General features: G+C 60.4%; 41 protein-coding genes and 2 pseudogenes (2 of these 43 only partly in view). 30 read left to right on the plus strand and 13 right to left on the minus strand.

Annotated elements, in window-relative coordinates; genetic code table 11:
* A protein-coding gene (locus tag VUN82_11130; GenBank protein XAS74334.1) for a glycosyltransferase family 4 protein crosses the window boundary here: on the minus strand, positions 1-605 show its start. Its footprint begins 1192 nt before the window's first position; the window shows 605 of its 1797 coding nt (coding positions 1-605); its start codon is at positions 603-605; its stop codon lies beyond the left edge, outside the window.
* Between the two features lie 312 nt (positions 606-917).
* On the opposite strand from VUN82_11130, the gene VUN82_11135 reads away from it, so the two are divergent.
* The 3 genes from VUN82_11135 to VUN82_11145 all read left to right on the plus strand — a co-directional run bounded on the left by VUN82_11135 (position 918) and on the right by VUN82_11145 (position 7473).
* Positions 918-2867, plus strand: a complete 1950-nt coding sequence (locus VUN82_11135; GenBank protein ID XAS74335.1) for an AAA family ATPase — start codon at positions 918-920, stop codon at positions 2865-2867.
* Positions 2868-3732: 865 nt separating this feature from the next.
* Positions 3733-4812: a hypothetical protein gene (locus VUN82_11140; protein ID XAS74336.1), complete on the plus strand. Its 1080-nt coding sequence runs from the start codon at positions 3733-3735 to the stop codon at positions 4810-4812.
* A gap of 1896 nt (positions 4813-6708) precedes the next feature.
* Positions 6709-7473, plus strand: a complete 765-nt coding sequence (locus VUN82_11145) for an SDR family NAD(P)-dependent oxidoreductase (protein ID XAS74337.1) — start codon at positions 6709-6711, stop codon at positions 7471-7473.
* 361 nt (positions 7474-7834) lie between these two features.
* Here the strand turns inward: VUN82_11145 and VUN82_11150 are convergent, their stop codons facing one another.
* Entirely contained in the window at positions 7835-8209 is a 375-nt protein-coding gene (locus tag VUN82_11150) for a flavin reductase (GenBank protein ID XAS74338.1), read from the minus strand.
* Between the two features lie 95 nt (positions 8210-8304).
* Entirely contained in the window at positions 8305-9627 is a 1323-nt protein-coding gene (locus VUN82_11155; GenBank protein ID XAS74339.1) for an NtaA/DmoA family FMN-dependent monooxygenase, read from the minus strand.
* A gap of 190 nt (positions 9628-9817) precedes the next feature.
* Here VUN82_11155 and VUN82_11160 point away from each other — a divergent pair, with 190 nt between their 5' ends.
* Complete coding sequence (locus tag VUN82_11160; protein XAS74340.1) at positions 9818-10468, plus strand: TetR family transcriptional regulator; 651 nt, start codon at positions 9818-9820, stop codon at positions 10466-10468.
* 319 nt (positions 10469-10787) lie between these two features.
* On the opposite strand, the gene VUN82_11165 is transcribed toward VUN82_11160, so the two are convergent.
* Complete coding sequence (locus VUN82_11165) at positions 10788-12518, minus strand: CocE/NonD family hydrolase (protein XAS74341.1); 1731 nt, start codon at positions 12516-12518, stop codon at positions 10788-10790.
* Positions 12519-13100: 582 nt separating this feature from the next.
* Between VUN82_11165 and VUN82_11170 the strand changes: the two genes are divergently transcribed.
* The 9 genes from VUN82_11170 to VUN82_11210 all read left to right on the plus strand — a co-directional run bounded on the left by VUN82_11170 (position 13101) and on the right by VUN82_11210 (position 24962).
* Complete coding sequence (locus VUN82_11170) at positions 13101-14024, plus strand: LLM class F420-dependent oxidoreductase (protein ID XAS74342.1); 924 nt, start codon at positions 13101-13103, stop codon at positions 14022-14024.
* Between the two features lie 212 nt (positions 14025-14236).
* Positions 14237-15289 (plus strand): glucose-6-phosphate dehydrogenase (coenzyme-F420), encoded by a 1053-nt coding sequence (gene fgd / locus VUN82_11175; GenBank protein XAS74343.1) that lies wholly within the window; start codon positions 14237-14239, stop codon positions 15287-15289.
* Positions 15290-15383: 94 nt separating this feature from the next.
* Positions 15384-17798, plus strand: a complete 2415-nt coding sequence (gene cofG / locus VUN82_11180; GenBank protein ID XAS74344.1) for a 7,8-didemethyl-8-hydroxy-5-deazariboflavin synthase CofG — start codon at positions 15384-15386, stop codon at positions 17796-17798.
* Complete coding sequence (locus VUN82_11185; protein XAS74345.1) at positions 17795-18286, plus strand: hypothetical protein; 492 nt, start codon at positions 17795-17797, stop codon at positions 18284-18286. The genes cofG and VUN82_11185 overlap by 4 nt, the downstream gene beginning before the upstream one ends.
* Positions 18283-19830 (plus strand): NAD(P)/FAD-dependent oxidoreductase, encoded by a 1548-nt coding sequence (locus tag VUN82_11190; GenBank protein XAS74346.1) that lies wholly within the window; start codon positions 18283-18285, stop codon positions 19828-19830. The genes VUN82_11185 and VUN82_11190 overlap by 4 nt, the downstream gene beginning before the upstream one ends.
* Positions 19823-20419 (plus strand): 2-phospho-L-lactate guanylyltransferase, encoded by a 597-nt coding sequence (cofC, locus tag VUN82_11195; protein ID XAS74347.1) that lies wholly within the window; start codon positions 19823-19825, stop codon positions 20417-20419. The genes VUN82_11190 and cofC overlap by 8 nt, the downstream gene beginning before the upstream one ends.
* A gap of 180 nt (positions 20420-20599) precedes the next feature.
* Entirely contained in the window at positions 20600-21460 is an 861-nt protein-coding gene (gene cofE, locus VUN82_11200; protein XAS74348.1) for a coenzyme F420-0:L-glutamate ligase, read from the plus strand.
* Positions 21457-22470 (plus strand): 2-phospho-L-lactate transferase, encoded by a 1014-nt coding sequence (gene cofD / locus VUN82_11205; protein XAS74349.1) that lies wholly within the window; start codon positions 21457-21459, stop codon positions 22468-22470. Before cofE ends, cofD begins: the two co-directional genes overlap by 4 nt.
* A gap of 341 nt (positions 22471-22811) precedes the next feature.
* Positions 22812-24962 carry a glycogen debranching N-terminal domain-containing protein gene (locus tag VUN82_11210; GenBank protein ID XAS74350.1) on the plus strand — a complete coding sequence of 717 codons (2151 nt, stop codon included), beginning with the start codon at positions 22812-22814 and terminating at the stop codon, positions 24960-24962.
* Positions 24963-25369: 407 nt separating this feature from the next.
* On the opposite strand, the gene VUN82_11215 is transcribed toward VUN82_11210, so the two are convergent.
* From VUN82_11215 to VUN82_11225, 3 genes are all read right to left on the minus strand, one after another.
* The gene (locus VUN82_11215; GenBank protein XAS74351.1) at positions 25370-26503 is read right to left on the minus strand and encodes a bifunctional 2-methylcitrate synthase/citrate synthase; all 1134 of its coding nucleotides are present in this window, start codon (positions 26501-26503) and stop codon (positions 25370-25372) included.
* 507 nt (positions 26504-27010) lie between these two features.
* Entirely contained in the window at positions 27011-28480 is a 1470-nt protein-coding gene (gene pntB, locus VUN82_11220; GenBank protein ID XAS74352.1) for a Re/Si-specific NAD(P)(+) transhydrogenase subunit beta, read from the minus strand.
* On the minus strand, positions 28477-30033 hold the full coding sequence (locus VUN82_11225) for a Re/Si-specific NAD(P)(+) transhydrogenase subunit alpha (GenBank protein XAS74353.1): 1557 nt from the start codon (positions 30031-30033) through the stop codon (positions 28477-28479). The genes pntB and VUN82_11225 overlap by 4 nt, the downstream gene beginning before the upstream one ends.
* Positions 30034-30314: 281 nt before the next feature.
* Here VUN82_11225 and VUN82_11230 point away from each other — a divergent pair, with 281 nt between their 5' ends.
* The 5 genes from VUN82_11230 (at position 30315) to VUN82_11250 (ending at position 36179) form a co-directional block, all read left to right on the plus strand.
* A complete protein-coding gene (locus VUN82_11230; protein ID XAS74354.1) occupies positions 30315-31463 on the plus strand; it encodes an LLM class flavin-dependent oxidoreductase in 1149 nt (382 codons plus the stop codon).
* Between the two features lie 108 nt (positions 31464-31571).
* The gene (locus VUN82_11235) at positions 31572-32381 is read left to right on the plus strand and encodes an enoyl-CoA hydratase-related protein (protein ID XAS74355.1); all 810 of its coding nucleotides are present in this window, start codon (positions 31572-31574) and stop codon (positions 32379-32381) included.
* A 16-nt stretch (positions 32382-32397) separates the two neighbouring features.
* Positions 32398-33618 (plus strand): CoA transferase, encoded by a 1221-nt coding sequence (locus VUN82_11240; GenBank protein XAS74356.1) that lies wholly within the window; start codon positions 32398-32400, stop codon positions 33616-33618.
* Entirely contained in the window at positions 33615-35030 is a 1416-nt protein-coding gene (locus tag VUN82_11245) for an alpha/beta hydrolase fold domain-containing protein (GenBank protein ID XAS74357.1), read from the plus strand. Before VUN82_11240 ends, VUN82_11245 begins: the two co-directional genes overlap by 4 nt.
* 45 nt (positions 35031-35075) lie before the next feature.
* A complete protein-coding gene (locus tag VUN82_11250) occupies positions 35076-36179 on the plus strand; it encodes a flavin reductase (protein XAS74358.1) in 1104 nt (367 codons plus the stop codon).
* Positions 36180-37686: 1507 nt separating this feature from the next.
* Here VUN82_11250 and VUN82_11255 read toward each other — a convergent pair.
* On the minus strand, positions 37687-38718 hold the full coding sequence (locus VUN82_11255) for a LacI family DNA-binding transcriptional regulator (GenBank protein ID XAS74359.1): 1032 nt from the start codon (positions 38716-38718) through the stop codon (positions 37687-37689).
* 266 nt (positions 38719-38984) lie between these two features.
* Entirely contained in the window at positions 38985-39317 is a 333-nt protein-coding gene (locus VUN82_11260; protein ID XAS74360.1) for a hypothetical protein, read from the minus strand.
* Positions 39318-39761: 444 nt separating this feature from the next.
* On the opposite strand from VUN82_11260, the gene VUN82_11265 reads away from it, so the two are divergent.
* The 5 genes from VUN82_11265 to VUN82_11285 all read left to right on the plus strand — a co-directional run bounded on the left by VUN82_11265 (position 39762) and on the right by VUN82_11285 (position 45105).
* Positions 39762-40616 carry an ABC transporter ATP-binding protein gene (locus VUN82_11265; GenBank protein ID XAS74361.1) on the plus strand — a complete coding sequence of 285 codons (855 nt, stop codon included), beginning with the start codon at positions 39762-39764 and terminating at the stop codon, positions 40614-40616.
* The gene (locus VUN82_11270; protein ID XAS74362.1) at positions 40613-41491 is read left to right on the plus strand and encodes an ABC transporter permease; all 879 of its coding nucleotides are present in this window, start codon (positions 40613-40615) and stop codon (positions 41489-41491) included. Before VUN82_11265 ends, VUN82_11270 begins: the two co-directional genes overlap by 4 nt.
* 416 nt (positions 41492-41907) lie before the next feature.
* On the plus strand, positions 41908-43005 hold the full coding sequence (locus VUN82_11275; GenBank protein XAS74363.1) for an ABC transporter substrate-binding protein: 1098 nt from the start codon (positions 41908-41910) through the stop codon (positions 43003-43005).
* An 89-nt stretch (positions 43006-43094) separates the two neighbouring features.
* A complete protein-coding gene (locus VUN82_11280; protein ID XAS74364.1) occupies positions 43095-44285 on the plus strand; it encodes an NAD-dependent epimerase/dehydratase family protein in 1191 nt (396 codons plus the stop codon).
* Positions 44286-44352: 67 nt separating this feature from the next.
* Entirely contained in the window at positions 44353-45105 is a 753-nt protein-coding gene (locus VUN82_11285; GenBank protein ID XAS74365.1) for an SDR family NAD(P)-dependent oxidoreductase, read from the plus strand.
* Between the two features lie 702 nt (positions 45106-45807).
* Here the strand turns inward: VUN82_11285 and VUN82_11290 are convergent.
* On the minus strand, positions 45808-47049 hold the full coding sequence (locus VUN82_11290; GenBank protein XAS74366.1) for an IS110 family transposase: 1242 nt from the start codon (positions 47047-47049) through the stop codon (positions 45808-45810).
* A 966-nt stretch (positions 47050-48015) separates the two neighbouring features.
* On the opposite strand from VUN82_11290, the pseudogene VUN82_11295 reads away from it, so the two are divergent.
* A pseudogene (locus VUN82_11295) lies at positions 48016-48328 on the plus strand (transposase).
* Positions 48329-48427: 99 nt separating this feature from the next.
* Here VUN82_11295 and VUN82_11300 read toward each other — a convergent pair.
* Both VUN82_11300 and VUN82_11305 read right to left on the minus strand, forming a co-directional pair.
* Positions 48428-49573, minus strand: a complete 1146-nt coding sequence (locus tag VUN82_11300) for an acyl-CoA dehydrogenase family protein (GenBank protein XAS74367.1) — start codon at positions 49571-49573, stop codon at positions 48428-48430.
* A gap of 92 nt (positions 49574-49665) precedes the next feature.
* Entirely contained in the window at positions 49666-50196 is a 531-nt protein-coding gene (locus VUN82_11305) for a nuclear transport factor 2 family protein (protein ID XAS74368.1), read from the minus strand.
* A 506-nt stretch (positions 50197-50702) separates the two neighbouring features.
* On the opposite strand from VUN82_11305, the gene VUN82_11310 reads away from it, so the two are divergent.
* Complete coding sequence (locus VUN82_11310; protein XAS74369.1) at positions 50703-51455, plus strand: NAD(P)-binding domain-containing protein; 753 nt, start codon at positions 50703-50705, stop codon at positions 51453-51455.
* A gap of 39 nt (positions 51456-51494) precedes the next feature.
* Here VUN82_11310 and VUN82_11315 read toward each other — a convergent pair.
* Positions 51495-51634: pseudogene (locus VUN82_11315) on the minus strand (IS481 family transposase).
* 785 nt (positions 51635-52419) lie between these two features.
* On the opposite strand from VUN82_11315, the gene VUN82_11320 reads away from it, so the two are divergent.
* From VUN82_11320 to VUN82_11340, 5 genes are all read left to right on the plus strand, one after another.
* Positions 52420-53568, plus strand: a complete 1149-nt coding sequence (locus tag VUN82_11320; protein XAS74370.1) for an LLM class flavin-dependent oxidoreductase — start codon at positions 52420-52422, stop codon at positions 53566-53568.
* A gap of 111 nt (positions 53569-53679) precedes the next feature.
* The gene (locus VUN82_11325) at positions 53680-54612 is read left to right on the plus strand and encodes an isocitrate lyase/PEP mutase family protein (protein XAS74371.1); all 933 of its coding nucleotides are present in this window, start codon (positions 53680-53682) and stop codon (positions 54610-54612) included.
* Between the two features lie 172 nt (positions 54613-54784).
* Positions 54785-56026, plus strand: a complete 1242-nt coding sequence (locus VUN82_11330) for an acyl-CoA dehydrogenase family protein (GenBank protein ID XAS74372.1) — start codon at positions 54785-54787, stop codon at positions 56024-56026.
* Positions 56027-56260: 234 nt separating this feature from the next.
* Positions 56261-57013 carry an SDR family NAD(P)-dependent oxidoreductase gene (locus tag VUN82_11335; GenBank protein ID XAS74373.1) on the plus strand — a complete coding sequence of 251 codons (753 nt, stop codon included), beginning with the start codon at positions 56261-56263 and terminating at the stop codon, positions 57011-57013.
* Between the two features lie 208 nt (positions 57014-57221).
* Positions 57222-57671: the 5' portion of an acyl-CoA dehydrogenase family protein gene (locus tag VUN82_11340; GenBank protein XAS74374.1), read on the plus strand. 717 nt of this gene lie beyond the right edge of the window; only the first 450 of its 1167 coding nucleotides appear in the window; the start codon lies at positions 57222-57224; the stop codon falls past the right edge of the window.

Here is a 57671-nt window from a genome sequence, read left to right on the forward strand (position 1 = left end):
CGTAGCCCCCGAGAGCCAGGCGGCGAGGAACGGGGCGGGTGCTCCGCCGATCGCTGCGTGCGAAGTCGCCGAAACGCATCCATCGTCGAGTGCAATATGTCCGGCGCTTCTTCGCTGACACCCGAGGCGTCGGCTGCGGCGACGTATCGCCAGTGGAGTTGGCGCCCCGCCCAACCAAGGAGAACCGAGTCATATCCGACACCATCTTCCGAACGAAGCAGTCGGCCCACTATCGGTGGTATGGAATCAAGATGTCCTGACTGATCCCGCGCTGAGTCCGTAATCAGAAGGACTGCACTGAGCGTGACTTCGCCGCGGAACGAGCGCCGTGTTTCCACAGCGGCAGCCAGTAGCTCCGCCACGCGATTATTGAAGTTTCTTGCCCAGGACCGATCGCGAAACACCTTGAGTTCGACAGCAATCGGCTTGTCGTCCGGCCGGGGGATAAGAATGTCTGGGCCCCGCACTTCACCTCGGAGGTCGTGCTGTTGACCGCCGAGGAGCCCGGAAACTAGCCGCTCAATAGCTAGGTACTGCGCCCTTGCGCCGGACCCCGTGTCTTGGGTCAACGCCTCTAACAGTTGTTGCTCAGCCGAGTTCTCCATGTCCTCAAGCGTACGGGTCACGCAGATGGTGAGCTGGCCTCAATCGGCGCTGTATCAGCAGTGCGAGTTTGGGCGGAGAAATGTTGCCTGGGGTAGGAACCAGGAGACACCCTTTTGATGCAGACACTTCCAGGCTCCGACGCACTCGCCCTAGGTTATTGTTGCTTTGTGCTTTGTGCTTTGTGCTTTGTGCTTTGTGCTTTGTGCTTTGTGCTTTGGCTTCGCTGCGGCAAGGCTCCGCCAAAAAGGTCTCCACTGATCAGTGTGACAAACATGTGCTTACAAATAAATTACTAAAAGGGGGACCCTCACTTGCGTCTTGCTAAAGCATCCATCACGGGTTTCGGACGAATCACGACAGGTACTATCGACTTAACTCCACGGGTCATCGCCGTGGTAGGTCCTAACGAAGCTGGCAAATCGACCCTACTCGATGCGCTAGTCTATCTGACCGATACCAACACGACACTTGCGCCCTCGCGTCGGTCCCGTACATCTAGGCCCGGCGACGCATCCACGGTGGTCCGAGGCACATACGTTCTTGAAGAGGCTGAAGTGCAGTCGTTTTCCGACTTAGATTTAGAGGAGCTTCCAAGAACTTTAGTCCTCTCAAGGAGGGCCGGAACAACAACCCGCTACATGAAGGTGGAGCCTACGCCCGAGAAATCCAGGCGCAACCTGGCAGATTTGGTTGGTAAATTCCGGCAGACCTGTGGCCAAGACAGCTTGATCGCTTTCGATGAACGTGACAGTTCCGATTCAGACGATGACCAGCGAGAGCTTCAGGCACAGGTTTCAAGGAACCTTGATGCATTCCATACTCGAATCGACGAGGCGGACGAAGAAGACCAGTTGCGGGAAGTGCTCCCCGAACTTCGTGACGATGTCGTCTATCTGCTGGAATTCGCAGAATGGTTCAGGGCTCCCGTAGAGGCTGCTCAAGCGATTTCCTCCCTCTTGGAGTGGGTGGATGCCCCGGATCCCGCAGACGAAGTTCGTCGCCGGATGGGGGAGATGCTTCCAGTGGCTCTAATCTTTTCCGACGGCGACCGCAATCTCCCTTCAGCGTTCTCGCTAAGCGAGGACACGCTGCAAGACGTCCCCGATGCGGTTCAAAATTTGGCCGATATGGCTGATCTTTCGTTGGCGGAATTGTACGAAGAACTCACGGAGGGTAACCGCGCAGCACATGGAACCCGTATCCGGCGAGCCAACATAACCCTGAAACGAAAGTTTCAAGATTCTTGGCGTCAATCAAACTTGTCCGTCTCGTTCAACCTGGAAAACACGACACTCTTCATTGAAATCATCCAAGATGAAGATGTGGTGACGCCTATAGACGAGCGAAGTGCTGGACTGCGTATGTATGTGGCACTGGTCGCGTTCCTTGAACGCCGTTCACACGAAGTAAAACCGATTCTGCTCATAGACGAGGCAGAAACGCATCTCCATCTCGACGCTCAATCCGATCTCGTCGCATCTTTTTCTCGCCAGCAGGAGGTTGCGAAGGTCATATACACGACTCACTCGCCTGCTTGTTTGCCCGCTGACTTGGGTACCAACATTCGTGCAGTGCTTCCAAGCTCTACGAATTCACAGGAAAGTACCATCGAAAATAGCTTCTGGCGCAATGCGAGCGGTTTCACGCCGTTGATGATTGCGATGGGGGCTGGGGCTTCGGCATTCGCCACTGCTAGGTTTGTTGTACTTGCCGAAGGTGCAACCGAGATGCTGGTTCTGCCGTCCCTGATCCGAGCCTCAACGGATTTGGCTGAACTGCCGTATCAGATCGCACCTGGTCTTTCTGAATCGTCGCGGGAAGACTACAAAGACCTAAATCTTGAGGGCGCGCGAGTTGCCTTCCTTGTCGACAGCGACACCGGAGGCTTGCGGCTGAAGAAAAATCTGATCGCTGCGGGAGTCTCTTCAAAGAAGGTCGTGGAACTTGGGGAGGTCATGCTTGAACATCTGCTTGATGTTGACACATATAGAGAGACTTTCGTTCAGTTGCTGCGTGAGTGGAATCCCACCATCAACATTGAGGGTATGCCTACTTTCGACGAGCAAAGTAAAGTATCTCGCCCGAAGCAGTTGGAAGGCTGGGCAACGCGAGTTGCCGGAGTGCGTGTACCCGGAAAGCGAGACGTTGCGAGTTACCTTGCCGAGCACGGAAAAGCCATTCCTAGCGATGGCGGGCGGGCCATCCTTCAAAGCTTGCACAGCCAGTTGGTATATGCGCTCGATATCGGTACGAATGGCTAGCGCTGTTCTTCGGGCGGGCGATTGGCCCTGCGGCGACGACAGCCAATCACTCCTGTGCTTTGCGGCCAGCACGACTAGCCCCTGCTCACCACATAGCGAGTAATATCAGGCATAGTTCTGGCCCGAGCGGAAGGAAGCTTGGGGCATTGAGCGGAGAGTTCCGCCATGTCTTGTCGTTCCCATCCTCCCCACCTGTGAAGTCGTGAGCCCAATCAGCCCATTCCAACAGAAGATGATGGAGCCCCAGATGGTACTGGCAGCGGTGGATCCCGGGATCACCAAACGCGAATATTCCTTTTGTTGAGTCCCTCAAGCAGATCGGAGGCGGCATTCTGGTCGGCTCCTTCATCGTGATTGCGATCGTGGGAGCTGCGATTTTGTTGGCCAGCAAACTAAGCCAATCCTCGATACCGGCCTCAGGCGGCGGAGCGATCCTGCTGTGGACCGGCCCGGTGGCAGCATTCATTGGAGGCATCAACGGTTACATGCTGCTGCCCCGGACGGCGGGATTCCATCGGACATTCAGGGTCGCAGAATGGCCGGGGCAAAACGTGTATCCGGATTTTCTGCACCCACTGGTTTACTTGGGCGACTCAATCCCGCCGTCGGCTTCAGCCCAAAGCTAAGGTGAGCGACCGAATCGCCGGCGGGACCAGGCAGTCGCGGAATCCTGCGTCCCCGAGAGCCCGAGCTGCGCGAAGGGGAAGGCCGACTGGAAGCCGTTACCTACGACCTGGGTTTCCGCCACTCCCGGACCCGCATGCCAGAATAAGGCTGAGGGCGCGGTGCTGGATTGCTTTTTGCTGACTGTGGCCTAGTGAGTGTCATCCTGTGATTTTTGACAGGACACCATAAAGTGGCTGGCATGAAGAGCCTGTTCACTATGAAAGTCGCCGAAGACAAAGCTGATAAGAGATTTGTGCTCATTCGAGACACTAAGGCCGGCGCTCCTGCCCGCCAACTCATGGACCTGATATTCAGCACGTACACTGACGAGGATAAGAGCTTCGTCCAGGAGTTTCAGTCCAAGGGATTCGATGCTCGTACGTGGGAGCTATCCCTGCATGCTTTTCTCAGTGAAGCTGACCTCGAACAGATGCCCACGAAGGGTCTGGTTGACTTTCTGGTCTGCGATGGGAGTGAAACAGTAGCCATCGAGGCCGTGACGTCCCAGCCAACGGGTGGGGTGTCCTTGGGGGAGGCTACGTCATCCATCGCGGGTCTTGCCCCCGAAAACATCAACGAAGGTATCGCCGAATTTGTGCATCAGTTTGGTAAGGCCCTGTGGGCGAAAGTGCAAAAGCGGAACGCGAAGGGCCAAGCATATTGGGAGCTCGATGCCATAGTTGGCCGGCCTTTTGTGGTGGCGGTGGAAGCGTTTCACGGTACAAGTTCCCTCTTCCACTCCTTTGGTTACGCCGGAGAATACCTTTTTGGCCGATCGGCTGCGGTGGCAATGACAAATGGAAAACTTGAGATTACTCCGATGATTCTCGACGTCCATGAGTGGAACAACAAGACCATACCCAGCGGAGTCTTCGACATGGATACCTATGCCCACGTAAGTGCGGTGATCTTCTCGAACAGCTCCTCAACAGCGCAGTTTGGTCGCATCGGCCTTCAGGAGAATCTAGGCACGGGTGGCGTCATGATCTTCAGGACAGGAACGTGCCTGCGGCACGATGAGAATGCGGACAAACCCAACCTGTTCGGATACGAAGTTGGCTCTGCGAAGGCGCCCACGGAGTACTTTTCCCAAGCAATTCACGTGTTCCACAACCCGAACGCCGCCATACCGCTTCCAGAAGGATTCTTTGGCAACGCTACCGAGCATTTCCGGTTAGATAGCGGACATATTTTGACAACCGTTCGGCAGGATTTTGTGCCCGTGAGCAGCGTAACGTCCATTATTCAAATAGCTGATATCCCCAAGACCAACGAATAGAGACGGCTCTGTGGGCGTCATACAGGTCGCAGAGGCCTCGTCTGTGCCGGCGCGGCCACACATGCACTGCGGTGTCGGAAGCCAGCTGGCCCTTTGTTCCCTTTCTGTGGATGTGGGGCCTTGTCGGATGGCAAAAGAGGGCCTGGAAATACTCCACGCTGTGCCCTTTGGACCGAGACGTACTTCACCGGACTGGTTCGGGTTCTGTACGTTGTGGGGAATTTCCCTGTGAGTAAGCAAGCACGCGCGTTGAGTCCACCTCATTCGGTGTTCGATCGAGCAAAAGAAGGAGTGTGGACAATGTCCACACCTCTCGGCCCGGACTGGCCAATAGAGTCGCCGGACTGCCCCCGATTCCGCATGTTTCCGCCACTTCCCAGTGTTTTCAAGGGTCGGAATCCCGTTCGAGTCCCACCTCGGGCACGGCATACCCCCTCGTCAGAGGGGGTTTTTGCTTTAACGTGTTGACAATTGTTGACACGAGTCTCTGATGTGTGGTGCCGGCTTGTTGCCTGGCCGCAGGTTGGCCTGTTCAGTTGTGGGGGAGCGGGTTCAGGGTCGTGGCGTGTGGGCCCTCCGCTGGCTCTCTACTGGGGCCATGGATTCCTCTCGCGGTGCGGCCGGGTAGGTCGTGGTTGGCCTACTCCCTCTTCATGGATGGGAGGTCTTGGCGCGACATGACTTCGGGGCATGGCGCCGAAACCACCGGACGTCGGCGCGTTCTTGACGTGAGGAAGCCGGGTTAGGCGCTGCTTTGTCAGGCCAAAAGGGGTGTGTACAGTGTGCACACTTAAGTCTGCTTTATTGCGACTATTGCCAATCATTGGCTTGTCCCTCCTTAGCCTGCATCTGCCCCTTCATTGCTTGGGAGTGGCCATTGCGACATGACAGCGACGCGCAAGCTCGCCATGGCCAGGGCTATTTCGGGGCGATAGTTATTTAGCTAGGGCCGACCGAGTGCTTCGGTTGGTTTCGTGCGTGCCGTCGAGTCGACGATACGAATGACAAGGCGAGTGGTCTCCCCACAGATTTATAGGCCGTAGCTCGGCCTCCGGAACACTACTGCCGACGCGATTGTCTGCTGAGCATGCGGAAGTCGAACAGTTTGCCGATATGGGCCCATATGTCGTAGCCTTCAGGAACGGGTCAGGGTGTCAGGTTGGGTTGTAAGAATTCCTTGAGCAACTGTCAGTGAATGAGAATCCGGACCCTATTCTGACAGCCCTTGGTCACCTGCCTGACGTCAGGTTGGGGTGTGCCCTATTCTCATGGGGGATCAGCTCACCGGTCTAAAGGGTAGTACCGCAGGGCTAATCCTTGGCTTCTGCTTATTCGGGTCACGGGCCGTCTCGTCCTGATCGAATTGGCATCCGCTACTAATCTGCTCATCCGAGCCTGTTCGTCGATGGCCACTTTCGCTTCGGTAAACCGCGAACAGCAATGAGCATGCTGACAATAGCTATGGCCCTGGGAGCCGTCGTCAGGAAAGGTGAGTCTCGACTTCGATTTCGATGAGCACGCCTTCGATCGCCAGACCGGTGATTCCCGCGATGGTTTGGGACGGATGGACGTTGGCTGCCTTGGACCTCTTCGATCGCCGCTTTGATAGTTTTTGTAGCCCTGGGTGTCAGGTGTAGATGGTCCGGTGAGCAACGTCCTGTCATGACGCGCCCATCGAAGCCAGTGGGTGTCTCGGTGGAACGCGGCGTCTGTAGCTTCGGATGTGGCACGGTTCTGCGCGTTCACACGTCCAGAAAATTACGATTCACCCACCTCACGGACAAGACTACTTTTGACTGTGCCTCAAGTCATAGCCTCAGTGCGGCACGCTCAGATTGCCTTGATAGACTTCGGATGAATACGACTCCAAGCGCGGTCCGGACATAAGGATCGATCGTGGCGTATGAGCTTGAAGGAACGGTTGCACTCATCACGGGCGCCAGTAGCGGGATCGGGGCGGCAACGGCAAGACGCCTTGCGAGGGAGGGCGCGCAGGTTGCGCTGGTGGCCAGGCCGGGTGAACGTCTTAAGCAGGTGGCGCAAATAATCACGAGTGAGGATGGCGCGCCCCAGGCAATTACTGCTGACATAACATCCCGCGCCGGCGCAGAATCTGCTGTCGAGCAGGCCGTTGACACGTACGGCCGACTGGATATCGTCGTCAACAACGCAGGGGCAATGCTTATCGGCCCGTTCGCAGAAGCACCGGAGGGTGAATGGGAACGAATGATCGATGTGAATGTGCTTGGTCTCCTGTATGTCTCGAAGGCCGCTTTGCCGCATTTGATTAAGGCGGCGGGCGAGGAACCGCGACGTACCTCGGATTTAGTCAACATCAGCTCCTCGGCAGGCCGGGTCGCCCTTGCAGGCGCCGCTGTGTACAACTTGACCAAGTTTGGCGTTAATGGTTTCAGCGAGGCACTGCGCCAGGAAATGCAGCCCCAGCGGGTACGGGTCAGTGTGATCGAACCGGGAAATGTTGACACAGAGCTTGCCTCGCATACCCGGGAGGAGTTGCAACCAGAAGTGCAGTCCCAAATATCTGCCATCGAAAGGCTCCAACCCGAGGACATTGCCGATGCCATCGCTTACGTGGTCACCCGCAAACGTCGAGTCGCTGTCAATGAAGTATTCGTGCGTGCTGCCGCCCACAGCTGGTAGGCAGATCCAGACCTGAACAAGGAAAATTAATGCGGCTCAAGCCCCGCACGTTTCACCAAGGTGCTTCGACTACGGCAAGCGGTTTGAGAATGGAAAGTTTGCGGCCACGAACATCAATGAAGGGGACCTGCTTGTGGTGTTCCGCGTGGTGCTCGCTGGCAGCGAGGGGCTATTTGGCACCGGCTGAAGATCGAAAGTCCCTGGCCCCGAATCCGGTACACCAGGTCCTGCGGGCACCGGCCAAACTGGCTTCCCCGCTCCCGAACGAACCACAGTAGCCGCATTCCTCGTGTCGGATCTGGCAGTAGAGGCAGTCGACGCGAGGACTGCGGCTTTCGCCTGTGAGATCCACCCAGAGGCTTCAGGACCGCAGGCGATGAGTTCGGCTGCTGAAAAACACCAGGGGTCGCTGATCTTCGTCTCGGTGCACGCTGAGCACCTCAAGCAGCATGAGCGTGCGTTCGGCGGCTTCCACAGCGGTGTGCGGCTCCACCACTAACCTCGCCAGGGCCCCGCGCACGAATGCCGACCCGTCGTCGACGTCTATCTCGATGCCGACGAAACGGGACCCGCCAGGGTCACGCAGCTCGTTGAGCACCCGTTCACTCTGCTCACCGAGGACACTGATTCGCAGCGCGGCGAGGTGCGCAGAACCGGCCAGGTGGTTGATGTGCGCGAAGGGGATCGAGTGCAGTGCCGGATCCAACGACACCGACACGAGCGAGTTCGCGGGCATTCCGAGGATCTGTCCGCGGACTTCCGCGGCCACGACCGACAGTCCGGTCGGGAAGCCCGCGAGCGCGCGTTGGCATGGCTCTGGTGTGGGCTGTGTTACGAGATCCGGGGGTCCAGTCCGTACTGGCGCTCAATGCCAAGGTGGTCACGAAGGGTTGTGCCCTCGTAGTCCTGGTGGAAGAGTCCGCGCTCCTGGAGGATCGGTACGACCTCGTCGACGAAGGTGTCGATGCCGTCCTTGTAGATATCGATCGATACCCAGAACCCGTCGACGGCGCCCGATTCGAACCACTCCTGCATGTGGTCTGCCGTGACGGATGCCGGCCCGATGGGCGTCGGGTGGTAGTCGATGACGCCGTGGGCGAGGATCTCGCGAATCGTCCAGCCCTGCTTCGCGACCTCGAGCGCGCGCGGCGCGCGCGGATCGAATGGGGTCGGATGTGCGACCGCGAGCTGCTCGGGCGCGATCGGGCGATCGATCTGGGCAGGCAGCAGCTCGATGCCGAGCATCTGGCCGAGGTAGGGGAGGCGGCTCGGAAATGTGTCGGAAGCGAGCTGCATCCGCCGATCGACGGCCTCGCGCACGGTGGGTGCAATTGCGGGCATGAGGCCGGCGAAGAACTTGATCTCGTCAGGGTTCCGCCCCATCCGCTCGGCGGCATCGCGGGCCGCCTGCCGCTGCGCGCGAGCGTCGTCCATCGAGAATGTGGAACCGATAACCCCGTTCGCGTAACGACCCGCGATGCCGAGCCCATTGGCACCTCCGCCGGCCTGGAAGATGACGGGCTGGCCCTGCTTCGACGGCGGGATCGGCAGCGGCCCACGTGAGGCAACATACTCGCCGCTGAGGTTGACCGGACCGATCTTCGACGGGTCTGCGAAGCGTCCCGTGCTCTTGTCGCCGATCCAGGCATCTTCTTGCCAGCTGCCCCATAGGGCCTGGACGATCTGAATCGTCTCGTGCGCCCGCTGGTATCGCTCGGGACGGCCGGCCACCTGTGCGCCGTAGTTCGCGGCGGCGGTCGGGTCGCTCGTCGTGGCGGGGTTCCACCCCACTCTGCCATGGCTGAGCACGTCCAGCGCCTTGAATTGGCGGGCGAGGTTGTACGGCTCCATGAATGTGGTGGATCCGGTGGACACCATCCCGATGCGTGAGGTGCCGTGCGCGACTGCCGCGAGGGTGATCATCGGGTCCAGCGTCATCTGCGGCGCCTCATGCGTCAAGTCAGTTGAGAGGGCCGGGGTGTCGGGGACGAAGAGGAACTGTAACTTGCCGCGCTCCGCGGCCTGGGCGAAGCGAACCATGGCGTCGAAGTTTGTGTAGTCGAAGGGGTCGACGTTGGGGGCGCGCCACGCTGAGACCTGCGCTCCGTACCCGTTACCGAACTGCATGCCGAGCAGCATCTTTCGCGTAGTCATAGGGACTTCTTTCTTTCTCTCAATCGGTGTCGGGCGTGGAGTCCGCGGCGACGAGGGCCGCGAGTGTGTGGTCCGTGAAGCCTGCTGGTGACGTTGCCGATGTTGGACTTAGGGTGATGGCGGATTGCTGAGCCGAGACACCAGTATATGACAGTCACTGCCACTTAGGCAGCGATGTACACTTTTAGACATGAATGAGCCTTCTCCAGTCGCCGCGGCGCCGCTGGGTCTTCGCGAGAGGCGCCGCCGGGAGACGCTACGTGAAGTGTCGGATGCCGCGCTGCAGTTGTTTGAACGCAACGGTTTTACGGAGACCACGGTCGATGACATCGCGGATGCGGCCGGAATCTCCCAGCGCACCTTCTTTCGGTACTACGCCACGAAGGAACAGGCCGTCTGCGTCAACGACGTAGGCTTGGGCGCCGTGATGGATGAGACGGTCGCGGTGATCCGCAGCGGCGCACCGGTCGTCGCGGCCCTCGAAGACGCGTGGATGCGACTGTTCGGTGAGTTCGACGCACGGCCCGAGGAGCACCGCCGGACGCTACGTGTACGACGTCTGGTGCAGAGCGAGCCCGCACTTCTGGCGCGAACGCTGGCCAATGAAGCCGAGCGCATCGACGAGTTGACAGATGCCGCCGTCGACGCCGCTGGCGCAAGCGCCGACGTGCTCACCGCCCGCGCGCTGGTGGCATTGGTCTCGACGACAACTCGCCTCGCGTTCGACGAATGGGCTCGCAGGGCCGAGATGGGGGCCGATGCCAGCGTGCGCGACATCTATCTGGAGTTGCGGCGCGGGCTCGGAACTTACGCCCGACACCTGACCGGCGAACTACTCTGAGCCTGTTCTGCCGTGAGGGCATAGGAGACTGCTGAACAACGTGGTTGTGGGCCGGCGGGACTTCATGCTCTCCCTCTGGCGGTGATCATAACGGAGCAATTCCGTACCCCTATGCGGGCAATGGGAGTCGGCGCGCCATACACCGTTCCACTGCCATTTTCGCCGCGACAGCACCGTTCCTCCTGTCGCCAGCTACCCCAACCCTGCATCCCACTAATTTGGACGGCCTTGTCCTTGGCGGGTGCGTGGGATTGTCCGCCCACGGATTCGTCCGCAGCGTTACCGAGCGGACCAGGAGCGGCCTGTGCTCCGGATGTTGTTAACGGGTGATGATGGGCAAGACGAGCCGGCTGGGGTGTTCGGGTCCGTGCATGATCCGGTTGGTCGCTACTATCGCCTGATCCACAGACTCCTGGGCGATAAAGCCTCCGGTGTTCGTATTCCGGTCGAAGCGGGGGAAGTTGCTGCTGGAAATATCGAGCCGGATGCGGTGACCGGGCAGGAAGACGTTGGAGGTCACCGCCATCGGTACGGTCACCTCGTACACCTCACCGGGGGTCAGGGGCGCGGGGTTCGACAGGTCGTTCCGGTAGCGCAGACGCAGGATGCCGTCGCAGAGGTTGATTGCGCGTCCGTCGGGAAAGACGTCAACGAGTTTGGCGGTGATATCCGTGTCCACGGCGCTTGAAGAGACGAACACCTTGAGCTCCACGTGCCCGGTCACTTCAATGGGCTCCTCGAGGACGGGTCCGGTGTAGCAAAGGACGTCGGATCGGCCATCCACAACCTTCTGGTCAACTGGTCCTACCAATCCCGGCACACTCGGAAGAAGGGCGCCACCGGCGGTGGGCAGTGGATCACGTGGATCGTACTGGAATTCGTCGTGGCCCGCCATCGAGGATGCGGCGGACTGGAGGGTGCCATCGCCGTGGCGGGTGTTGGCCGACCCGCCACTATGCAGGTGGTAATCCGTGTAGGACGTGTCGGGGAGCGGCCAATCCTGCTCATCACGCCATTGATCAATGCCCATGACGAAGATCCGCACCCTGGGCGCGGGGGACTCGGGTACGAGACCACGGAGTGTCTGGTTGAAGAAGGCGATGTGTGCCTCGGTGGCGTCTCCGACGCCAAGTGGGCCGAAGTGCCGATCTGCATACTGCCCGGTGAGCGGCCCGTGTTCCCATGGGCCGATAATCAGGCGGGAGTCCTCACGTGCCGTCTCCGACGCGCCCTGGGTGCGGACACGGACGAAGTCGGAGACCGTTCCGTTGATCTTGAGGTCGTACCAGCCGCCGGTGGCCAATATTGGGACGGTCGTCGAACTGACCAGGGGGGACCAGTCCTGGGCGGCCCAGTAGCCGTCGAAGTCGGGATGGGCCAGCCAATCGTCGAACCATCGCCCCTTCCCAATCACGGGCAAATCTGCAACCGGAGTGTCATCGTTGAGTGACAGCGGGTTCAGGAGTGAGCCGCCGAGCCGCATCAGTGTGGCGGGGTCGCTCGCCCTGCCGCTTGCCAGGTCCCGTTGTTCTTCGCCGGCATACATCAAGGCGTTCCACATGGTGTCAAGGCTCAAAGACAGGGCACCACCTTTTGAATACCAAAGTTCTGAGTACCAGTCGGTCGCTGCCATGGTGGGGGCGATGGCTTTCAGGCCGGGCGTTTCCTTGATCGCCAGGGCCCACTGGGTCATCCCCATGTACGAAGCCCCATACATGCCGATCGTGCCGTCTGACCATGCCTGCCGGGTGATCCAACCCACGGTGTCCTGACCATCAGCGATCTCGTTGATCTTGGGCTCGAACTCACCTTCCGAGCCAAAGGTGCCTCGCGCGTCCTGAAGGACGACTGCGTACCCCGCGTTCACCAGTCCGATCAGGCTGGGGTGTGGAGTTCCTGGCCCACCATACATCGTCGGCGTCTGCCTGTTGTACGGAGTTCGTACCAGAAGGGTCGGTGCGGTTCCCTCAAGCGGGCGCCAAATGTCAGCTGCCAGTGTGACTCCGTCCCGCATCGTCATCGTAACGTCGGGCTCATATATGTGCTTCATGAGTCTCTCCTTTGTGAACTCGAAGGGCCAGCTGTCCACGGATGCCAGCGCCGGGTCTTTTCAGGGGCGAACAAAGTGCTGCAGTACGCCTTCACTGCAGCGTTCAGGGTGAGATTGAGACACCCGAAGCTCGACTTTTGGGTACGATTCCATAGTACCTCTTAGCCAATAACCGTCGCCTCCGCGGGCATGCTCATGTCCTCTATTCTCGTGATCATCTGGCACTTGATACTCCCCACATAAAGGAGCCAGTTGGAGCAGGTGGCATTGCCCCTTGGCACTAGGGTCACGGAACGCTTGCCTCATAGACACTCACTCCGGCCCAAGCCGACGATTAAAGCCGCGAGACAATTTCACCGTTTTTGGATACGATACTGTAAATTTATGAATGCGATTCCAAAGTGTGTCGTACGGTCGATGGGGGCGCCAATATCGCTAGGCCCTTAGGACGCCCTGGACTCGGACTCCAATGAGCACGTGGACTCGGAACCCAGGTCATGCCTTACCCGCAAGCCGCGATAGCTCGAAGCAAGAATCCGCGGTTCCCTCATCGGAGCCGGTACCCCACAGGGAGAAGGTCGCATGAAGACTGGCATTAAGTTCTATAACACCGATGAGACGTTTCCGCCTCTGGACTTCGCTCGTATGGTCGAGGACAGTGGTTTGGAGTCGATCTGGCTTCCGGACCATTCTCACGTTCCAGTTAGTTCGCGGGTGCCCGATGAGGAAAAAGGCGCTTACGGCCTCGCTGACGACCAGGAGCGGCGTTTCGCCGGGTCGCATTCGCCCGGAGGCATGCCGCGTGAGTACTACCGCAACTACGATCAGCTGATGTCGCTCGCGATGATGGGTGCGGTGACCTCGACCCTGCTGTTGGGCACCGGCATCTGTTTGGTCGTGCAACGCGACCCAATCACGCTTGCCAAGGAGATCGCCACGATCGACCGTTTGACGGGCGGACGCTTCCTCTTCGGCGTCGGTGCAGGAGCGGCGTGGAACGCTGCTGAGCTTGAGAATCACGGCGTAAACCTCAAGACCCGCAACGGGCTCATGCTGGAACGCATCGAAGCCATGAAACAGATCTGGGGGCACGAAGAAGCGGAGTATCACGGGAAGCAAGTCGACTTCGATCCCATTTTCCAGTGGCCGAAACCCATCCAACAGCCGCATCCGCCCATTCTGATGGGCGGTATGGGTCCGATGGTGCTGGACCGAACACTGACTCACGCCGACGGCTGGATGCCTGGTCACAGTGAGGATACCTTCGACAGTCTCGGGGACCGGGTCACAGAGTTGCGCGAGCGGGCGGCGGCCCTGGGGAAGCCGGTGGAAGTCACTCTCAATATGGGGCGGCTCGACTTCGTAGAGCGATACCTTGAGCTCGGTCTGGATCGAGTCGTTTATTCGATTCCTGCGTCCTTGAATGAGAGTGAGACGCGAAAATTCGTGAGCGAGCTGGGAAAGATCGCTCAGGAGATCGACCACCGGTCCCCGGCGAGGGCGTGATCGACTGGCATGGCGCATGCAGGTTCTCGGGACTTCATTGTGCTTGAAGGCGGAGTCGAGTACCGGTACCGCGCAGGCGATGAATGGCTGAGCGAGCACGTGGGTGGGATCTGCCTTCCGCAACACCCTTCCCCAGGAAACGAAGCGAGTATCTTTCCTGTCGCAGGGTTCCCCGAAGTTGACAATTTGAATGCATGTAGCGAGGAGTCTAAATGAGCATCAGGATCGGCTACAAAGCCTCCGCAGAACAATTCGACCCGAGAACACTGGTCGAGTATTCGGTTCTTGCCGAGGACATCGGTCTGGATTCGGTTATGGTTTCGGACCATTTTCAGCCGTGGCGCCACGAGGGCGGGCATGCCCCGTTCGCGTTGGCCTGGATGGCCGCCGTCGGGGAACGTACCAGCCGGATTGTGATGGGTACCAGCGTGCTCACCCCCACATTCCGCTACAATCCAGCCGTCGTCGCGCAGGCCTTTGCTACCCTTGGCTGCCTGTATCCGGGCAGGGTCATCCTCGGCATGGGCACGGGTGAGGCACTGAACGAGGTCGCCGTTACAGGAGCCGAATGGCCGGCTTTTAAGGAACGCTTTGCCCGGGCACGGGAAGCAGTGGAGCTGATGAGGCGGCTGTGGACCGAGGACCGGGTCAATTTCAACGGTGAGTACTACCGCACGGTCAATGCGACCGTATATGACCGGCCCGCAAACCCAGTTCCGATCTATATCGCAGCCGGTGGCCCAGTGGTGGCCCGCTACGCCGGCGCGGCCGGCGATGGCTTCATCTGCACCAGCGGCAAGGGCATGGAGCTCTATACGGAGAAGCTGCTGCCGGCGGTATTCGAGGGTGCCGCGGCCGCCCGGCGGGATCCGACCGGGATAGAGAAGATGATTGAGATCAAGCTCTCCTTCGACACGGACTATGCCATGGCGCTGGAAAACACCCGGTTCTGGGCACCACTGTCACTTAGCCCGGAACAGAAAGCCGGCCTCGAGGATCCGGCGGCCATGGCCGCCGCCGCGGACGCGCTGCCCATCGAACAGGTGGCCAAACGCTGGATCGTCGCCTCGGACCCGGAGCAGGTCATGGGCCAGCTCATGCCCTATGTGGAGGCAGGGTTCAATCACCTGGTCTTCCACGCACCGGGCGATGACCAACAACGGTTCCTGTCCCAGTTCGCCGAACACCTCATGCCGCGGCTGCGGGCACTGGGCACCGGCGGCCCCGGCCGGTTGGCCGTTGCTGGAGATCGGGGGACCCTGTGAGCGGCGCTGGGCTGAACCTGCAGCACAGCCCCAGACCTGCAGGCTCCGTGTGCGAAACGCGAGATCCGCACTGCCATCGCTTTGAAGATCCGTCATGTCCGCACCTTCGGTTCTGAACTCTGCTTCCCTCGCTGAAGCTCTCGCCCGCCTTGAAGACACGGGTGAGACGGACCTCGCCGGAGCCACGGCGCTTTTTGGAGCTCGAGGCGACAATCTGGACCGGTTGCTGACTGTTGCGTCGCGGCTCCGCGACGAGGGCCTCGCTCGCGCTTCCCGCGAGGGCATCATCACGTACTCGAAGAAGGTGTTTCTCCCCGTCACGCAGCTTTGCCAGGACCGCTGCCACTACTGCGTCTTCGTCGAGACGCCGGGCGGGCTGCTAAAGAAAGGGATCCCAACGTACCTGCCGCCGGAAGAGATCCTTCGCATCGCTCGCGAGGGGGCATCGCTCGGCTGCAAGGAGGCGCTCTTCACACTCGGCGACCGCCCCGAGAACCGCTGGCCGGTTGCGCGGCAGTGGCTCGAGGACCACGGTTACGCCTCGACCCTCGACTACGTCGGTGCGATGGCCGAACTCGTGCTCACCGAGACCGGCCTTCTGCCGCATCTCAACCCCGGAGTCATGTCGTTCGCCGAGCTGCAGCGGCTCCGCCCGGTCGCCGCGTCGATGGGCATGATGCTCGAGACCACGGCCACGAGGCTTTGGAGCCAGCCCGGGGGAGTGCACTTCGGGTCCCCGGACAAGGATCCTGCTCTGCGGATGCGGGTGATAGACGACGCCGGCCGCTCCCGAATCCCGTTCACCACCGGGGTTCTTCTCGGGATCGGCGAGAACTACGCCGAGCGCGCCGAGGCTCTTTTCGCCATCCGGGCGTCGCACCAGCGGTACGGCCAGGTGCAGGAGACCATCGTCCAGAACTTCCGCGCGAAACCGCACACCGCGATGCAGAACGAGTCAGACCTCGCCCTCGAGGAGTACGCAGCCGCGGTCGCGGTCGCCCGGATTGTCATGGGGCCCGACCACAGCATCCAGGCGCCCCCGAACCTCAGCGAACTCCCTGAACTCCTGCTGCTGGTGCGCGCAGGCATCGACGACTGGGGCGGGGTCAGCCCGCTCACCCCCGACCATGTCAATCCCGAACGGCCCTGGCCCGAACTCCAGACGCTCGCCGAGCTGACGGCGCAGGCCGGATTCACCCTGCGCGAGCGGCTCACCGCACACCCGGCCTACCTGCAGGATCCAGAAACCTGGCTGGATGCGCGCGTCGCCCCCGCCGTTACGGCTCTCGCCGATCCTGTGTCCCTGCTCGCCGACGAGAGCGCGCGCGTGAGGCCTGCGGCCCTCGCAGCGTGGGGGCCGCGTTCCCGGTCCGCGGATCAAGCCGCGGCTGTTGTAGCCGACACTGCTCCTCTCGTTGGCCACGTCAGGGGCGACGGGAGGCCCCGCCGCGCCGATCGGACCGTGGTCTCCGCCCTCGCCAAAGCCTCGATTGACCCGGCCTCGCTGACAGACGCAGACTACTGCTCCCTCCTTACCGCCCGTGGTGAAGACCTCGACGCGGTAACGGCGCTGGCCGACGAGGTCCGCTCGGCAGCGGTCGGTGACACATTGACCTACATCGTCAACCGCAACCTGGACGCGTCGCTGTATAGAAACGGACTCACAGACGACATGGTCCGACGGCTCGTCGAGGAGGCCGTTACCCTGGGTGCAACCGAGATCTGCGTCCAGGGCCCCATCGACCCGGCACTGCCGGGCAAGGCCTACCTCGACCTCGCTGGGGCCATCCACGCAGCGGGGCCCGATCTGTCACTCCACGCCTACCGCCCCACGGAGGTGCTGGACGGCGCGTTTCGGATGGGCGTTAGTGTCCAGGTTTTCCTCGAAGGACTGCGTGAGGTCGGCGTGACGAGCGTTCCCGGTACCGGCGCCCGCATTTTGGACGACGCCGTGCGCGCGTTGCTGAGTGAGGGCACCGATCCGCCTGTCGACGAGTGGATTCGGCCACTGAAGGCCGCTCACCGGGCAGGTCTCCGATCGACAGCGACGATCGTCTACGGTCACGTCGAGACGCCAGCCCAAATCGTTGCTCACCTGCGTCGACTGACCCGAATACAGGACGAGACGGGCGGGTTCTCGGAGTTCATCGCCATGCCGTATGTGCCGTTCGACGTGCCCTCGCGAGTGCGCGCGGTGGCCGGTGAAGGTCCTGGCCTCGAAGCCTCGCGGGCGCTCCACGCGGTAGCGCGCCTGCTGCTTCATGGACGGATCGATCACGTGCAGGCCGCGTGGACAAAGCTCGGCTTCCACGGTGCCGAGGCCGTGCTCGCTGGGGGAGCGGATGACTTCGGGGGTCTGCTGCTCGACGGTGCGATCTGGCCGGAGGCCGGCCCGGAGGCGTACCGTGAGGCGACACGGGGAGACGTCCAGCGGATCGCGACCGTTCTTGGACGCGAGGCGCGGGAGCGTACGACGAGCTACGCACTGGTCCAAAGGGGCTTCGCATGATGCTGGTGAACTTCGGGACGGCCACGGGCCTTCGGGAGGTCGTGACGGGAGTCGCAAGGCTGCCCGGAGGATCTCTTGAGCCGGTGGTGATCGCCGCGGGTCCGGCCGGCCTGGATCCGGACCTCGACGCCGCGCTGCCGCTATTGACGCGGCGGCGTCAGGTCTTCGTGACGGGCGCGGATGTCTGGCCAGGCGAGCTGCCGGACCGCTTCGCGCTCATCATCGTGTCGGGCTGCGACACCCCCCTGGCTGCTGACGCGAGGGTCACTGCCCTGATCGTGCTGGGCTCCACTGCACCGGTACAGGACGTGGCTTGCCCTATCCTCGTCATTGCCCCGGCGAGATTGCCCGCTGCTGGTCCGGCGTCCACGGACGTGCGCTTCGCCGAAGTGGGGCATGCCGCAGAGCAGGCGCATCTCATCGACGCGTTCCTTCGCGAACCGCGGCGATACCCGGCCGGCAGCAAGATACAGCGAGCCCGGCCGTGACAGAGGCCCACGACTCTCAGATCTTCCATGCGGAAGCAGTCGATGCCGACACTGTCCGCCCGAAAGCCGCCGTCCCCGAGCCCTTTGACACGGTCATCATTGGTGCGGGTTTTGCTGGACTCGGTGCTGCAATCCAGCTCGCGCGCTCGGGCGAGCGGTCGTTCGTCGTCGTAGAACGCGGTGCCGACGTCGGCGGCACCTGGCGCGACAACGTCTACCCGGGCGTGGCCTGCGACATCCCCTCGCAGCTCTACTCGTTCTCGTTCCGGCCACGCGCCGACTGGAGCCGCTTCTACGCTCCCGGCGCTGAGATCCTCGACTACTTGCAGGAGGCCGCCCGGGACGAGGGCATCCTCCCACACCTCCGCTTCTCATCAGAAGTGCTCGCGCTCGACTGGGACCACACCAGCATGACTTGGACGGTGGTCACTAAGCGCGACACCTACCGCTGCCGCTGGGTAGTCCTGGCGACGGGCCGGCTCTCCGAGAAGCGGATACCCAACGTGCCTGGACTCGAATCGTTTGCGGGCCCCGTATTCCACTCGTCCGACTGGCCTCACGATCTCGACCTGGCGGGCAAGCGAGTCGGGCTCGTCGGAAGCGGCGCGTCCGCTGTGCAGATCCTGCCGCGCATGGCTGCGGTGGCCGACGAGATCGTTCTCTTTCAGCGGAGCGCCGCGTACATCATTCCCCGTGACGACCGCGCCTACACCGAAGCGGAGAAGGCCACCTGGCGGGAGGAACCTGGCTCCCTGGCCACACTTCGCACTCGAATGTTCTGGGACGCCGAAGCAGGTTTCGCGGCAAGGATCGGCGCCACTGGCCCCCTCACTGCACTCCGCGACCGAGCGCTACGGCACCTTGAGGCTCAAATCCCCGACCCAGCCCTCCGCCGGGCACTGACACCAGACTACGAGGCCGGTTGCAAGCGCGTGCTGCTATCAGACGATTACTACCCGGCCCTGATGCACAAGTGGGTACGCCTGGAGCAGTCGGCGTTCACCGCCGTCGAGGGCGGCCGGGTCACGGCCGCCTCGGGAGCGGCATATGAGCTTGACGCGCTCATCCTGGCTACCGGCTTCCACTCGACCCGGCCGCCCATCGCGCGAAGGATTCGAGGCCGCGACGGCCACACCCTCGACGCCGCCTGGTCCAAAGGAATGGTGGCGCACAACTCCACCACGGTGGCTGGTTTCCCGAATCTCTTCGTCATCGACGGCCCCAACGCCAGCCTCGGCCACAACTCGGCCGTGCACATGATCGAGTCGCAAATCGCCTATGTTCTTGAGGCCCTTTGGTACCTGCGCAGCCGCGACGTGCCAGCCTTCGAAGTCCGGCCAGAGCGACAGGCGGCCTACGTCGCCGAAATCGACCGCATGGCCGAGGCCACGGTTTGGCTAACCGGCGGCTGTCGCAGCTGGTACGTCGACGAGCGGAGCCGACGCCTGACCCTCCTGTGGCCGGACACCGCATCGGCGTTCCGAGAGCGGCTGGCCCGGTTCGACCCGGCGGACTACGACGCCGGGGTGATGGCGCATGACTGACGCCTGGACCATTGTCGTGCCGGTCAAGGGCACCGCGGCCGCGAAGTCGCGTCTGGGTGCTGATTCCGGCCTTGCACAGGCGATCGCCCTCGACACTGTGGCGGCCGCGCTGCCGGTAGGCCGCGTTGTCGTCATCACCAGCCCCGCCGCTACCGCTGATTTCCGCGCCCTCGGGGCCGAGACCGTGCAGGATCCAGGGCAGGGGCTGTCCGCAGCCGTGCTCCAAGGCATTGAGGCAGCGGGCCCTGGCCGAGTCGCCGTGCTTCAGGGCGACCTGCCGGCCCTTACCTCAGCTGAACTCAAGGCCGTCCTGTCGCTCGCTTCAGGCGCCGAGCTGGCGTTCGTCGCAGACGCCGCGGGCACCGGTACAACGCTGATCACCGCCCTCGACGCAACGCGACATCGCCCCGCGTTCGGCGAAGGCTCACGTGTTGCGCACGGCGCAGCGGGGTACGTCGAGATCCATGTCGACAAGACGTCGGGACTACGGTGCGACGTCGACACATGGACGGACCTCGAGCGGCTTGAGGGACGGCTGGGCCGACGGACCGCGCAGGCTTTGGCGACGATCAGGAAGTCTGCGCGTTGAGCAAGTAGCGGACAAGACCCTCCGCACGACACGAAAGGCCCTTAATAATGACCCTGCCCACTCATCAATGCCACGTGCTCGACCAAGTATCGTCCTACGGCGCGTCGGAAGGGATAATTCGAAGAGTACCGGAAGACGCTACGCTTGGGAGTATCAGGGACTGTTTCTGATGGGACTGGGATGAATCAAAATAATCTTGAGCTAATTGGAACGCCCAAGCCAGCGGACCCGCCACAGCGGTTTGCCGTCGTCGGGATCGACGGAATCGGTGAGATTGTCGCCGGCGATGACCTCTTGGTGCTCGTTGGAAACGCCATCGAAGATGAGATTTCCGCGGGCGATATCGTTGTAGTGACCAGCAAAATAGTTTCAAAGGCTGAAGGACGTTCTTTGCAGGCCGACAGCCGCGAAGATGCCATCACGGCCGAAACAGTACGACTGGTCGCCAGCAAAACACATCCCGGCGGTGTAACCCGAATTGTTCAGAACAAGTTGGGATTGGTGCTCGCCGCCGCCGGTGTTGATGCGAGCAACACTCCTGCCGGCACGGTGCTGCTTCTGCCCGAGGATCCGGATGCTTCAGCGCAGGCACTGTGCGCCGGGTGGCGCCAGCGTTTCGGCTTCGACTTAGCGGTGCTCATTACTGACACGCTGGGCCGCCCTTGGCGCCTGGGGCAGACAGATCAGGCTATCGGTGCCGCGGGAATGGCAGTAGCCCATGATTTACGTGGCACACGGGACCATTTCGACAGGCCGATGGATGCAACCATCACTGCGGTCGCGGATGAAATAGCAGGTGCAGCGAATCTGGTGCTCGGCAAAACCTCACGCAGGCCGGTCGCCGTGGTCCATGGCCTGGGCCACCTCATTCGGCCGATTCAGGAGCCCGGAGCCAGGACCCTGATTCGCTCTGCAGAAGATGACTTGTTCCGTCTGGGATCGGCCGAAGCACATCTGGAAGGATTCCAAGAGGGCTTCGCGGCAGGACAACGGTTCCGCGCTGAATCCTTCAGCATCACAGACGGCGGTGCTACCGCATGAGGGTCACGGTGCTTGCCGGTGGTGTGGGTGGGGCGCGTTTCCTGCTGGGGCTGCGCCACCACCTACGTCAGGTATTGCCGGATGGTGCCGGGGGAACGACGGCGGAAATCACCGCGGTAGTCAACACGGGTGATGACATGTGGCTGACTGGGCTGCGCGTCTGTCCCGATCTGGACTCTGTGATGTATGCCCTCGCCGGTGTCAATGATGAAGCGAGGGGCTGGGGCCGGGCCGGTGAAACGGAGCGCGTCAGTGCCGAGCTGACAGCTTATGGTGTGGGCTGGCCATGGTTCACTCTCGGCGATCTGGACCTCGGCACGCACATCACCCGCTCGCATCTGCTGCGGACCGGGCTGCCGTTGAGCCAGGTCACCGGGCGCCTGGCCTCCCGGTGGGACCTCGGGATGGAGTTGCTGCCCATGAGCGATGAGGAAGTGGAAACCCAGGTCGTGTTGAATGGTCCCAGCGCTGATCTGCCGGAGATTGTGCACTTCGAGGAATGGTGGGTCCGGCATCGTGCCCAGCGTCCGGCCCGGGAGTTTCTCCAGGCCGGGCTCTCCAAGGCCGTTCCGGCTCCGGGCGTCTTGGCGGCGATTTCCGGTGCCGATGTCGTCGTACTGGCGCCGTCAAATCCCGTGGTATCCATCGGCACAATCTTGAATGTCCCTGGCATTCGGCAGGCAATCCAGACGACGGCGGCCCCGGTCGTGGGGATCTCGCCCATTATCTCTGGTGCGGCCGTCCGGGGCATGGCGGACGCCTGCCTGGCTGCGATCGGCGTCAGGACTGGTGCTGATGCGGTGGCGTTGCATTATGGTGCGCGGTCCTCCGGTGGGATCCTGGATGCCTGGCTGATTGACAGCACTGATGCGGGGCTGTCTGGTTCCATAGCCGGTGCGGGGGTCCGGCCCGTTGTTGTGCCCCTGTGGATGAACGACGTCAAGACCAGCGCGGATCTTGCCGCAGCGGCCTTGGAAGCTGCTTCGGCAGGGGCAATGCCAGACTCCTAGACCGCCGGCAGCATCCTCGACGTCCGCAGGGTGTCGTGGTCCAGGAGCGATCGCTACGGCAACGCTCATAGCCTCCGTCCCAATGCAGGCCGACCCTTGGTTGCTGTTGCGATTCAACCGGGGGTAGGTCATTGCTGGACAGGATGGGCAAGACGATGCATTTCCCGGTTTTTGGATGCTTTGGGGTTCGGGAAGCGATTTTGTCCGGGGCTTCGCGCTGCGAATGCCGGTGGAAATAGCGGCTTCTATCTGGCGTGCTGGTGTCGATTGGCCCAAGGGCGTAGCGTCTTATCAGATAGGGGTTCGCAGGGAATCCGTTGTTATCCGGAGAAGGGTCCGTGATGGCTGGGTGGAATGCTGACACTGCTGCAGGGCCGTCCGGGCCGGGTTCGGTCACCCTGGTGGAAGGCGCATCGTTCTGTATCTCCGCGGCAAACGGCGACATTCAACCCCAGTTTCCACACGGGGTTTTCGTCGAGGACACGCGAATCCTTTCCTCTTGGCGTGTGCTCATCAACGGCGCCCCGCTGGAGCCACTGGGGGCGAAGACGAAGGAACCGTACCGTGCTTTGTTTATCGGGCGTGTCCCACGCCCAGATGGATACGCGGATAGCCCCCTGATCGTCGAACGTCTCCGCGAGGTTGGTGCCGGCATTCTGGAACGGATTACTGTCCGAAACTACTCGCCGTCCAGCGCTGAATGTGCTCTGACTCTTCACGTGGAGGCGGACTTCGCGGATCTCTTCGAGGTGAAAGAGGCCCGAATCCAGCGGCGCTGGGAAGAGTCCCGTGACGTATCGGGCGACTCGCTAATCATCAGGGCGGTCTGGCAGGACGTTCAGAAGGGTGTTGTGGTGGCGGCCGACGGGGCCGACATAACCCCCGAGGGGCTTGCCTACCGATTCAGTGTTCCCGCGCATGAACAGTGGAGTACTGTGTTAAGCGTCACGGCCTTCGCCGGCGGAACCCCCTCCGCCGCACGCTTTATTCGGGCCGATGAAGGCGAAATGTCTCCTCGTGACCGGCGCCGCCAGGAGTGGGTATCCAAGATCCCTGTACTACACATCAGCAACGCGTCAATCGAACGCACGCTCCGGCGCAGCTACGACGACCTCGGCGCTCTGCGCATTCAGGATCCTGACCACCCCAACAGGATCGTAGTGGCTGCTGGTGCCCCCTGGTTCATGACTTTATTTGGCCGGGACTCGCTTTGGGCGTCCCTTATGGCACTGCCCGTTGATCCCTCCCTGGCCTTCGGCACCATCCAGACTTTGGCCGACCGTCAGGGGCACGTGACGGATGAAATGAGCGAAGAGGAGCCGGGCAAAATCCTCCACGAGGTCAGATTTGGCGTATCCAGTGGGCTGGCATTGGGCGGGAAACCCAGCTACTTCGGCAGCGTTGATGCCACGCCGCTTTTTGTGGCACTGTTCGGCGAGGTCAGCCGCTGGGGATTCGCATCAGAAACCATTGCGGACCTTCTGCCACATGTCGACCGGGCGCTGGACTGGATCCGCCACTACGGGGACAAGGACGGCGACGGTTTTATCGAATATTCACGGCTCAATGATCACGGCCTGATCAATCAGGGATGGAAGGACTCGTGGGACGGCATCAACTTCGCCGATGGGAATATAGCTCAGCCACCTATCGCTTTATGCGAGGTGCAGGCCTACGTCTACGGCGCTTATCTGGGCCGGTCGTGGATAGCTCACGAAGCCGGTGACTTGGAGCTTGCGGCCGAGTATCGGGAGCTCGGGGCGCGGTTGAAGAAGCAGTTCAACGAACAGTTTTGGCTGCCTCACCGTGGTTACTACGCCGTCGCCCTGGACGGCGACAAGCGGCCGGTCGACGCCTGTGCTTCCAACATGGGTCAATGCCTTATGTTTGGGATCGTTGACAACGACAAGGCTGCGCTGGTGGCTGACCAGTTGATGTCCCCTGAGATGTTCAGTGGCTGGGGTGTGAGAACGTTGGCCAGCAACATGGGCGCATACAACCCTGCCAGCTACCACAATGGATCAGTTTGGCCCCACGACAACGCGATTATCGCAACAGGACTCCTGCGTTACGGCTTTATCGAGCAGGCGCAGAGGATCGCGACAGCGCTGTTTGAAGCGGCAGAGTACTCCGAGGGGCGGTTGCCCGAATTGTTCTGCGGCTTCGGCCGCGATCAATTTGACGAACCCCTCCCTTACCCCACAGCATGCTCCCCGCAGGCATGGGCGGCAACCACGCCAATCCAACTGATCAAGAGCTTGATGGGTTACCACGTCGACGTTTTGCAAGGCGGAGTTTGGTTGGATCCCGTGCTCCCGAAATCGTATGGCGACCTCCACCTCACCAACGCCCCCCTGGCAAATGGCAGGATCACAATTGATATCTCCGATTCGACCGCAGCCGTTGAGGGACTGCCGGAAGGAATAGTGTTCCACCGCGGAATCCGGCCCCGGGTGACCGACTTGGTGGAGAACGTCAAAGGCCAGCGGTGATCGGACTTGGCAGGTCATGCCTTCGGAGGAACCCCCCTGGTCCTGAATGGCGCCCGTAGGTAGAGCCTCCACGACGTCCGGCTTCGCCCCATGGAATTTAGGAAAAAATCGGCCATTCAATTGGCAGGCCGAGTTGACCCGTGTACAGCAGGTTGCCGATTACACCGGTGCCACGCTCCCCGGCGATAGTGACAGTCTCCAAGCGGCCCCATTGGTAACGTCGACGATCGCTACGAGCTCACCAGGCATAACTTCAATAGAGATTGCCCTGACTGGTTTGACAACGCCGCGGCGTCGCGTTGCTTGGCGGACAGACGGTGAGGTGCCGTATACGTTGCGATATTCAATGATCCGGGTGATCATCCCGCACCTCACCGCTGGGATCGAGAGGCAATTAAGATTGCCAGCTACACGGCACGCTCCTCCTGGCCGTTGTATTCGCCCAGAGGGCGGATCAGGGAGTTGGACGACAGTTGTTCCATGAAGTGGGCTGTCCAGCCTGTGATGCGGCTGGCGACGAACAGGGGAGTGAAGGTTGGAGTGTCGAAGCCCATGAGGTGGTAGATGGGGCCGGCGGGGTAATCGAGGTTGGGTTTGATGTTCTTGGCCTCGTCCATCGCCTGTTCCAAGCCGTTGTAGAGGCCCAGGAGTTCCGGCCGCCCGTAGTGGGCGATCATCTTTTCCAGGGCCGCTTTCATGGTCGGCACACGGGAGTCGCCGCGTTTGTAGACGCGGTGCCCAAAACCCATGACCTTCTTCTTCCGGGCCAGGGCGTCTTCCATCCAGGCCTTCGCGCGGGCGGCTGCTTCCTCGAGGGATTCCTGGGGGCGGATGCCGATTTCGTCGAAAGTGTGCATTACGGCTTCGTTCGCGCCGCCGTGCAGCGGGCCTTTAAGCGCTCCGATGGCTCCAGTGACCGCCGAATGCAGGTCGGAGAGGGTGGAGGTGATGACGCGGGCGGTGAAGGTGGAGGCGTTGAAAGAGTGTTCGGCGTAGAGGATCATCGAGACGTTGAAGGCTTCCACGACTTCCGGAACCTGTTCTTCGCCGAAGGTCATCCAGAGGAAGTTCGCCGAATATCCGAGGTCTTCACGGGGTTCCACGACTCCCTGGCCCCATCGGCGGCGCTGGTCGTAGGCCACGACTCCCGGCATAGCCGCCCAAAGGTCGATAGCCTTTTTCATGTTGGCCCCGGGTGATGAATCCTCTGCCAACTTATGGCGCGCTCCGAGCACAGAAGCCGCGGTGCGGCACACGTCCATCGGGTGGGCGTGCATGGGCAATGTGTCGATGATGGCCTTAAGGGCAGGGTCGAGTGCCCGTCTGGACCGTTCCAGTGCGCTGAACTCGACCAGCTGCTGCTGGGTGGGCAGCTCACCGTTCCAGAGCAGATAGGCTACCTCTTCAAAGCATTTAGCCGTGAGTTGCTGTACCGGGTACCCGCGATAAAGCAGTGAGTTCGTTTCAGGGTTGACCTTTGAGACGGCGGTGTGGTCCACAACGACGCCGGCCAGGCCCTTTCTAATCTCTGTGTCAGCCATGCTGGACTCCTTTGCAGTTCTTGTTCTAGTGATATCGGGAATCTGTATACATCCGGCTCTCTTAAATCCAAATTAAAAGCAGAGCAGCCAAATCGGAATGTATGTTAAATTAGGCGATGGTTCGGCATTCGTTTCGCAAACTTGAGCGCGACGAATTTCGTCTAGCCCTACGGTTCTAATCTCGGCACACGTCTCATTCCTTAAGTCCTTGCCCACCGTCCAACAGTTCGTGGCGGTGGTGAAGCAAGAACTCGTGTCTGTAATGAAGGCCAACCCAAGGGGATGCGTTGAATTCATCAATGTTGAACGCTTGGAGCTCAATCCGTGCTTTTGGGTAGTGCGCCCTATCAGGGTCTCCTGACCCAAAGATAGGCTGATCTGGGCTATTGAAAGTAAATCGACGCCACAGCATGGTCTCTTCCTGTCTTGTTGGGGTCAATGAATTGGATAACCAAACGGATTATCATGGGTCGTTCGCCCGTCTGGACCTAAAGGTGTACATGTCCACTAGAACGCTTTGAGGATGTCTTCGACGCGGGTTTTGGCGTCGCCGAAGAGCATGTGGGAGTTGTCTCGGTAGAAGAGGGGGTTTTGGACGCCGGCGTAGCCGGTGGCCATGGAGCGTTTGAAGACGATGACGTTTTCGGCTTCCCAGACGCGGAGGACGGGCATTCCGGCGATGGGGCTGCCTGGGTCTTCGGCTGCGGCGGGGTTGACGGTGTCGTTCGCGCCGATGACGAGCACTACGGAGGTGGCGCCGAGGTCGTCGTTGATTTCGTCCATTTCCAGGACGATGTCGTAGGGGACTTTGGCTTCGGCGAGGAGGACGTTCATGTGTCCGGGGAGTCGTCCGGCGACTGGGTGGATGCCGAAGCGGACGTTCACGCCGCGTTCGCGGAGTTGGTGGGCGAGTTCCGCGACGGGGTATTGGGCTTGGGCGACGGCCATGCCGTAGCCGGGGGTGATGACCACGGACGAGGCGTTGGTGAGCATTTCCGCGGTGGCTTCAGCGGTGGTTTCGCGGTGCTCGCCCTGGTCCGTATCGGTTTTGTTGGGGGCGGTGATGCCGAAGCCGCCGGCGATCACGGAGATGAAGGACCGGTTCATGGCTTTGCACATGATGTAGGACAGGTACGCGCCCGAGGAGCCGACCAGGGCGCCGGTGATGATGAGCAGGTCGTTGTTCAGCAGGAAGCCAGCGGCGGCTGCGGCCCAGCCGGAGTAGCTGTTGAGCATGGACACGACGACGGGCATGTCGCCGCCGCCGATGGAGGCCACCAGGTGCCAGCCCAGTCCGAGGGCGAGCAGGGTGACGACGATGAGGAGCCAGAGCTGGGAGTCGTTGACGTACCAGACGGTCAGGGCGATGAACGCGGCGATGGCGCCGAGGTTGATCGCGTTCTTGCCCGGCAGCATCAGCGGTGAGGACTTCATCCTCGCGGAGAGTTTCAGGAACGCCACGATGGAGCCGGTGAAGGTCACGGCGCCGATGAAGACGCCGATGAACACTTCGGCGTGGTGAACATCTTTCAGGGCGCCGGCCAGTTCCGGGGCTTGGAGGTGTCCGTTCCAGCCGACCAGGACGGCGGCGAGGCCCACGAAGCTGTGCAGCAGGGCGATCAGTTCGGGCATGCCGGTCATTTCCACGACGCGGGCGCGCCAGAGCCCGATGGCGCCGCCGATGATGACCGCGGCGAGGAGCAGGCCCAGGCCGGTCAGGGCGTGCCCGGTGCCCCAGGCGTTCTGGAGGGTCAGCCAGACGGTCGCCGCGAGGGCGATGACCATGCCGGTGATGCCGTAGATGACACCTGCCTTGGCTTTTTCGTGTTTGCTTAGCCCGGCGAGGCTGAGGATGAACAGCAGGGCCGCGACGATGTAGGCCGCCCCTGCGATGGTCTCGGCGGTCAGCGGACCGGCGGCGGTGTCAGACACGGTAAGGCTCCTGGTAAGTGTTGCTGCTGCGGTGACGGCGCTCATGAACGGACCTTCCCGGCCGTGAACATGGCGAGCATGCGCCGGGTGACCGCAAAGCCGCCGAAGATATTGATGCTGGCCAGCAGGACGGCGATGGCGGCCAGGGCCTGCGTGGCAATGTTGTCGGTGGTGATCTGGAGCAGGGCGCCGACGACGATGATCCCGGAGATCGCGTTGGTCACCGACATCAGCGGGGTGTGAAGGGCGTGATGGACTTTGCCGATGACGTAGAAGCCGACCACGACCGAGAGCATCAGCACCGTGAAGTGCTGGGGCAGCGGCGCCGGGGCCACGGTGTTAAGGCCGAACAGGGCCGCGATGCCTGCGGTGAACAGGCCTGCCTTGCCCGCCGGGCTGAGGCCTTCCTTCTTCTTCGGAGCCGTAGTTTCGGCGGCTGTTCCGGCCTCGGTCGTCGCGGCAGGGGCTGCGGAGACTTGAACAGGGGGTGGCGGCCAGGTCTTCTCGCCGTTCCGGACCACGGTCACGGAGCGCTGGACGACGTCGTCGAAATCGATCCGCAGGACCCCGTCTTTGTCCGGGGTGAGGAGCTTGAGGAGGTTCAGCAGGTTCGTCCCGTACAGCTGGGAGGCCTGGGCCGGGAGCCGGGCCGGCAGATCCGTGTAGCCCAGGATTACCACACCGTTGTCCGTGACGATGCGTTTCCCGGCGACGGAGCCTTCGACGTTTCCGCCCTGGCCCGCGGCCATGTCCACGATCACGCTCCCCGGTTTCATGCCCGCGACGTCGTCTGCGGTGAGCAGCTTCGGTGCGGGCCGGCCCGGGATCAGTGCCGTGGTGATGATGATGTCCACCTCCGCTGCCTGCTCGGTGTAGATCTGTGCAGCGCGGGCGTTGTACGCCTCGGACGTGGCCTTCGCGTACCCGTCAGAGGACTTCATCTCCTCCTCGACCTCGACTTTGAGGTAGGTCCCGCCGATGGACTTCACCTGGTCCGCGACCTCGGGCCGCGGATCGGTCGCCCGCACGATCGCGCCCAGGCTGGACGCGGCACCGATCGCCGCGAGCCCGGCAACACCGGCACCGGCCACGAGGACCTTCGCCGGCGGGACCTTGCCCGCCGCGGTGACCTGCCCGGTGAAGAACCGCCCGAATTCGTGCGCTGCCTCAATCACGGCACGGTACCCGGCAATGTTCGCCATCGAACTGAGCACGTCCATTGACTGTGCCCGCGAAATCCGCGGCACAGCATCCAACGCCAGCGCCGTGATAGGACGCGAAGCCAGCGCCTCCACCACCTCCGGCAGCAGGCCAGGGCTCAACATCCCGATCAGCGTCGCCCCCTCAGCCAGCCGGCCAATCTCTTCACCAGTGGGCGGGTTCACCCGCAGCACGACATCGGCGCCCCACGCCTCATCCGCACCAACAATTAGTGCCCCAGCCTCTTCGTACGCTTCATCACGGAAAGACGCGGACTCCCCAGATCCCTTCTCGACCACCACCTCGTAGCCCAGGGCCAGCAACTGCTTCACGGTGACAGGCGTCGCCGCCACCCTCGTCTCGTGACCCAACTCGGCCACGATGCCAATACGTGTCACTATTTTCTCTCTCTAAGATTTGATGCCCGGTAAATGCTGATGCCTCTGCCGACGCGGTCAAGGTCCAACAGGCTTGACCTGGCATTAAAGCCCGTGCCCCGAGGAGAGGATCCCCGTAGGGAACGAGCCGAACTGAGCTAGTTGTAGAAGATCGTGGTATCGCATCCAGCCTCATGGTATCGTATTCATAAGTTTGTTGGGCGGGTGGTTGTCTGGTTTTTTGGGAGCCACGCACGATTGGGTTAAGTCGAGGTGGAGTCTTGTCAGCAAGGACGGAAGAGATGTTGAACGTGCCTTCGGAAGCGGTTGATGTTCGCGTGGACAAGTGGTCAACGCCGGTTTTGAATGATGAGAATCGGTTGAAGTTGGCCACGTTCGCTACCAATATGCGCGGGAGTGTGACGCTTGCCAATGTAGAGGGCAAGGTCCTGGGCAGTTGGGAGGAGAGCCTTCGGTTGGCGCAGCATGCTGACCGGATCGGGTTTGACGCGGTGATCCCGGTGCAGCGGTGGCGCGGGTTTGGTGGGCAGTTCAATTTGTCGGACCGCTCTTTTGAGCCGTTCACATGGGCCACTGCGTTGTTGGCGCGAACGGAGCGGATCCAGGCGTTTGCCACGGTTCAGGTTCCCGTGATCCACCCCATGATGGCGGCCAAGATGGCAGTGACTGCCGATCATGTGTCGGGGGGCCGGTTCGGGATCAACGTTGTGGCGGGGTGGTTCCCGGAGGAGTTCGCAATGTTCGGCCTTACCCAGCGGGAGCACCAGGCCCGGTACGCCTACGCTGATGAGTGGACGACTCTGCTCAAACGCCTGTGGACCGGGGACTCCCCGGTGGATTTCGATGGTGAGTACATCAAGGCTGTTGACGCGTTCTCGGACCCGCACCCGTTGCAGGACCCCTACCCGGTGATTATGAATGCGGGCACCAGCGGCCCCGGCCGTGAGTTCGCTGCCACCCATAGTGATCTCATCTTCGCGTCCCTGCAGGACATGGCGACCGCGCAGCGTCAAATCGCCGAGATCAAGCAGCAAGCGTTGAGCTCCCACGGTCGCCAGGTGCGTGTCTTCGGGCGGGTGCACATCGTGTGTCGGCCGACCGAGCAGGAAGCTCAGCAGTACTTCCGCTGGGTGCACCGGGACAACGCTGATGTTGCCGCGATCGAGAAGTTGCTTGCGGGGGTTAGCGCCAATTCGGACAGTTTCGACGTTGATCCGGAAGAGCACGCCAAGACAATCGAGCGACTCGCTGCCGGCCGTGGCGCCATGACGATTGTTGGTACCCCTGAGCAGGTGGTCGCATCCCTGCTGGAGCTGACCAACGCCGGACTCGACGGAGTGGCCATCTCCTGGGTCGACTACGACGAGGGACTCCAGCAGATGGAAGACGACATCCTGCCCCTCATGATCCAAGCCGGCCTCCGCAGCTAAACCGCAGCAGGCCGACCCCCGGCCACCCGTGGGGACGGTCGGACCGCCCGGCGGAACAGCACCTATTCCGGTGCACCCACAACCGCGCTCAATGGAGAGGAACACCACATGTCGACAAGCGCCACAGCAGTCCGGACGGACGAGCAGGTTCGACTATCGCTACAGGATTCTGTGCTTCTGATCGAGATGGTGCGGGACAGTAACCGCAATGCTCTGACGACTGAGATGAAGCACGCACTAAGCGAAGCTCTCATCGAGGCTTCCAAGCCCGAGGTTCGTTGCGTAGTCATCACAGGAACCGGGAAGGCGTTTTGCGCCGGAGGCGATGTCAAGGCAATGCATGAACTGCAGTCTCCCGGAGCGGCGGACAAGGCGATGCGCCAACTGCACGAAACCATCGTCCTGCCTCTGTTGCGGCTCGCGAAGCCGACGATTGCAGCGGTCAACGCCGTGGCAGCCGGAGCTGGCGTCGGCCTAGCTCTTGCTTGCGATTTTCGCGTGGTTTCGAGGCAGGCGGATTTCGTCTTGGCATTCAGCCGTATTGGACTTGTGCCGGATTTCGGCGTGTCCTACACGCTGCCGCGCCTCGTGGGCGCAGCGAGGGCCAAGGAACTTGCCTTCATCAAGGGACGATTGACTGCCGAGGAAGCCAGCCAGTGGGGACTCGTCACAGAGCTTTGCGCACCGGACGCCGTCCTCGGACGTGCAATGGAACTTGCCAAGCAACTTGCCGCTGGTCCCACTGTTGCGCTCGGGCTCACCAAGCGCATGCTCGACGACAGCTTTTCGTCGAGCATCCATGACGCGCTTCAGCTCGAGGCAGAAAGTCAGCGTGACGCGTGGTCAACGAGGGATCACGAGATCGCCCGTAACGCGTTCATCCAGAAGAACGACATGCCGTCTTTTCAAGGTCGATGAAAGGTACTCCAGAGAAATGCCTAACGAAATGATTCAAGGTCCACTCCATGGACACCGCGTGCTGGACTTCACGCAGCTAATCGCGGGTCCCTCGGCGGGTGTGATGCTCGCAGACCTTGGGGCCGAGGTGATCAAGATCGAACGCCCAGAGGGTGAATTGGGGCGCAATGTGGGACCGGAAGTGGGGATTCCCGCTATCTTCGCCGCGTACAACCGCGGCAAGCGGGCACTTGCGGTAGACATCAGAACCCCCGAGGGTCGCGAGATCATCAAAAGGCTTATCGCGACGAGTGACGTTCTCCTGCAGAACTTCCGACCCGGGGTCATGGATCGGCTCGGCTTCAGCTATGAGGCAGTAAAGGCAATGAACCCCCGCATTGTCTACACGTCGTTGTCCGGGTATAACCCGGACGGTGCTGGAAGGAACTTGCCAGGCACTGACGCGGTTTTGCAGGCACAGTCCGGCCTGATGGCCATAACCGGCCCGGAGGATGGCGAGCCCTATAAGGTCGGCGTCCAGGTCGTTGATGCGGCCACAGGACTTGCCCTTGGCCAAGCTATCCTCGCTGCTCTACTCCAGCGCACCTCTACCGGCGTGGGTGCTCACCTTCGTCTGTCACTCTTCGAGGTGTCGACCTATGTGCAGAGCTCTGCGTTCGCCATCGCCTCCCGCTTTGGCGAAGAGGTTGAACGTGGCGGCAACACGGCTGGCGCTCTGGGTGCTCCGACGGATATGTTCCGCGTCGCAGACGGATATTTGCAGGTAGTCGCTTACTATCCGGATCAGTGGAGGAAGCTGTGTGACCTGCTGGAGATTCCCGAGATCCATGACGACCCTCGTTTCGTCACCAATGCCGATCGAATCGCCAATAAGAAAGAACTCAAGGGGGTTCTCGCACCGATCTTTGCCCAGAAGGGGCGGGCGGAGTGGGCGAAGCTGCTCGGTGAAGCGGGCATCATTGCCGGGCCTGTGCGCTCCCACCTGGAAATCGTCGGTGACGCTGAACTGCGCGGTTACGGAGATTTCGCCTGGGTTGATAACGACATGACCGAGCCGCATTGGTTGCCGTCTACACCGTACCGCTCCAGCACCTGGGAGCGGGTCGCCTCGTACCGCCCGCCGCGGCTCGGGGAAGACACGCTAGAACTTCTGGACGAAATCGGGTTCGCTCCTGAAGAAGCTCAGGCGCTCCAGGAGCGAAATGTCATTTACGCGCCGAGCAAGGAGAGCGTATGAGCCCTCGAGTGTTCGCCAGCATTGATGAGTTCGCATCGCAGGTCGGTAATGACCTCGGAAGTGCCGATGGGCCCGTCATAACGCAGGCCATGATTAACGAGTTTGCTGCCTTGACCGGCAGCGACGACTGGATACACACTGATCCCGTCAGAGCGAAAAATAGCAAGTTCGGCGGAACGCTCGTGCACGCCGACCTGGTCTTGTCGATGATCCCGCGCTTGATGGACAAGATTTACAAGGTGGAGGGTGTCACGCTATCGCTGATCTACGGCAGCGAACGAGTGCGCATCACGAGCCCGATTCCGGTCGACTCGAAGCTGCGACTCAGCGTGACGATGCTCGACGCGACCGTCAAAGGCGAGGGCGTGCGAGTGACGCTGAAAGTGGTCGTCGAGACCGATACCGTTAATAAGCCCGTCGTCATCGCCGAACCTGTGTACTGGTACTCGAGTGCTCCAAAGCTGCACCAGGTGCAGAAGGCTGCTGAGGACGACAAAGCCAACACTGCCGTTCTGATCGATCGCGTAGTGACGATGTTCCGTGAAGCGATACCTGCCGAGAGCGTGACTCTGGAGCAACAACGCGAAGGATTCGAGCTCGTACTCGCTCAGCTACCCGTGCGGCACAACGCCTCTATCGCCGCCGCGACGTATGGCGGTGTAGACGGGTACTGGGTCCAAGCTGAAGGTACTTCAAGAGCCCGGACCGGTGTTCTGATACATGGGGGCGGATATGTCATGGGTTCGGCGAAGGGGTACTGCGCATTCGCCGCGGAGGTGTCCGCGGCGACCGGCGCGCGAATATTTGTTGCCGAGTACCGGCTCGCCCCTGAGCACCCTTTCCCAGCGGGTGTTGACGATACGCGCCGGGTACTTGCAGCTGCGCTCGATGAGGTCGGCCCGCAGTCCTGCTTTGCGGTCGGAGACTCTGCGGGTGGCGGACTAGTACTCAGCTCCCTCCTCGAAATGCACGGCGTCGGCGCGTCCCTGCCCGCCTGTGTGGCCATGGTGTCGCCTCTCATCGACCTGACGGTCACCAATCCCAGCTTCGAAGAGCTCGCGAGCATCGATCCCATTTGCAGGCAAGCAGGAACCCGCCGGAATGCTGCCTTGTATCTGAACGGCCAAAGTCCCGAGCAAGCTCCAGCGGCATTCCCCATGTCGTCCGATCTCAGCTGGATGCCCCCGACCCTCTTGCTGGTGGGCGGTGCCGAGGTACTGCGCGATGATTCGCGGAACCTAGCCGACAAGCTCCACCGAGAAGGCGTGAATGTCGACTACAAAGAGTATGCCGACATGGTCCACGTTTGGCCCCTGTTCTCATCGTTCCTGCCCCAGGGGCAGCAGGCACTGGACGAGATCGGTGCGTTCGTGAGGGCGCAAGTATCTAGCCAGTTATCGCCAACTAGTTAGTCCTCCGAAGCGTGATTCGAATCGCTTCACGACGAAAGGTATCTTATGGGAAACGAAGCGCCGGCAATCGCCGGAGATCTCTTTAGGAACGTCCTCGGTCACTATCCCACCGGGGTATCCATCATTACCGCCGACGTGGCCGGTAGTGGGCCTGTGGGCATGGTTGTGGGCACCTTCAACTCTCTGAGCCTCGACCCGCCCTTGGTGTCGTTCATGCCCGCCAAGTCATCAACCAGCTGGCCAAAGATCCAATCATCGGGTTCGTTTTGCGTGAACGTGTTGGGTGCCAGCCAAGGAGAACTGAGTCGTCAGTTCTCCGCCCGCGACGGGAAAAAGTTCGAGGGCGCCGACTGGAGGCCAGCCCCAACCGGATCCCCCATTTTGAGCGGCGTGACCGCATGGGTCGACTGCAAGATCGAGCAGGTCTTCGACTCGGGCGATCACGAGATCGTGGTCGGCAGAGTAATTGACCTCAACGTTGAGTCCGACGAGTTGCCAATGACGTTCCTGCGTGGCCGCTTTGGACAGGTGCATCTGCCGGACCCTTCGCCAGGGAATGGTGAGGGTGCAACCGCAGCGGATGACTCTTCGGCGAAACTCGCCGAAGAGGTGGCCGCATTGCTGGGCCTGAACGCATTCGAGGCACGTGCCTGGGCCGAGACTCGTGAGCAGGTCATAGAGCGGTTGTTGGTCGGGTTTCTTGAGGTTCTGCTGAAACGCTTCGACGAGCGGGTCGATGCGGCACAGCGTCCCGAGGCGCAACTCGAGGCACTGGTCAGAGTGTCGTTGGACACCCTCCGTGACTACGGTGCCGCTGCCATCATGTTTCAGAGTGAACGAGCAAGTCTCACTCTCGGGGCGTCGAAGCGGCTGAAGGGACTGGAAGAGGACTTCCGCAACCGCTGGACAGCGGTAATTCAGGTCGGCACGAGAAGCGGAGTGTTCTACGAAGCCGACGCAAGAATGGCGCAACAGTTCATTTGCGATTCGTTGTTCTCAATCGCTCGGTGGTTCCGTGACGGAGGTCGATTGGAGCGCTCAGAAGTCGAGGACGCGTTCACGACATTCGCGCTCAATGTTGTTCGTCCCTCGGACCTTCGTCTGACGCCCTTGGCGGCAGCGAGCGAAGCTGATGTCAATGGGCATTAGCTTCTACCCACGGGCTGCCAGTCAATCTGCCCTTGGTGGCCAGTAGAACTGCCCGGTGATGGCCAACAGATCTGCCCGCTGAGGGTTTCGGCGGGGTTGGCCACCGCGGGGTTTGGTTAGTTCAGTCGGTGCCTCCTTTCCCGGCTCGGGCCGGGGAGAGTCGGATGGAGTCGCCGCTGGTCTGGCAGACTTGGGCTTGGTGCTGTAGCCGGTACACGGTGGCCGTGGCCAGGGTGTTGGGCATGAATTCGTCGAAGCCGGTTGGGTGTAGGTTCGGACGAGTTCGGCGCGGAGGATACTGGCGGTGGCCTTGGTGACGACATCGTTGGTGCGCGCCGCTCATGGCGGTCCCAGGCGTCGAAGGTTTTCCCCGTCGGGAAGCCGGCCGCCTTGCGGCGGATGGCGAGCATGGACCGGGCCCCGCCCGCGGCTTCGCCCAAGGGAGGTGGTGCCGGCGATCTTGGACGGGGTCACGGCCTTGGCCCTTTTCAAGTTCATCCATCCCGTTCCTGCCGGCGCGGCCTCGATCACCAGGTTCTGGCGCCCTCGCCGACGGCAAGGAAGTCGGCCTCTACGGCGCTGCGTGCCTTCACGGCGTAGTCGCCCGGGTCCAAGTCCTGGCCCCACCAAAGTGCTGATCGATGATCGTCTGGCCGTCGGGCCAGCCCCGGCAGTGGCCTGTGACCTCGACAGGACCGGCCGCGCCTTGGTAGACGGTGATGACCTGTCCATCGGGCGAGGTGCCGTGTCAGCGGACGAACACCCTCGGGCCGAGCAGATGCGCCGGGACCGACGCTTGTTCGGCAGTACCGACGTATTTTCTGCAGCGTCCCATAACGCAAATCACGAAGGTTACTCGATGCCTCTCGCTGGAATGCAAGGGGAAGCAGCAGGAGGATTTGGCCTCGGCGCTGGCAATGGACAACCTCTGGGTCAGTACCAAGTTCGGCCGGCCTGTAACGAAGGCTCGGAACGCCATCTCGACTGGCTCGTTTGCCTCCACAGCAACTCCCTGGGATCATCCGGATCGCGTTGCTATCCCGGTTGCCGGAAACTAGGAAGTAGAAGGGGAAACAGCCCTTTGGCTCATAGAATAAACGGGCTTCAGTGCCGCGCGTGAATTGCGTGATCTTGAACGGCCCAACCCCCGTACGGCCTAAGGACTGGATGGTTTAGCTGCATTGCGTCTCCAATACGTTTTGATCCACGCGACCGTCGTCTCGGCCCAGACGACGGTCACCGGGGGGAATGCGTCACTCAGTCTTGAAATGCCTCACTCTCAGTCCCGAGTAGTCCGGACGCGCCCGCATTCCCGATCGATGCTTCGAGCGAGGTTGCGAACGCGCGCATTCGCCAAGACTTCGAGAGAAAGCTGCCGCTGCGTTTTGATCGAGTAGTTGACTGGACCGGTGGACGACAGCGTTCTGACTTCCTAGGTCAGTCGTCGTGGTGTTCCACAGCTCGAGCCGCTCTCCGAGGTCTTCTGCTCGCGCACGACTCATCTCAACTAGGACTCGGCTGGCGCGTGGGCAGTGGAGCCTCGAACGATGAGCTTTCCCTCGAGCCGTCGCCGCTGAGGCGAAGGCCCTTGCGTTCCGTCGATCCGCTGCAGGAGTAGCTCAACGCTTATCCGGGCCATGTCTGTAATCGGCTGATATACCGTGGTTAGGTCGTACGCAGCCCAGTCCGAGATCGGGATGTCGTTGTACCCGATCACCCAGAGCTCCTCGGGAACACGAATGTTTGACTTGCGAGCGGCGTCGAGAACCCCGTAGGCGACGAGATCGTTGACGCAGAAGATCGTGTCAGGTTTGCTCTTGCTATTCCATAGCTGTTCGAGTGCCGCCTGGCCGGAACCGTAGAAAAGGTCTCCGTAGACGACGCGACTTTCGTCCATAGGGTACCCGAGGCTCGCTAGACGCTTCCGGAAACCTTGTTCGATTTCACGCCCTGGGCTGAACGCGCGGCCCCCTACCCATGCGATATTACGACGACCATTCTGGATCAGGTAGTCAGCTACCCGGCCGCCACCTTGGACGTTCGCTCCGGCCACGGTGTCTGTTGCCACGCCGCGGATCGTGCGGCCCATGAGCACGATCGGTGCGCCTGTATTTATATCGGCCTCAAGCTCCGGCATGTTATCGACTGCTGTGGTATAGATTAGGCCGTCGACGGACCGCTCGCGAAGCGCCTGCAAAGCATCCGGCGCGCTACCATCAGCGTTGGCCAGCCATACACTCAAACGGAGCCCGTGACGGGTCACGTGTTCGTGCACCTGTCCCATCACTTCCAGCGAGTACAAGTTGACAGGCGTAGCCACGACGACACCGATCGACCTTGAGCGTTGGGTACGCATTGCTCGAGCGGAGGCGTTAGGCACAAAGCCAGTCTGATTGAGGACCTCCGTAACCGCCGAGCGGGTTTTCGCCGAGACGTTGGGGTGCCCGCTCAGGACGCGCGACACTGTACTTTGGGACACGCCGCTCAGCCGCGCGATGTCTCTGCTCGTTAAGATGTCTTTTCCAGTTGTAAGGGTCACAACACAGATTCTAGCGTCGAAACCAGTCCAACCTAGTACGCGTGGGTGTCGAATGGCGTACGTATTCAAGTTATGCCACGGGAATGGCCTTGCTGCGCTCCTCTTCAGGCCGGCATTTGTCAAGGAATTTGAGGTCAGCGTGTGTCGGGCTGCCTGTTCCGTCTCTGGTTTTCGGCACGCTGGTTGATCGAAGCGGTTTCGTGCAGCGCGAGGCCTTTTGGGGTCCGTCGTTTTGCCGAAGCGTTCGGTCTGCACCCGCGCAGCCGTCAGCGTTTCCGTCCTTCAGCGGCCTTGCCTGAAGGGAGGCCGTAATGCACATCTGTGGCGGTGTGCAGGCACATGGCGGCATGGCGATGCTCGTGGGTGTACCAGTCCACAAAGCCGGCTATGAATTCGCGGTCGTCGCCATTGGAGCTGAACGGCTCCGGGAAAGCGGGCGTATGTGAGCGTCTTGAACCACGCCCCGAACTGTACGGGTTTTCGTGCTGGCACAGGGCCTTGAGTGCGAGCGGGTGATTTACATATCCGTCAGCAGCGCGGCGACGGTCTTGGACGCTGTCGACGTCCCGCGGTCGGTATGGACAATGTGCGGATGCCATGCGACGTCGAAGATTTCCTTCATCATTCCTCGGCCGGCTGCGCTGACTCATGGGCGTGGGAGGTCGTGCCGACCATGTACGGCGTAGATATCGATCATCAGGCAGCAATCGCAATAGGTGTCCTTGACAGGGCCGGGCAGCTCGGTGATGTCCCAGGTATGGATCCGTCCTCGGTGCCGTGGCGACCAGTTCCGGTTTCGTGCTGTCGGGTGCGTGGCTGAGCGCCCGGTCGGCTATTTGTCTGATCGCAGCCAGGATCCGATGGATGGTGGAAACCGATTCCGCGCGATGTTCGCACCTCATTGACATCGTATTCAAAAGCCGGTAATTTTAGTGTTTGTCATCACAGAATCCCACGCGTGCCAGCTCCTGAGTGAACGTGATGATCGCCTCTTTATATAAGAACCCTCAATGACGCACGGATCATTATGAAAGTGAGCGCGAATGATGCTCGAGTCCATTACTCCACCGACCACATCAGCGGCCGATGTACACGGTACGTCTGCACTTGACCAGAAATTTCAGGTTGAGTACTCGAAGGTGGCGCGCACGTTCAATGGACGTTCGGGTTCGTTCGTCGCAGTCAGGGACATAGATTTGCAGGTACGCCCCGGTGAGTTCGTGTCGATCATCGGCCCGAGCGGTTGTGGCAAGAGCACATTGTTGAATATGGCTGCCGGGTTATTGGACCCGAGCGAGGGGACGGTCTCATACTCGGGCAAACCGGTTCAGCGCACCAACACCGACGTGGGATATGTGACCCAGAAGGACTCGCTGTTGCCATGGCGCACTGTGGAGAGGAACGTTGGTCTTCCATTGGAGTTGCATAAGATTCCAAAGGATGAACGCAAGCAACGTGTCTCGCAGATGCTACGGCGGGTTGGGCTGGAAAAGTTCGCCAAGCACTATCCGTCTCAGTTGTCCGGCGGGATGCGGCAGCGGGCCATGCTCGCTCAAACCTGGGTATACGGACCTCATACCCTTCTGATGGATGAGCCTTTCGGAGCGTTGGATGCGCTTCTTCGCACTCAGCTCCAGGCGGATCTTCTTGAAATGTGGCAACGCGAACAAAAGACGATCCTATTCGTTACGCATGATCTTGAAGAGGCAATACTCATGGCGGATCGCGTGGTCGTGTTTAGCGCAGCCCCCGGAACTATTTTGCATGTGGAATCCGTTAATTTTGAACGGCCACGCGACTTGATGGAGCTCCGATCCACCCGAGAGTTCGTCGACATTTGGAAGCGTCTCTGGAATTTGCTGGAGACACAGATCAACGTAAGTGGAGTAAGTCAATGACTTCGATCGTTCAAAAAGGTCATCAAAGCCCATCGGAGCCAAAACACGACAGGGTCGGCCAGCGACGCGGTCCCAAAGGTCCGAGCCGTCGCTGGTGGTTAATCTTCGGGTCCCAAGCGATCCTGCTTGCCATGATATTGATCTCGTGGGAACTAGGCTCAGGGCGGCCGGGCGAGCCGGGCAAATTTCTCGATGAGTTCACTGTCAGCAGCCCATCTGCGATCTGGGCGGCGCTCGAACGGTTTGCAGAGACAGGCCTTCTCTGGAGCAATATCCTAGTCACGTTTAACGTCACTCTGATCGGGTTTGCCATCGGCGGCGGTATTGGGTTCGTGGCTGGAATCGTGTTGGGCTTGAATCGATACCTTGCGGCCGTCCTGTCCCCATTCCTTTCCGCACTGTTTGCCACACCGAGAATGGCGCTGATTCCGTTGTTCATTCTCTGGTTCGGAATCGGTGATGGCTCCAAACTAGCTCTCGTCGCGAGTGTTATCTTCTTTCTGATCTTCTACTCAACTTTCGCCGGGGTGAAGGATGTAGACCCTCAGCTCATTGAACGGATGAAGCTGATGAAAGCTGGCCGGTTTAGTATTATCCACAAAGCGGTCCTGCCTTCGGCTACAAGTTTAATCATTGAGGGGCTGCGCATTTCCGCACCTTATGCACTTGTGGCAGCCGTGACATCGGAAATGCTCTCGTCCAATAGCGGTATGGGCTTCCTGTTGATCACTTCGGCGACCCAGTTTGACACCGCCGGTGTCTTCGCCAGCATCGCCGTGATGTCCGCCATGGGAATAGCTGTCATGGGCCTCGTTAGTCTGCTCGAGAGGCGACTTCTGCGATGGAAGCCCAGTAATATCAACCGTCAACGGTGACCACTGCGACCAGTGATACTACGGTTGATGTGCTGAGCCTTTGGTGTCGCATATAGCCCCTCTGAGAGCCCCCGAGAACCGACAGATTTAGACCTGGATCACCAGTGGATGAGATGGTATCCACCTCATCCATCGCTCGTCCCCCTTTGGAGAAATCAGGTCCAGGCGATCACAAAGGTCAGTATTTCGCTGTAAGCCGGCTTCGGACGGTTGGTAATAAAATATTGGCTGAGCGAGCGGTGCAAGTCGATGTAACACGGCGGCTGCGTGTCGTTGCCCAACCGGCAGGCACCACTCTCGTCATTGACTACGTATTCATATGTGGGACCCCGAGCCATGGTCCCTAGTCCCAGACTGGAACAAGATTGGTGACGCGTGCTCGTTGCACGTGGCGCCGTTGATCAAGGAGAAGAAGCATGATCAGACACATTCTGAGGGGCAGCACGGCGCGAGTTCTAGCGGCGTCCATCACCCTCGTGTTGGGCGTGACGTTGTCCGCGTGTGGACCTGATAACGCCCACTCGGCAGGTGACAAGTCGGCAGGAGGGGGCGCGCTGCCGAAGATCCGTGTTGCCACGGCGGGAAAGGTTCCAGCATATGCGGAAGTTGTGTGGGGGATCGAGAGCGGTATCTTTAAAAAGCACGGAGTCGACGTTGAGATGACTCCACCCGCCTTCGGCCCAGATGTAGCCAACCTAATCATCAACGGCAATGCTGAAATTGGTGTCAGTAACGCAACGCTCGTAGCCAGTGCTCGCGACGCAGGGCGGCCTTTGGTGGCGATTGCGACATCCGCGACCCCCTACCGTATCCAGCTGGTATTCACGAACGAAACAGACCAGAAGCTGCGCGGTCAAGGACTTTCAGAGTCGTCGAAAATGAGCGATCTCCTCCACGCACTCAGCGGCATGACTCTTGGCACATACTCCGCCGGTTCTTCGGTCACGGGCACGTTCCGGTACTTGTTATCTGAATCTGGGATCAATCCTGAAAAGGACAACATCAAACTCCAGCCCATGCCGGACAACGCGGCGCAGATCGCTGCAGTTGCCAACAAAAGAGTGGATGGGGTGGTGACTGCACTGGGAGGCTCGGCCGCTGCGATTGCGAGCCAAAAATCCGGTGTCCTCTGGGACTTGTCAAAGATGTCGGGTAACGAGACGCTTTTGAAAGTTTCGAATGCCAGTCTCCTCACCTCCGAGTCGGTCGTCGGAAAAAGTCCTGAGGCACTGCAATCCTTCCTGGACGGATACCGGGAGACACAGAAGTCGCTCCGTGCCGGGCTATCGGCGGAGGATGCCGCGCGCCTCAAGAAGCTGCTCGGCCCGGACATGGATCAAGGGATCTACGACCAGACAATGGCTGACGTAGTGCACGGCTTTTCGGATGACTACGTTACGTCTGAGGCCCAATGGGATGCCTTGGTCAAGATATCCGAGATACTCAAGGGCGGCCCAATATCTGTCCCGTACGATAAGGCCATCGACAACCGTTTCGCCATGAAGGTCAAATAGTCGCACCTAGTCCACAGCAGCGTGGGCACGCTGAATTGAAACTGAATCGAGTTGGATGAGCGCGCCCGCGCTCTGCCTGGATGGCCCGTTTGCTCATCGTCATCGTATTCAAGAAAGGGTTGCGTCTGGTCTTCGGCATGGAGGCTCACTCAATCCATCGGCGTATGGGCACAATATCGAGCCGACCCCAGGCGAGGCGACCGTTTATGGGCGGGGCAAACGGCCTGGCCGGCTGGACTAAGAGGTTGAACTGGAAGCGCAGGATTGAAGGGGTGCTACAGAGCAGCATTTCCCGCATACAACAAGGGAGTCTTCAGGTGACGGACAGTATTCTCGTTACGGGTGGCACAGGGCAGATTGGTGCGGAAGTCGTACGACAGCTTGTAGGACTAGGCCATCGGGTGGTCGTGCTGGACTTCAAAGTCAACACGGCGAATATTGCGGATGTCATCGACGGCGTTTTGGTAGTGGAGGGTGACATTACTGATCTGTCCTTCATGATGAAACTCGCTCGACGCGAGAATGTCACTCGAGTGCTGCATCTGGCCGCGTACCTAGCGGTTGAGTCCAATGCGAATCCGATGCGTACAATCCATGTGAATATCCTTGGTTCGGGAAATGTTTTGGATACAGCTGTGGCCCTCAACATGGAGCGTGTTTGCTACGCCAGTACAGTCTCCGTCCTGGGGCCGCAGGGGATGTATGGAGACTCGCTGGCAACTGAGAATTCACCCACGTCACCGATGCGTCTCTACGGCGCCAGCAAGAGAACCGTTGAAGTCACCGCTGACGCCTATAAGGATCTCTTCGGCCTGGATGTAGTAGGTATCCGACCTGTTCTCGCATACGGGATGGGCCGCTACACAGGTGGCATGGGGGGCTTCAACTCAATGATCCGTGATGTGGCACTCGGCCGCCCCGCGGTATTGAAGCAGACCAAAAATTTGTCGACTCGGATCCAGCTGATCTACAACGCTGACATGGCCCGTGCCTTTGTGGCGGCTTTGGTCGGCCCCTCCACACCGCTGTCGCTCTACAACGCCCCCGTAGTGGAGACGATCACCTGGCATGATGTGATTCACACACTTCAAGATTTGGTTCCTGGTGCGGATATCTCTCACGAATCCACTTCCGGAGATTGGGATACGGCGCTCATCGACGGCGGTGCGGCCCAACGCGATCTGGGCGTGATACCCCAGTTCGATTTCCGCGCCGGCGCAGCAGAGATGATTTCGCTATTCCGCGAACAGGAATCGGACACCTCCCCTAGCTTGACATGAACTGCGCACGGGAGTCTGTCGCAGATGCCGAACAGATGTGATTGATAATAAAAGTCGAAGGAGAATCGTGGAACTGAAAGACACAACAGTGCTGGTGACGGGAGCTGCATCCGGACTGGGTGCGGCAACTGTCGATGCCCTCATCGCGAGAGGCGCCGCCGTGGTGGGCATCGATCTGCCTTCCTCTATCGAACAGGCTTCCAGCAAGAATGGACTGACATACGTAGCCGCGGATGTAACAAACGAGGATGAGGTGAGAGCGGCGCTCGATGCAGTCGGAAATGGCGTTCTGCGCCTTGCTGTCAATTGCGCGGGGATCGGGCCGGCTCGTCGGATCCTGTCATCCAAAGGCACCCACGATCTGGCGACATTTCAGCGAACAATCAATATCAACCTCGTTGGCACGTTCAATGTGATGCGCCTCGCGGCCGAGAAAATGTGCGAAAAGTCTGCGGATGAAAATGGCCAGCGTGGCCTCATCGTCAACACCGCGTCCGTTGCGGCGTTCGAAGGTCAAATCGGACAGATCGCATACTCAGCATCCAAGGGCGGAGTGGCCGCGATGACGATCGTGGCGGCTCGAGACCTTGCACGATCGGGAATCCGGGTGAACACGATAGCCCCCGGAATAGTAGACACTCCGATGCTGGCTACCGTGGCTGACGAGTACAGGGCGCGGCTGGCCGCGGGAGTTCCGTTCCCCGGGCGGCTCGCGCGACCTGACGAGTTTGCGCAACTCGTCATGATGCTCGCCGAGCACGACTACATCAACGGCGAAACGGTGCGCATGGACGGAGCACTCCGCATGGCGCCTCAGTAGCCGTCAGCGCTGCAGCAATTTGGGTTTCTGTCTTCTCTGTACCCGAAATGGGACATCGCGATGAACGCTGTAGATCGCGTCGCGTTGTCTGTGGTCAGCGCAGTCCCACAGACTAGACTTGGGCGGCGGGCGGCCATTCCCAGTAAGCCGCCCAATCGGCAGGGAGACTTGTGCCATACCCGGCTCCCTGACCTGGGACCAAGGCGCGGAAATGGCCGCCCGCAAATCCTTCACCATAGCTCAATGTAGTAATTCTCAATCAGCGATCGAGTCATTGACGGGCCAATACTTTCGCCAAGGAACCATCCTGTCCCTCTGTCGTTGGGAAAGGACGTGCTGGCACTGTTATCGACAGGTCCAACCGGAATTGGAGCTGATCGAAGGGGACCTGGTGTTTCATTTGAACCGCGTTGCCAAGGGCTGGCTGGGTCGCAGAAGTGCTCGTCCATACCTATAAACGCGGAGATATCCGCCGGTCGTGAGGTCTGTTGGGCCACTGATCTGAGCGCCGGAGGCACGGATGCGTTCGATCGGCAGCCCTCCCCGGTGCCGATCAGATCAGCGTGGACCTGCGGCTTCCCGCCGCCCGACCGCCCGACCAATCTGATCTGCAACCGCACCCGGTCGAACAAGAAGCTTCGCACCACCTTGCTGGAATACTTCCTGCGCTTTGACATGTAATTTCGGTGGGGCGGAAGGTCGCTAGGTGGTTTGGTGGAGGGGCTCGATGGTGACCTGGTAGCCGAGGGACTCGAGTTGCTGTAGCGCGCGGGCCTTTGCCCTGCCTGGGCTGTGCCGGGTGAAGTAGTCCGCTCCGGGGTCTTTGTAGAGTTCGCCGGTGGTGAGCATGTGCCAGGCGGCGGTGAGCATGGAGTGTCCGACGGCGACGAGGGCTTTCATGGGTCCGCGTCGGGCGAGGATGCGCCGGTACTGGGCGGAGAAGTATGTGTTGTGTGAGCGCACTGCGGCGAAGGCTGCCATGCCCAGGGCGCCTTTGAGATATTTGTTGCCTGGTCTGGTTTTGGTGGATTTGACGCGGCCGGCGGATTCGTTGGCGCCAGGGGAGGTCCCGGCCCAGGAGGCCAGTTGTTCGGCGGTGGGGAACACGGTCATGTCCGCGCCGGTTTCGGCAATGAAGACCTCGGCGACGCTTTTGTTGAATCCCGGGATGCTGATCAGGAGTTCCCGGGCGTTGCAAAAGGCTTCCATCGCCGCCTCGATCCTGGCGCTGAGGTCCTCGATATCGGAGGTGCGCGCGTCGATCCTGCGCAGATAGAGGGCTGCCATGTAGCGGTGGTGGTCCCTGAACCGGCCATTGAGCGCTTCGGTAAGTTTCGGGATCTTGTGGCGCAGCTTCCGTTCGGCCAGCTGCGCCAGCACGGTCGGATCGTCCTGACCATCGATAAGGGCTTGGAGCATCAATCGTCCCGAAACGCAGTTGATGTTCGAAGCCACCGACGAAAGCTTGATGCAGGCATCCTCAAGGAGTTTCTCCAAGCGTTGAATCTCGCGGGTCCGTTCGCGGGTGATGATGGTCCGCGCACGGGTCAGGTCCCGCAGTTCACGCACCGGCGGCGGCACAAATGATGCCCTCACGAGCCCGTCGGCTCTCAGATCCGCCAACCATGCCGCGTCCGAAACATCCGTTTCGCGCCCTGGCATGTTGCGGGCATTACGGGCGTTGACCAGAATCACCTCCAGCCCGTCGTCTTCAAGCAGGTAATAGAACGGGCGCCAGTAATCGCTGGTGGCTTCCATCACCACCACGCTCACGCGCTCATTCAGCAGATAATCGCGCAACTCCAGAATCCGGAACGTCACCGCAGCCCACGTCGTGACCGTGGTTCTCGTGGCATTGCTCGCGGAACCCTGAACCCTAAGGCAGACCTTCGCGTCCTTCTTCGACACATCGATTCCCGCGCAGCGGGGGTGGATGACTTCCACGCCCGATCACCTTCCTTGAACCGTTCTGTTGGGCAGGAAATGTCTGTGTTCCGGGGAGGGCGGATTCAAGAACAAGTTTGACATTCGTGCTCACCGGCAACAGTCCACGGTCCCGCGGACAAAAGCTGTGCCCTTCACCACCAGATTGAGCCACAGGCTCACAGGCACCACTAAACGGACGGGGTCAACCGAAACACACTCCTCAGTCTGCTCCGCCCAACCATCACCACGCCAGAGGCTCCCCGCGCACATATTTCCGTACCCACGGCGCGGCGAAGCCCCTGCATGATTGAGCGCGCGTTTGACTACTCAAAGAAGGCGCCCCTGCTCCTCTTCAGCGGCTGCCAGAGCACTGAGGGCATACGGCGGGCAGGACCGACCCGGCTCGCCGGCTGACTGAGGAATGAGGCTGCCGGAACAGTGCCAAGATGGCTGAGACGGCACTGATAGGCGCGAACTTCCAGCACACTGTCCTGCCTATCCAGCCCACATGCGCTGCCCTGGTTGTCCGGCTGGCCGAGCATTCAGTACGCTCGATGCCGAGGTGCCGCAACCTGGGCGGTCCGACCTAGTCGATCGGCTCGCCAGCATTGCGGGCCTCGCCCCTGTCCAGCGTGATTCCGGATGAATCAGCGGGGAACCTTCACCGGCCATGTCGGTTCAACCGCAGGCTTCCTGCGGACCTGTTAACTAGGCCGCCCTCTCCAGCCTCAAGAACAGCCCGGCCTCAAGAATATCTATAAAGACCGGCAGCGCCGAGAAGGAAAGTCCCGTAAACAGGCTCTCATCGCCCTCACAAGAGGCCGTATCAACATCCTCTGCCGACCGTGGATGCCAAGAAGAGCAGTGATGGACAAGTCCGATGCCCTGGAGGCCCACCGGATCGCCACAGCCGTTCTGCCCGTGTCGGTGGACAACCTGGGCCGGGCACGCCTTCATGACGGGGTCCGCCAGGCCGCGCCGTTCCTGGAGGAGACGGGGTTCAGTCCGACCTACGCTGCGAAGTGCCTCGCCGCGTAGGTCGTGCGAAGGCAGGGGGCATAACGAAGCAGCATTTGCCTCGATGACCCGGGTAAATCCGATCCCCACGTCCTCCGGGAACAGTGTCCGGCACGGGCCCGAACCGTGGGGACCGATCTTTGAATAGTGCGTTGCCCATGGTCGCCATCGTCAGGATGATTTATGACAGCGAAACGCGCCAGTACGTGGAGAAGCGATGCGCCGAGGGTTGTGCGGACAACGAAATTAGTTGCTGCATCAATTGGCACGTCGCATCTACAGCACGCTCAACGGGTATCTGGCGGAAGAGACGTGGACGAAGCTGGATCGGGTGCGAATACCGAAGCAATGTCATCCCATCTGGTCTGCCCTGTGGGGCTTAGGGCGACCCGGGCAGTGCACCTGGCATGTTAAGGAGGTTCGCGACAGTTGAGTAGTGCATGTCTGCGGTACATTCACCGATAAGGAGTCCGGCCGCGTCACGCAGGTAGATCTCGATGCCTTCTGATCGCTGGTAGCCGCGTCCGCCGTGAAGAGTCATACATGTGGTCGCGACTTCGACGGCCATTTCGGTTAGGAAGGGCTTCAGGAGGTGATCCAGCACGGCGTCGCCTTGGCCGACGTCGACGAGTTGTGTTGCATCATAAAGCATCGATCGTCCTGCTTCGATGTTCTGTTTCATGCGCACGAGCTTGTGCTGAAGAGCCTGCATCGACGCAAGTGGCTCGTTGCGGACCGTGCGCTCACGCAGGAAGGCGTCTGTCTTTTCCCATACTCCCTCAGCAATTCCCAGTGCCATTGCTGAGATGGGGTGCGTTGATACTTTGCTTGCGCCGGTGACGTCGACGAGTTGGCGGTCTTTCACGAGCTCGCTCAGGTCGCGGACATACTCCGCAGGTATCCGTACGTCGGTCAGTTCGAAGCGGCCCCAGGGTGCACCAACGCCCATCTTCGGCATCGGGCTGACCTTCACACCGGGCGTATCGGCGGGTATCCAGAACAGGTGCATGTCGCCGTTGACCAGTCCCGAGACGCCCACCACGTCGGCGAAGGTTCCCTGTCCCGCGAAATGGCGTACGCAGTTGAGCACGAACTCATCTCCCTCGCGCCGCGCGATGTCGGGGTGTTCAGCGTAGTTCGCATAGCCAACCGGATCGGTGGAGGCGAAAGACACCGTTGTCTCACCGGATAGTGCACTCTGGGCCCAGCGGTCGGCTACGGCCGGAGTTTTGACCATATTCACCGGAATGTTCATCTGCATCATGGCGCTCATGGCCACCGCAGGACATTCACGCGAGAGTTCCTCCATGACGATGACTATCGCCATGACGCCCATCTCGTCGCCGCCGAGCGACTTCGGTGCAAAAGTGCGCAAGATGCCGGCCTCGCCCATGAGCCGGTTCATCTCCTTGAGGAACGGAGGGTTCTCGTAAGCTTCCAGCCTCCGGGGCCCGACGGTTTCTCGGGCAAAGGTTCGTACCTTCTCGCGGAGCGCGAGTTGGTCTTCGGTCAGAATTCTGGACATGTGACTTGATTCCCTACTTGGTAATGTCAAACTTGCTGTCGGTGCTCGACGCCGTGCCGAGATACACCATCACGTCACGACGAAGTTCAGCTCTAGACGCACTCGACGCGCTGACGCTCTAGCCTGAAGGTCTTGATATACCAATTACCGTCTTCCAAGCGGATGTAGGTCTCGTGGTATGCGCCGAAATTATGCATGTACTTCACCGGTCGGCCAGCCGGAAACCAGTGGTGGCTTTCGAACCGGAACCTCGCCGTGGCGGTCATATCCGAGGTCAGTACGATGTAGGGGTCCAACACATGGTGCACCATTACGTGGTCGGCCGGGACGCCGATGTGCTCCGAGTAAATAGCGTCACGGCCGATGAGCGGCCACTCGACCTTAGAAGCAGATTGCTTGAAATAGTCAGAAATCGCGCTGGAAACAGGTTCTTTGGTGAACGGTTGGAGCGGACCCGGGAAGTCGCTTTCATCGAATACGGCATCGGGAGCGAATACCGAGGCAAAGTCATCCCACTTGTGTCGGTCAGCGCTGTATGCATACTTACTCTTGACTTGTTTGATCTGCTCAATGGCAAACAGTTGATCGGCGATGCTCATGGCGAGCTGGGTGGATGCTGACATTCTTTCCCCTTCGAAGTTGCACAGCGGCCTGGAGGAGTTGTCCCCACTGTCCTGTGGGCTTCTTTCTATCAGCGCCTTCAGCTTCGGTCAAGCCAACTTTGAAATCGGATGCAACGAAAGTGGAATCGAATCCATCATCAGGTTGGGACGGGCCAGGGGAGGTGGGTTCGAAAACTGGCAACCGCCGACTTGGGGCAGCGGTAGGCGATGCAGAAGTGCATTCAAGTTTTTTCAGCCGCTGTTGTGGTATCGTATTCAAGACGTACATGCAAGGTCCCGGCAGTGTCTTGTCAACGAGGGCGGAAGCGAAATTGATCGCGCCATCGGCAGGCCGTTGATGTTGGGTGGGCAGATGGTCGATGCCGGTTTTGAACGATGAGAATCGTTTGAAGTGTTCCAGCTTTTGTGGGCAGGGCAGTTAGCGAACTGCCCGTCCCGGGACCTTGACCACAGGAATCACTAGAAGCGGGAAACGATCTCGCCTGACGTATCTAGCGGAGGCAGTTATGAAGGTTGGAATTTTGGGCGCTGGATCGATCGGCGCCACCTTGACTCGGCGCTTGAGCACCGCTGGGCACGAGGTGCGCGTGGCAAACTCGCGGGGCCCTGAATCCATCGACCCGTCCCTGTTGACCTCCGGAGCGGTGGCCGTTTCCGCTGCTGACGTGGCTATTGACGCGGACGTCTTCATCACGTCTATTCCGCTCTCGCGCACGCCCGGCATCCGGCCACTCTTAGAAGGCGCCGCAAAGAGCGCGATCGTTATCGACACATCCAATTACTATCCTGAGCGAGACGGCCGAATTGCAGTCCTCGACTACGGCAGGGCAGAAAGCTTATGGATCTCTGAGCAACTTGGTCGACCCGTCACGAAGGCCTGGAACGCCATCACTTCAGAATCGCTCGCGGATAAACCGATGAAACCGGGCACAAGCGGCCGCATTTCGATCCCTGTTGCATCTGACGACGATACGAGCCGCGCTGTGGCCATGCAACTGATTGATGAGACTGGGTTCGACGCATACGATGCGGGGCCCCTCGCAGAGTCGTGGCGATTCCAGCCGGGTTCACCGGCATACTGCACCGATCTCACTAGTGCAGAAATGTCTGACGCACTCGCCTCAGCACAAAAGAATCGGTCACCGCTGAGGAGGGATCTCGTGTGGAAGGTGATAGCGGAACGCACGGATGGGTTCAAAAGTGTCGATCCTGACTTCGGCGACTACCTCGTACGTCTGAATCGGGCCATCTATCTGTAAGCTCGCGTGATCCAAGTCATGTCGATACATCAACGCCGGATACGAGCGGTAGCAGGAACCGTTATCGGTCAGGACCGTTGACAGTGATCCCGTGGGACTCGAAGTAGGCGTTGGCGCGTTCCCAGAAGCCGTGTCCCGGTGTCCTATTTCTCATCGGTGAGGATCTCGGAGTAGGCGAGCGCGGGAATGGTCTTCGAGGAACCGGAGAGGACCCTGTGGACCGCGAAGGGATGGATGCCGGTAACGGGCCTCCCACCGCGCGGCGGTCGTGACGGATACCTGGGAACGTTCAGTTGCCCGCCGCATAGGCCAATTGCGACGATGCATCTGGCAAGGCCGAGCCGTCCACCGGCGCCAGGAGCGGGTTAGTACGGGACATTGAAGACCTCCTTGTGGTTCGGACTCTGGACAAGCCCCACTCCACTCGGAGGTCTTCTTCTTGTCACCTAATCAGGTCGCATGGTCCTAACGTCCGTGGGCAAGATATCAAGACGATATGGATTGGGAAGGAATCGGGGACCCTTGTCGGTTCCCGGACCCTTTTGAAGGCCAGTATCGCCACCTATGACCCGAGCGCTCCGATCCAAGGAGGGGCGTCCTCCGTTGTTGCTTTGGTGCACTCCGAATCCTTTGCCGGCGTGATGGCTCTACTAGGAGTGCCCGCAAGGATATTCCTGGAGGGCCACCATCGATGCAGGAGAGGCGCAGCGTGGTAGCTGCATTGGCCTAAGGGTCGGATCGCCCAGGTCTCTGCCCCGACGCGATATGGCTGCTGACCTTGATGGCTGCGGCGCTCTCTAATACGCGGAGGTTTTCTATGAGTCCACGTGATCGGTATCGCATTCAGGACCGTCGTGGTATCGTATTCATAAGTTTGTTGGATGGTGTGGTTGTCTGGTTTTTTTGGGAGCCACGCACGATTGGGTTAAGTCGAGGTGGAGTCTTGTCAGCAAGGACGGAAGAGATGTTGAACGTGCCTTCGGAAGCGGTTGATGTTCGCGTGGACAAGTGGTCAACGCCGGTTTTGAATGATGAGAATCGGTTGAAGTTGGCCACGTTCGCTACCAATATGCGCGGGAGTGTGACGCTTGCCAATGTAGAGGGCAAGGTCCTGGGCAGTTGGGAGGAGAGCCTTCGGTTGGCGCAGCATGCTGACCGGATCGGGTTTGACGCGGTGATCCCGGTGCAGCGGTGGCGCGGGTTTGGTGGGCAGTTCAATTTGTCGGACCGCTCTTTTGAGCCGTTCACATGGGCCACTGCGTTGTTGGCGCGAACGGAGCGGATCCAGGCGTTTGCCACGGTTCAGGTTCCCGTGATCCACCCCATGATGGCGGCCAAGATGGCAGTGACTGCCGATCATGTGTCGGGGGGCCGGTTCGGGATCAACGTTGTGGCGGGGTGGTTCCCGGAGGAGTTCGCAATGTTCGGCCTTACCCAGCGGGAGCACCAGGCCCGGTACGCCTACGCTGATGAGTGGACGACTCTGCTCAAACGCCTGTGGACCGGGGACTCCCCGGTGGATTTCGATGGTGAGTACATCAAGGCTGTTGACGCGTTCTCGGACCCGCACCCGTTGCAGGACCCCTACCCGGTGATTATGAATGCGGGCACCAGCGGCCCCGGCCGTGAGTTCGCTGCCACCCATAGTGATCTCATCTTCGCGTCCCTGCAGGACATGGCGACCGCGCAGCGTCAAATCGCCGAGATCAAGCAGCAAGCGTTGAGCTCCCACGGTCGCCAGGTGCGTGTCTTCGGGCGGGTGCACATCGTGTGTCGGCCGACCGAGCAGGAAGCTCAGCAGTACTTCCGCTGGGTGCACCGGGACAACGCTGATGTTGCCGCGATCGAGAAGTTGCTTGCGGGGGTTAGCGCCAATTCGGACAGTTTCGACGTTGATCCGGAAGAGCACGCCAAGACAATCGAGCGACTCGCTGCCGGCCGTGGCGCCATGACGATTGTTGGTACCCCTGAGCAGGTGGTCGCATCCCTGCTGGAGCTGACCAACGCCGGACTCGACGGAGTGGCCATCTCCTGGGTCGACTACGACGAGGGACTCCAGCAGATGGAAGACGACATCCTGCCCCTCATGATCCAAGCCGGCCTCCGCAGCTAAACACATGAGCCGTTTGGACCTGCAGCACCGCTGCGGCGTGGATGCTCGGAACACCCCGAAACCAGACTCAGGTAGTACAACAAGCCTGCGCTCTATAGAGAGGAACACCTAATGCCATTGAGCGGTACAACAAGGAGGCCAGGGTCGGCCGCCGCTCGCTTGCGTGAACTGATCGCGGGTGATGGGATGATTCATATTCCTGGGGTTCATGACCCCTTTTCGGCGCGGGTAGCCCAGGATCTAGGATTTGGCGCGGTGACCATCGGCGGAGGGGTCACCGTATCGGTGGCATACCATGCGATTCCTGACATGACCATGATCTCCACCCGCGACATCATCGATGTGGCCCGGGGCATCACGCGGGCAATTGACATTCCGCTCATCGTCGATTTCGACGACGGGGGAGGTAACCCACTCCAGGTACGTCAGGCGCTGCAGATGGCGGAAGCTGCCGGTATTGCCGGCGTCATGATCGAGGATACAAACTTCGCCTACCCCAAGCACACGCCCCCCAAAGAGCTGGGGAACGTCATGCAGTTCGACGACAACCACCACCTGACACGCGATGCGGCTGTTCAACGCGTACGCGCCGCGGTCGAGGCGCGCAGGGATCCAAACACGGTCATCGTGGCAAGGACTGATAGTGCCCTGATATCGAAGGACGAGGCTCTGTTGCGCATGCGGTTATTCGCTGAGGCTGGGGCTGACGTGATCAAGCCAACGCATTTCGAATGGAAGGATGCTGCAGAAGCAGTAGAGGCATCATCCGGAGTGCCGGTGATGATGGTACCCATCCGATTCGGTAGTGCAACCCGCGAAGAGCGTGAATTCGCGCTTCAAAGCGGTGTAAAAATTCTGCTGGACCCGGTTCCTGTCTCCTATGCAATATACGAGGCAGCTATCAAGACGCTCACGGAACTAAAGCAAACTGGCATGGTGGACGCGGATTATTCAGGCACTGCCAAGACCGTTCAAGAGACAATCCGCTACCGTGAATGGGGCGAACTCGCGATGCGATATCAAGCGTCGGGTGCGGCGTCATGATTGCATTGCCGACGGCGCTCAAATTTAGACCACTGGCATTGACTGTGCTGTCACTCGGCTTGGGGACTCCTCGCGACTCCCGTTACCGTATGCCTAAGCTGGCCCCGACAGCAAACGACTACTCTTGCACCCGATCACGACTCGAAAATCTCGCCCTACGGAGGTCAACATTATGGAGTCAGTAATTGACGCCTCGATCTGTGACACTAATCACACGTCAGAAGAAGCGCAGAGGTGGGTTGACGTAGCACGTTCGCTGGCGCCGCTCGTAGAGTCTGAAGTCGCGCAAGCCGACCAGGACAAGGTCATCACGTCAAAGGTCGTTCAGGCGTGGAAGGACGCCGGCCTGTATGGCGTGTTGCTGCCAAAACACCTCGGAGGCGCGGGTGTGGACGCCGTTACGTATATTCAGATCGCGGAGGAGATCTCGCGCCAGGACGCCTCTGCTGGTTGGGTTTACGGTAACCATCAGACAGGCACCCTGTTCATTGGGATGCTTCTGCCGGCTGAAGCACTGCGGGAGCTCATTGGCCCAAACGCAGACGGCGTCGCCTGCGGCTCGGGTGCACCACAAGGACCCTTCGGCACTGCAAAGCCCGTGGAGGATGGCTATCTTGTCAAAGCACCTCCGAGGTTTTTCGGATCCGGCTCGCAGCACGCGACGCGAGTGGTCAGCCGGGTAGCTCTGCTCGACGAGAACGACGAGATGCTCATCGGTGATGACGGGGAGCCCAAAGTCGTCTTCATTTGGGTGGACCCTGAGCACGTCGAGTGGAAGCACGATTGGGACCCGTCTGGTCTCGCCGGATCAGGCTCAGGGTCCTATCTAGTGAAGGAACACGTCATCGAGGAAAAGTGGATGGCAATCCACGACGGCACGGACTTTCCTAACGACCCTGTGTTCGCCCAGGGGTTTACATCGGTCACGACACTGCACCACGTCGGTACGGGGCTAGGACTAGCGAAGCGAGCCATCGAGGAGATGGCGAAGTCCGCTCACGGACGCCGTCGCGGAGTGGTACCTTCCCTGGACAACTATCCGCTCTTTCAGGCCGAGTTTGTTCGCGTTGCTTCGCTGTACCAAGCGTCGCGCGCATTCATTCTGGACTCCTACAAGAACCTCTGGAAGGCGGCGGCGGAGCATCGTTTGAGTGAACTGCACATTGCGCTTATCGAGCAAGCAGCACTGCACCTCTACCGGTCGCTTGACGACATCATTGCAACCGCATCGCTGTGGGCGGGGTCAGATGTCATTGCGAAGGATGGTATTTTCGCTCGCCTTAATGCAAACGCACGGGTCGCGATGAGCCACCTGCTGGTAGGTCCGCAACACGCCGTTCAGATCGCGCCCGCGTTGCTGGACAACTGGCAAAGTAACTCTCGGCCCGTTCAAGGGAACAGTAATCATGAGTGATTCGCTGAGCACGCTCGCCGTATTACAGAGCAATGTCGGCAGGGCGAAGGTCATCATCGAATGACCTTCCCGCTAAGAACGAAGGGCAGCGTCGTCGGAGACGTTCGAACTGTGGGTGCAGGCGAGGGACGCCGCCCCATCGTCGCCCAAATCGCGTCCCGCGAAGGCTGACCGCGAACGCGACGAGCTTGACGAGCAGCGCGAACACCAAGAATCCGATCAGGAGTAGATGCAGTGGTTGACAGGCTCAAAGATAAGGTCGTAGTGATCACGGGCGCTGGGTCAGGAATTGGCCTCGCCGCGGCGAGACGATTTCACGTGGAGGGCGCACGGCTCGTATTGGCTGGTAGGAGTGAGGCCGTCCAGGTTGCAGCGGATGAGCTTGGTGTCCGAGCCGTAGGCGTTCGCGCTGATGTTTCGCGCGCTACAGACGTTCAACGCATCATCGATCTCGCAGTTTCCGAGTACGGTGGCCTTGACATACTCTGTAACGTCGCAGGAGCAGATCCAAGGTCGAAGATGTCCTTTGAGGACGAGACCGATGGTGACTTCGACCTCATGGTCAGCGTAAATCTCCGGGGTGTCTTTAACACGATGAGGGCTGCGATACCGTTTCTGCTCGCGCGAGGTGGCGGTTCGATCGTCAACGTTGCCTCGAGTGCTGCGCTGATAGCGTCCCCGTACTTGTCGACCTATAGTGCGGCGAAGGCGGGCGTGCTCGGACTGACTCGAACCGTAGCGGTCGAGTACGCGAGCCAGGGAATTCGAGCCAATACCGTTTGTCCGGGGCCCATACAAACTCCGATGCTGGACAGAGGAAGGGCAAATAATCCGGTGGCTGCGGACTACATCAAAGAGAAGATTCCGATGGGGCGGATCGGAAGGGCCGACGAGGTCGCAGATGCCATGCTCTACCTTGCCAGTGATGAATCCTCATACGTCACGGGGGTTGCACTTCCGGTTGAAGGTGGCCAGACGGCTAAATAAACGGGTTGGGATCGACTCGCGCTTCCAAACTGGGAATGCAGGATGTTTGTGCTCGCCACGCAGCTTGATTGACATCATATTCAACCGTTAGGTCGACGGCGGTCGCACGGCTCAGTCACAGAGCGACGGATCGTCTAAGGTCAGCTACCCGTCACGCCTTCATGAGTAGGTGCGACAATTTTTTGCTTCTAGAAAGGGAAATATAGGAATGTTCGGCCTGAGCGAGGACCAAGTAGACCTTATCGCCGCCAGTCGTACTTTGGCGCTCGACACGTTTAAAGCGAAAGCTATGCAGTGGCACCGTACTAAGGAGTACCCCGCCGAGAACATCGCCGCTCTGCGAGATGCGGGGCTGCTTGGGCTTTGCGCACCAAAAGCGGTCGGCGGCGGCGGGCGCTCTGAGTTTGACGCGCTGTTGGTGCTCGATGCGATCGGCAGCGTGTGCCCGACTACAGCTGCAGCCATGAATGTGTTCGACGTCGGTCCACTGAGCATCCTCACCAAACATGGGAGTGCGGCCCAGCAGGAGAAATACATCCCCAGAATGTTGAATGGTGAGCTCCGCCTTTCGATCGCACTGACCGAACCTGACGCAGGCTCAGAACTGACGGGTTTGAAGACAAGCGGTCGAGTTCAGGGCTCCGAGGTCCTCCTTAAC

It is taken from the genome of Micrococcaceae bacterium Sec5.1 (assembly GCA_039636795.1).
GTDB lineage: Bacteria > Actinomycetota > Actinomycetes > Actinomycetales > Micrococcaceae > Arthrobacter.

Bases quoted from the DNA above. Each gene is read 5' to 3' on its own strand.
- VUN82_11320 (XAS74370.1), top strand. From the start codon at position 52,420: ATGTTGAACGTGCCTTCGGAAGCGGTTGATGTTCGCGTGGACAAGTGG.
- VUN82_11265 (XAS74361.1), top strand. From the start codon at position 39,762: ATGATGCTCGAGTCCATTACTCCACCGACCACATCAGCGGCCGATGTA.
- cofD (XAS74349.1), top strand. From the start codon at position 21,457: ATGAGGGTCACGGTGCTTGCCGGTGGTGTGGGTGGGGCGCGTTTCCTG.
- VUN82_11250 (XAS74358.1), top strand. From the start codon at position 35,076: ATGGGAAACGAAGCGCCGGCAATCGCCGGAGATCTCTTTAGGAACGTC.
- cofC (XAS74347.1), top strand. From the start codon at position 19,823: ATGACTGACGCCTGGACCATTGTCGTGCCGGTCAAGGGCACCGCGGCC.
- VUN82_11260 (XAS74360.1), bottom strand. From the start codon at position 39,317: ATGGCATCCGCACATTGTCCATACCGACCGCGGGACGTCGACAGCGTC.
- cofE (XAS74348.1), top strand. From the start codon at position 20,600: ATGAATCAAAATAATCTTGAGCTAATTGGAACGCCCAAGCCAGCGGAC.
- VUN82_11235 (XAS74355.1), top strand. From the start codon at position 31,572: ATGTCGACAAGCGCCACAGCAGTCCGGACGGACGAGCAGGTTCGACTA.
- VUN82_11240 (XAS74356.1), top strand. From the start codon at position 32,398: ATGCCTAACGAAATGATTCAAGGTCCACTCCATGGACACCGCGTGCTG.
- VUN82_11210 (XAS74350.1), top strand. From the start codon at position 22,812: ATGGCTGGGTGGAATGCTGACACTGCTGCAGGGCCGTCCGGGCCGGGT.
- VUN82_11230 (XAS74354.1), top strand. From the start codon at position 30,315: ATGTTGAACGTGCCTTCGGAAGCGGTTGATGTTCGCGTGGACAAGTGG.
- VUN82_11215 (XAS74351.1), bottom strand. From the start codon at position 26,503: ATGGCTGACACAGAGATTAGAAAGGGCCTGGCCGGCGTCGTTGTGGAC.
- VUN82_11310 (XAS74369.1), top strand. From the start codon at position 50,703: ATGAAGGTTGGAATTTTGGGCGCTGGATCGATCGGCGCCACCTTGACT.
- VUN82_11155 (XAS74339.1), bottom strand. From the start codon at position 9,627: ATGACTACGCGAAAGATGCTGCTCGGCATGCAGTTCGGTAACGGGTAC.
- pntB (XAS74352.1), bottom strand. From the start codon at position 28,480: ATGAGCGCCGTCACCGCAGCAGCAACACTTACCAGGAGCCTTACCGTG.
- VUN82_11300 (XAS74367.1), bottom strand. From the start codon at position 49,573: ATGTCCAGAATTCTGACCGAAGACCAACTCGCGCTCCGCGAGAAGGTA.
- fgd (XAS74343.1), top strand. From the start codon at position 14,237: ATGAGCATCAGGATCGGCTACAAAGCCTCCGCAGAACAATTCGACCCG.
- VUN82_11160 (XAS74340.1), top strand. From the start codon at position 9,818: ATGAATGAGCCTTCTCCAGTCGCCGCGGCGCCGCTGGGTCTTCGCGAG.
- VUN82_11325 (XAS74371.1), top strand. From the start codon at position 53,680: ATGCCATTGAGCGGTACAACAAGGAGGCCAGGGTCGGCCGCCGCTCGC.
- VUN82_11165 (XAS74341.1), bottom strand. From the start codon at position 12,518: ATGAAGCACATATATGAGCCCGACGTTACGATGACGATGCGGGACGGA.
- VUN82_11270 (XAS74362.1), top strand. From the start codon at position 40,613: ATGACTTCGATCGTTCAAAAAGGTCATCAAAGCCCATCGGAGCCAAAA.
- VUN82_11305 (XAS74368.1), bottom strand. From the start codon at position 50,196: ATGTCAGCATCCACCCAGCTCGCCATGAGCATCGCCGATCAACTGTTT.
- VUN82_11275 (XAS74363.1), top strand. From the start codon at position 41,908: ATGATCAGACACATTCTGAGGGGCAGCACGGCGCGAGTTCTAGCGGCG.
- VUN82_11245 (XAS74357.1), top strand. From the start codon at position 33,615: ATGAGCCCTCGAGTGTTCGCCAGCATTGATGAGTTCGCATCGCAGGTC.
- VUN82_11150 (XAS74338.1), bottom strand. From the start codon at position 8,209: ATGCCCGCGAACTCGCTCGTGTCGGTGTCGTTGGATCCGGCACTGCAC.
- VUN82_11170 (XAS74342.1), top strand. From the start codon at position 13,101: ATGAAGACTGGCATTAAGTTCTATAACACCGATGAGACGTTTCCGCCT.
- VUN82_11330 (XAS74372.1), top strand. From the start codon at position 54,785: ATGGAGTCAGTAATTGACGCCTCGATCTGTGACACTAATCACACGTCA.
- VUN82_11140 (XAS74336.1), top strand. From the start codon at position 3,733: ATGAAGAGCCTGTTCACTATGAAAGTCGCCGAAGACAAAGCTGATAAG.
- VUN82_11185 (XAS74345.1), top strand. From the start codon at position 17,795: ATGATGCTGGTGAACTTCGGGACGGCCACGGGCCTTCGGGAGGTCGTG.
- cofG (XAS74344.1), top strand. From the start codon at position 15,384: ATGTCCGCACCTTCGGTTCTGAACTCTGCTTCCCTCGCTGAAGCTCTC.